57 protein-coding genes and 1 other RNA gene (2 of these 58 only partly in view) are annotated in these 57,671 nt (G+C 44.1%); 16 read left to right on the top strand and 42 right to left on the bottom strand.

Translation table 11 applies throughout. The features are described 5' to 3' along the window. A protein-coding gene (yvgO, locus tag MKY10_RS17945) for a stress response protein YvgO (protein ID WP_014480858.1) crosses the window boundary here: on the top strand, positions 1-119 show its 3' portion. 367 nt of this gene lie to the left of the window's left edge; the window shows 119 of its 486 coding nt (coding positions 368-486); its start codon lies beyond the left edge, outside the window; it ends in the stop codon at positions 117-119. 43 nt (positions 120-162) lie between these two features. On the opposite strand, the gene MKY10_RS17950 is transcribed toward yvgO, so the two are convergent. From MKY10_RS17950 to helD, 4 genes are all read right to left on the bottom strand, one after another. Then, positions 163-2,175 (bottom strand): Na+/H+ antiporter, encoded by a 2,013-nt coding sequence (locus tag MKY10_RS17950; RefSeq protein WP_048655205.1) that lies wholly within the window; start codon positions 2,173-2,175, stop codon positions 163-165. A gap of 255 nt (positions 2,176-2,430) precedes the next feature. Then, the gene (gene cysI, locus MKY10_RS17955) at positions 2,431-4,146 is read right to left on the bottom strand and encodes an assimilatory sulfite reductase (NADPH) hemoprotein subunit (protein ID WP_003243849.1); all 1,716 of its coding nucleotides are present in this window, start codon (positions 4,144-4,146) and stop codon (positions 2,431-2,433) included. 25 nt (positions 4,147-4,171) lie between these two features. Beyond that, positions 4,172-5,989: an assimilatory sulfite reductase (NADPH) flavoprotein subunit gene (locus MKY10_RS17960; RefSeq protein ID WP_015251233.1), complete on the bottom strand. Its 1,818-nt coding sequence runs from the start codon at positions 5,987-5,989 to the stop codon at positions 4,172-4,174. A 170-nt stretch (positions 5,990-6,159) separates the two neighbouring features. Beyond that, a complete protein-coding gene (helD, locus tag MKY10_RS17965; RefSeq protein ID WP_048655204.1) occupies positions 6,160-8,484 on the bottom strand; it encodes a DNA helicase IV in 2,325 nt (774 codons plus the stop codon). Between the two features lie 578 nt (positions 8,485-9,062). Between helD and MKY10_RS17970 the strand changes: the two genes are divergently transcribed. Continuing rightward, the gene (locus MKY10_RS17970; protein WP_015251231.1) at positions 9,063-9,497 is read left to right on the top strand and encodes a hypothetical protein; all 435 of its coding nucleotides are present in this window, start codon (positions 9,063-9,065) and stop codon (positions 9,495-9,497) included. A gap of 109 nt (positions 9,498-9,606) precedes the next feature. Here MKY10_RS17970 and MKY10_RS17975 read toward each other — a convergent pair whose 3' ends face one another. The 7 genes from MKY10_RS17975 to csoR form a co-directional block, all read right to left on the bottom strand. After that, on the bottom strand, positions 9,607-10,218 hold the full coding sequence (locus tag MKY10_RS17975; protein ID WP_048655203.1) for a trimeric intracellular cation channel family protein: 612 nt from the start codon (positions 10,216-10,218) through the stop codon (positions 9,607-9,609). Between the two features lie 186 nt (positions 10,219-10,404). Beyond that, positions 10,405-10,821 carry a disulfide oxidoreductase gene (locus tag MKY10_RS17980; protein WP_003228417.1) on the bottom strand — a complete coding sequence of 139 codons (417 nt, stop codon included), beginning with the start codon at positions 10,819-10,821 and terminating at the stop codon, positions 10,405-10,407. A gap of 4 nt (positions 10,822-10,825) precedes the next feature. Then, complete coding sequence (bdbD, locus tag MKY10_RS17985; protein ID WP_003228414.1) at positions 10,826-11,494, bottom strand: disulfide bond formation protein BdbD; 669 nt, start codon at positions 11,492-11,494, stop codon at positions 10,826-10,828. A 119-nt stretch (positions 11,495-11,613) separates the two neighbouring features. Then, positions 11,614-13,722 (bottom strand): heavy metal translocating P-type ATPase, encoded by a 2,109-nt coding sequence (locus MKY10_RS17990; RefSeq protein WP_139127062.1) that lies wholly within the window; start codon positions 13,720-13,722, stop codon positions 11,614-11,616. Positions 13,723-13,881: 159 nt separating this feature from the next. Next, positions 13,882-16,293 carry a copper-exporting P-type ATPase CopA gene (gene copA / locus MKY10_RS17995; protein WP_048655201.1) on the bottom strand — a complete coding sequence of 804 codons (2,412 nt, stop codon included), beginning with the start codon at positions 16,291-16,293 and terminating at the stop codon, positions 13,882-13,884. Positions 16,294-16,376: 83 nt separating this feature from the next. Continuing rightward, entirely contained in the window at positions 16,377-16,586 is a 210-nt protein-coding gene (gene copZ, locus MKY10_RS18000) for a copper chaperone CopZ (protein WP_003228406.1), read from the bottom strand. A 74-nt stretch (positions 16,587-16,660) separates the two neighbouring features. Continuing rightward, positions 16,661-16,966, bottom strand: coding sequence for a copper-sensing transcriptional repressor CsoR (gene csoR, locus MKY10_RS18005; RefSeq protein ID WP_003228404.1), 306 nt, complete (start codon positions 16,964-16,966; stop codon positions 16,661-16,663). A gap of 127 nt (positions 16,967-17,093) precedes the next feature. On the opposite strand from csoR, the gene iolW reads away from it, so the two are divergent. Further along, positions 17,094-18,170 (top strand): scyllo-inositol 2-dehydrogenase, encoded by a 1,077-nt coding sequence (gene iolW, locus MKY10_RS18010; protein WP_048655200.1) that lies wholly within the window; start codon positions 17,094-17,096, stop codon positions 18,168-18,170. A 36-nt stretch (positions 18,171-18,206) separates the two neighbouring features. On the opposite strand, the gene azoRB is transcribed toward iolW, so the two are convergent. The 11 genes from azoRB to secG all read right to left on the bottom strand — a co-directional run bounded on the left by azoRB (position 18,207) and on the right by secG (position 28,091). Then, on the bottom strand, positions 18,207-18,842 hold the full coding sequence (azoRB, locus tag MKY10_RS18015) for an FMN-dependent NADH-azoreductase AzoRB (protein WP_003243587.1): 636 nt from the start codon (positions 18,840-18,842) through the stop codon (positions 18,207-18,209). A gap of 137 nt (positions 18,843-18,979) precedes the next feature. After that, complete coding sequence (locus MKY10_RS18020) at positions 18,980-20,896, bottom strand: FUSC family protein (RefSeq protein WP_048655199.1); 1,917 nt, start codon at positions 20,894-20,896, stop codon at positions 18,980-18,982. A 166-nt stretch (positions 20,897-21,062) separates the two neighbouring features. Next, on the bottom strand, positions 21,063-21,464 hold the full coding sequence (locus tag MKY10_RS18025; RefSeq protein WP_017695155.1) for a YvaD family protein: 402 nt from the start codon (positions 21,462-21,464) through the stop codon (positions 21,063-21,065). Beyond that, entirely contained in the window at positions 21,461-21,820 is a 360-nt protein-coding gene (locus MKY10_RS18030; protein WP_003228392.1) for a multidrug efflux SMR transporter, read from the bottom strand. Before MKY10_RS18030 ends, MKY10_RS18025 begins: the two co-directional genes overlap by 4 nt. Beyond that, entirely contained in the window at positions 21,817-22,389 is a 573-nt protein-coding gene (locus tag MKY10_RS18035; protein WP_048655198.1) for a TetR/AcrR family transcriptional regulator, read from the bottom strand. Before MKY10_RS18035 ends, MKY10_RS18030 begins: the two co-directional genes overlap by 4 nt. A gap of 110 nt (positions 22,390-22,499) precedes the next feature. Then, positions 22,500-23,294, bottom strand: coding sequence for an SDR family oxidoreductase (locus tag MKY10_RS18040; RefSeq protein WP_048655197.1), 795 nt, complete (start codon positions 23,292-23,294; stop codon positions 22,500-22,502). Between the two features lie 182 nt (positions 23,295-23,476). Next, positions 23,477-23,839, bottom strand: a transfer-messenger RNA (tmRNA) gene (gene ssrA / locus MKY10_RS18045). Positions 23,840-24,015: 176 nt separating this feature from the next. Further along, positions 24,016-24,486 carry an SsrA-binding protein gene (gene smpB / locus MKY10_RS18050; protein ID WP_003220025.1) on the bottom strand — a complete coding sequence of 157 codons (471 nt, stop codon included), beginning with the start codon at positions 24,484-24,486 and terminating at the stop codon, positions 24,016-24,018. A gap of 144 nt (positions 24,487-24,630) precedes the next feature. Further along, positions 24,631-26,970, bottom strand: a complete 2,340-nt coding sequence (rnr, locus tag MKY10_RS18055; protein WP_003228386.1) for a ribonuclease R — start codon at positions 26,968-26,970, stop codon at positions 24,631-24,633. An 18-nt stretch (positions 26,971-26,988) separates the two neighbouring features. Next, positions 26,989-27,729, bottom strand: coding sequence for a carboxylesterase (locus tag MKY10_RS18060; RefSeq protein ID WP_003242610.1), 741 nt, complete (start codon positions 27,727-27,729; stop codon positions 26,989-26,991). 131 nt (positions 27,730-27,860) lie between these two features. Beyond that, complete coding sequence (secG, locus tag MKY10_RS18065) at positions 27,861-28,091, bottom strand: preprotein translocase subunit SecG (protein ID WP_003220028.1); 231 nt, start codon at positions 28,089-28,091, stop codon at positions 27,861-27,863. A 149-nt stretch (positions 28,092-28,240) separates the two neighbouring features. Between secG and MKY10_RS18070 the strand changes: the two genes are divergently transcribed. Continuing rightward, entirely contained in the window at positions 28,241-29,011 is a 771-nt protein-coding gene (locus tag MKY10_RS18070) for an alpha/beta hydrolase (RefSeq protein WP_048655196.1), read from the top strand. Between the two features lie 39 nt (positions 29,012-29,050). Here MKY10_RS18070 and MKY10_RS18075 read toward each other — a convergent pair whose 3' ends face one another. Continuing rightward, positions 29,051-29,284, bottom strand: coding sequence for a helix-turn-helix transcriptional regulator (locus tag MKY10_RS18075; protein WP_009968172.1), 234 nt, complete (start codon positions 29,282-29,284; stop codon positions 29,051-29,053). 151 nt (positions 29,285-29,435) lie between these two features. On the opposite strand from MKY10_RS18075, the gene rghR reads away from it, so the two are divergent. From rghR to MKY10_RS18095, 4 genes are all read left to right on the top strand, one after another. Continuing rightward, positions 29,436-29,843: a transcriptional repressor RghR gene (gene rghR, locus MKY10_RS18080; protein ID WP_003220034.1), complete on the top strand. Its 408-nt coding sequence runs from the start codon at positions 29,436-29,438 to the stop codon at positions 29,841-29,843. A 29-nt stretch (positions 29,844-29,872) separates the two neighbouring features. Beyond that, on the top strand, positions 29,873-30,292 hold the full coding sequence (locus tag MKY10_RS18085; RefSeq protein WP_014480905.1) for a helix-turn-helix transcriptional regulator: 420 nt from the start codon (positions 29,873-29,875) through the stop codon (positions 30,290-30,292). Positions 30,293-30,383: 91 nt separating this feature from the next. Continuing rightward, positions 30,384-30,710: a catDE operon transcriptional regulator CatR gene (gene catR, locus MKY10_RS18090; protein ID WP_003242888.1), complete on the top strand. Its 327-nt coding sequence runs from the start codon at positions 30,384-30,386 to the stop codon at positions 30,708-30,710. A gap of 127 nt (positions 30,711-30,837) precedes the next feature. Then, a complete protein-coding gene (locus tag MKY10_RS18095) occupies positions 30,838-32,520 on the top strand; it encodes a methyl-accepting chemotaxis protein (RefSeq protein WP_015251220.1) in 1,683 nt (560 codons plus the stop codon). A gap of 39 nt (positions 32,521-32,559) precedes the next feature. Here MKY10_RS18095 and opuBD read toward each other — a convergent pair whose 3' ends face one another. Genes opuBD through opuBA form a run of 4 tightly spaced genes read right to left on the bottom strand, consistent with a single transcriptional unit; the run spans position 32,560 to position 36,004 of the window. Then, positions 32,560-33,240 (bottom strand): choline ABC transporter permease OpuBD, encoded by a 681-nt coding sequence (gene opuBD / locus MKY10_RS18100; protein ID WP_014480907.1) that lies wholly within the window; start codon positions 33,238-33,240, stop codon positions 32,560-32,562. 16 nt (positions 33,241-33,256) lie between these two features. Then, on the bottom strand, positions 33,257-34,177 hold the full coding sequence (gene opuBC, locus MKY10_RS18105) for a choline ABC transporter substrate-binding lipoprotein OpuBC (protein ID WP_015251219.1): 921 nt from the start codon (positions 34,175-34,177) through the stop codon (positions 33,257-33,259). An 11-nt stretch (positions 34,178-34,188) separates the two neighbouring features. Continuing rightward, the gene (gene opuBB, locus MKY10_RS18110) at positions 34,189-34,842 is read right to left on the bottom strand and encodes a choline ABC transporter permease OpuBB (protein WP_003228370.1); all 654 of its coding nucleotides are present in this window, start codon (positions 34,840-34,842) and stop codon (positions 34,189-34,191) included. Positions 34,843-34,858: 16 nt separating this feature from the next. Beyond that, the gene (opuBA, locus tag MKY10_RS18115; protein WP_003228368.1) at positions 34,859-36,004 is read right to left on the bottom strand and encodes a choline ABC transporter ATP-binding protein OpuBA; all 1,146 of its coding nucleotides are present in this window, start codon (positions 36,002-36,004) and stop codon (positions 34,859-34,861) included. A gap of 283 nt (positions 36,005-36,287) precedes the next feature. On the opposite strand from opuBA, the gene MKY10_RS18120 reads away from it, so the two are divergent. The 4 genes from MKY10_RS18120 to sdpC all read left to right on the top strand — a co-directional run bounded on the left by MKY10_RS18120 (position 36,288) and on the right by sdpC (position 39,141). Next, the gene (locus MKY10_RS18120) at positions 36,288-36,821 is read left to right on the top strand and encodes a GbsR/MarR family transcriptional regulator (protein WP_003243347.1); all 534 of its coding nucleotides are present in this window, start codon (positions 36,288-36,290) and stop codon (positions 36,819-36,821) included. A gap of 221 nt (positions 36,822-37,042) precedes the next feature. Continuing rightward, complete coding sequence (gene sdpA, locus MKY10_RS18125) at positions 37,043-37,519, top strand: sporulation-delaying system protein SdpA (RefSeq protein ID WP_009968174.1); 477 nt, start codon at positions 37,043-37,045, stop codon at positions 37,517-37,519. Continuing rightward, on the top strand, positions 37,516-38,487 hold the full coding sequence (sdpB, locus tag MKY10_RS18130; RefSeq protein ID WP_015251217.1) for a sporulation-delaying protein SdpB: 972 nt from the start codon (positions 37,516-37,518) through the stop codon (positions 38,485-38,487). Before sdpA ends, sdpB begins: the two co-directional genes overlap by 4 nt. 42 nt (positions 38,488-38,529) lie before the next feature. Then, positions 38,530-39,141, top strand: coding sequence for a sporulation delaying protein SdpC (sdpC, locus tag MKY10_RS18135; RefSeq protein ID WP_003243360.1), 612 nt, complete (start codon positions 38,530-38,532; stop codon positions 39,139-39,141). Between the two features lie 46 nt (positions 39,142-39,187). On the opposite strand, the gene sdpI is transcribed toward sdpC, so the two are convergent. The 6 genes from sdpI to opuCA all read right to left on the bottom strand — a co-directional run bounded on the left by sdpI (position 39,188) and on the right by opuCA (position 43,756). Next, positions 39,188-39,811, bottom strand: coding sequence for an immunity protein SdpI (gene sdpI / locus MKY10_RS18140; RefSeq protein WP_015251216.1), 624 nt, complete (start codon positions 39,809-39,811; stop codon positions 39,188-39,190). After that, the gene (gene sdpR / locus MKY10_RS18145; protein WP_003243541.1) at positions 39,808-40,080 is read right to left on the bottom strand and encodes a sporulation delaying system autorepressor SdpR; all 273 of its coding nucleotides are present in this window, start codon (positions 40,078-40,080) and stop codon (positions 39,808-39,810) included. Before sdpR ends, sdpI begins: the two co-directional genes overlap by 4 nt. A 219-nt stretch (positions 40,081-40,299) precedes the next feature. After that, complete coding sequence (gene opuCD, locus MKY10_RS18150; protein WP_003244403.1) at positions 40,300-40,989, bottom strand: glycine betaine/carnitine/choline/choline sulfate ABC transporter permease OpuCD; 690 nt, start codon at positions 40,987-40,989, stop codon at positions 40,300-40,302. Between the two features lie 17 nt (positions 40,990-41,006). Then, entirely contained in the window at positions 41,007-41,918 is a 912-nt protein-coding gene (gene opuCC / locus MKY10_RS18155) for an osmoprotectant ABC transporter substrate-binding lipoprotein OpuCC (RefSeq protein ID WP_015384655.1), read from the bottom strand. Positions 41,919-41,937: 19 nt separating this feature from the next. Then, positions 41,938-42,591 carry a glycine betaine/carnitine/choline/choline sulfate ABC transporter permease OpuCB gene (gene opuCB / locus MKY10_RS18160; RefSeq protein ID WP_003228349.1) on the bottom strand — a complete coding sequence of 218 codons (654 nt, stop codon included), beginning with the start codon at positions 42,589-42,591 and terminating at the stop codon, positions 41,938-41,940. A gap of 22 nt (positions 42,592-42,613) precedes the next feature. Continuing rightward, positions 42,614-43,756, bottom strand: coding sequence for an osmoprotectant ABC transporter ATP-binding protein OpuCA (gene opuCA / locus MKY10_RS18165; protein WP_003243370.1), 1,143 nt, complete (start codon positions 43,754-43,756; stop codon positions 42,614-42,616). Positions 43,757-44,019: 263 nt separating this feature from the next. On the opposite strand from opuCA, the gene opcR reads away from it, so the two are divergent. After that, positions 44,020-44,577 carry an opuC operon transcriptional regulator OpcR gene (opcR, locus tag MKY10_RS18170; protein WP_003244093.1) on the top strand — a complete coding sequence of 186 codons (558 nt, stop codon included), beginning with the start codon at positions 44,020-44,022 and terminating at the stop codon, positions 44,575-44,577. A 17-nt stretch (positions 44,578-44,594) separates the two neighbouring features. Here the strand turns inward: opcR and MKY10_RS18175 are convergent, their stop codons facing one another. After that, positions 44,595-45,230, bottom strand: coding sequence for an NAAT family transporter (locus tag MKY10_RS18175; protein WP_010886614.1), 636 nt, complete (start codon positions 45,228-45,230; stop codon positions 44,595-44,597). 149 nt (positions 45,231-45,379) lie between these two features. On the opposite strand from MKY10_RS18175, the gene MKY10_RS18180 reads away from it, so the two are divergent. After that, positions 45,380-45,994 carry a PH domain-containing protein gene (locus MKY10_RS18180; RefSeq protein WP_003243118.1) on the top strand — a complete coding sequence of 205 codons (615 nt, stop codon included), beginning with the start codon at positions 45,380-45,382 and terminating at the stop codon, positions 45,992-45,994. Positions 45,995-46,125: 131 nt separating this feature from the next. Beyond that, positions 46,126-46,824 carry a zinc ribbon domain-containing protein gene (locus tag MKY10_RS18185; protein WP_015251212.1) on the top strand — a complete coding sequence of 233 codons (699 nt, stop codon included), beginning with the start codon at positions 46,126-46,128 and terminating at the stop codon, positions 46,822-46,824. A gap of 35 nt (positions 46,825-46,859) precedes the next feature. On the opposite strand, the gene MKY10_RS18190 is transcribed toward MKY10_RS18185, so the two are convergent. Further along, positions 46,860-48,668: a zinc-ribbon domain-containing protein gene (locus tag MKY10_RS18190; RefSeq protein ID WP_015251211.1), complete on the bottom strand. Its 1,809-nt coding sequence runs from the start codon at positions 48,666-48,668 to the stop codon at positions 46,860-46,862. A 119-nt stretch (positions 48,669-48,787) separates the two neighbouring features. Here MKY10_RS18190 and MKY10_RS18195 point away from each other — a divergent pair, with 119 nt between their 5' ends. After that, positions 48,788-49,255, top strand: a complete 468-nt coding sequence (locus MKY10_RS18195) for a GNAT family N-acetyltransferase (RefSeq protein ID WP_015251210.1) — start codon at positions 48,788-48,790, stop codon at positions 49,253-49,255. Between the two features lie 52 nt (positions 49,256-49,307). Here the strand turns inward: MKY10_RS18195 and eno are convergent, their stop codons facing one another. From eno to araE, 7 genes are all read right to left on the bottom strand, one after another. Beyond that, a complete protein-coding gene (gene eno, locus MKY10_RS18200; protein ID WP_003228333.1) occupies positions 49,308-50,600 on the bottom strand; it encodes a phosphopyruvate hydratase in 1,293 nt (430 codons plus the stop codon). 29 nt (positions 50,601-50,629) lie between these two features. Beyond that, complete coding sequence (gpmI, locus tag MKY10_RS18205) at positions 50,630-52,165, bottom strand: 2,3-bisphosphoglycerate-independent phosphoglycerate mutase (protein WP_003228330.1); 1,536 nt, start codon at positions 52,163-52,165, stop codon at positions 50,630-50,632. Next, positions 52,158-52,919 (bottom strand): triose-phosphate isomerase, encoded by a 762-nt coding sequence (gene tpiA, locus MKY10_RS18210; protein WP_003243394.1) that lies wholly within the window; start codon positions 52,917-52,919, stop codon positions 52,158-52,160. The genes gpmI and tpiA overlap by 8 nt, the downstream gene beginning before the upstream one ends. 30 nt (positions 52,920-52,949) lie before the next feature. Next, on the bottom strand, positions 52,950-54,134 hold the full coding sequence (locus MKY10_RS18215; RefSeq protein WP_015251208.1) for a phosphoglycerate kinase: 1,185 nt from the start codon (positions 54,132-54,134) through the stop codon (positions 52,950-52,952). A gap of 316 nt (positions 54,135-54,450) precedes the next feature. Then, entirely contained in the window at positions 54,451-55,458 is a 1,008-nt protein-coding gene (gene gap / locus MKY10_RS18220; RefSeq protein WP_003219957.1) for a type I glyceraldehyde-3-phosphate dehydrogenase, read from the bottom strand. Between the two features lie 46 nt (positions 55,459-55,504). Next, complete coding sequence (cggR, locus tag MKY10_RS18225) at positions 55,505-56,527, bottom strand: gapA transcriptional regulator CggR (RefSeq protein ID WP_015251207.1); 1,023 nt, start codon at positions 56,525-56,527, stop codon at positions 55,505-55,507. 297 nt (positions 56,528-56,824) lie between these two features. Next, positions 56,825-57,671: the 3' portion of an arabinose-proton symporter AraE gene (gene araE / locus MKY10_RS18230; RefSeq protein WP_003243899.1), read on the bottom strand. Its footprint extends 548 nt past the window's final position; only the last 847 of its 1,395 coding nucleotides appear in the window; the start codon falls outside the window, past its right edge; its stop codon occupies positions 56,825-56,827.

Consider the following 57,671-nt stretch of genomic DNA (forward strand, 5'->3'; position numbering starts at 1 on the left):
GCATTTGGGTATTTGAAGACGGAACCTTTACAAACAAAGGCGATGGCGGCTGGATCAACTGGGCCTTCAGAGGCTGGTTCGACCGGGATGGCAGCACTGTCGCATTTCATCGCCCTTAATATAAAAAAAGCTGGCGCTCTAACGCCAGCTTTTTTGCTGCATTTATTCGCCGCCTTCAAGCATGGCGGCTTCGACATCATTAATGTATTGGCGAAGCTCATGGGAGATGTCCCGGGAAATTTCTCTTTCCTCGAAAAGTGTTTGAATTTCATTTCTGATCGCCTGTACAGCCTTCAGCTTCACTTCCAGCTTCTGATTTTCAAAATGGGCGCTTGATTTCAGCTCATGATGGCTGTGCTCCAGCCTGAAAATTAACTGTTTATAGAATGTAATGACAGATAAAAACACTTCTTTATGCTCTTCCGTCTTGTGTTTTTCCAGATATTCTATCGCTGCTTTTGCCGTTTTCACTCTTGTTGCCCGTATCAATCCCGCTTCATTTAAAATCGACATCTCCGGCTTTTTATGTTCACCGAAGAAAATCCAATACATCAGCCTCTTGAGCCTTGTTTTTGATAATCCGACTTTAAACGGGTTCGCATACAAAATTTCCAACTCGTTAAATCGTTCTTGCAGCACATTTGCTGTTTCTTCCGGGATGTCTCCCCGCTCCAGCATTTTCATCAGCGCCTCTTGCTCTGCCTTAACCCCTTGGGCACGGACTTTACGCTCGTGCTTTTTGATGCGATTAGACGATGTATATTGCTGAAAACGAAGATTTTTCATTTTCTCATTGTATTCAGCTATCACCGCAAGAGAGGCCGTTTTGTTTGTCTCATTCATGTCCTCTTTAATCGTTTGAAGGGCTGTTTTGATCAATTTGCGTCTCGCCGTCAGCAGCTTCTTGTTTCGTTCCTCGTCCTCTTCTTCTTTTTCAGTCAGAATCGGCAGCACAACGGTAGCAATGACAAGCGTGCATAAAATGACGCCGGCTGCTAAAAAGAGAATCAGATTTCTTTCCGGAAACGGCGTGCCGTCCTCCAGGAAATACGGAATGGAAAAAGAACCTGCAAGCGTTACTGCTCCACGCACACCGGAAATCGAAATTAACAGCGTCGAACGAAGACCCGGTTTATAGATGTTCTGATCTTTATTAAAGAACCATTTGCCGTTCCAGAAGAACAGCACCCACAGGAATCTCAGGAGCATTAACGTAAATGTGATGACTAGGATATAGCCGATCACCTTCATGTTGCTGATGGCAGTGTCGTTAAAGATAACAGAAATAACATCAGGGATTTGCGTGCCGAGAATAACGAAGACCAGGCCGTTCAAAATAAATAAAATAATGTTCCACGTACTTGAGGAGACAATTTGCAGCTTGATCATCGTTGATTCCAGACGATCCTGTTCAACCGCATGGGTAATACCGCCAGCCACAACAGCTAAAATGCCGGAAACGCCGATTTCTTCAGCTGCCAAATAAATCACAAACGGCGTCAGAATTTGAATCAGCATATGCATCGTGACATCCTGCATGCCAAGGCGGCGCAGAAATAGGCGAAAACGAATAATCAAAAATGAAATGAGAACCCCGCACAGCAAGCCTCCGAGAGAAATAAAGACAAAGCTGACAGCCGCTTGTGCTAATGAAAATGCACCAGTCACTGCCGCTGCAATCGCAAACTTAAAGGCCACCAGACCTGATGCGTCATTCATCAGCCCCTCACCTTCCAGCAGGCGAAGAATCCCTTTTGGCATTTTCACTCTTCCTGATAATGCGCTGACAGCGACGACATCAGTCGGTGAAAGAATGGCCGCAAGTCCAAAGGCCGCTGCCAGCGGAATAGCAGGAATCATCCAGTGAATCGTGTAGCCGCCTACAATCACAGTCGCAAATACAAGGCCGAGTGCAAGCAATAAAATCGGAGCCCTTAAATTCCAAAGCTCTGCCCGCGGTGTCCTCTTTCCATCATTAAATAGCAGAGGCGCGATAAACAGAACAAAAAACAATTCGGTGTTTAATTCAAAATGAAGTCCCTGTGGAAATGAGGCGGCAAGAATCCCAAGAGCCACTTGAATCAGCGGCACCGGAATAAACGGAATAAACCGGTTCACGATATTAGAAATCGCAATAATCGTTAATAATACGAGCACAACTAAAAATATGTCCAAATGCATGACCTCCTTCGTCTGTTGTGTGTCGGCATGATGAGCCAAAAAATCTGTTTGTCTAAAAGCCCTTGAGCTAGGGTGGCCTTGCATCCGCTATGTGGTTTCGCAGGAGTTCTCTCCACACTTGTCTTCTTTTATAGTACCCTTTTTAGGGTATTTTTTCTCATGATATGCTCACAGTGAACTTTTTTGCAGCAGAGCAAATTACAGAAAAAAGAGACAGGAAGCTATTCCCTGTCTCTCTTCTTAGTTTTCTCAATCATGAAAATTCGTACCGTCAGTTGTTGCTTTAATAATGCCCGCGCGGATGACAAAGTCACCGAAATGCTCGCCTTCCTCGCGTTCTTTCGCATAGCGGGAAAGAAGGATGCGCAGCTCGCTTAAAATGTCTGCTTCACCGATGTTTTCACGGTACATTTTGCTTAAACGGCTTCCGTCAAACGCAGCGCCAAGATACATATTATATTTGCCCGGCGCCTTTCCGATAAATCCGATCTCACCGAGTGCATGACGTGCACAGCCGTTCGGACACCCTGTCATGCGAATGGTGATTTCCTGATCACGAAGGCCGTTTTCGTCAATAATCTCTTCAATCTTATCTAACAGGGTCGGCAAATAACGTTCTGCTTCGGCCATTGCCAATCCGCAGGTCGGAAGCGCGACGCATGCCATCGAGCTGCGGCGAAGTGCTGAATAGTGCTTGCCGTCAGTTAGTCCGTATTGTTCAATTAAAGCACTGATTTCTTCTTTTTTATCGCTTGAAACGTTCGCAATCATTAAGTTCTGATTGGCTGTCAGCCGGAACTCGCCTGTATGAACTTTGGCGATTTCCCGCAAGCCTGTCATCAGCTTATAATCATCGTAATCCGTTATACGGCCGCCTTCGACAAACAGCGTAAAATGCCATTTATCCTCGATGCCTTCCACCCAGCCGTAGCGGTCGCCGTTATGATCGAAATGATACGGCTTCGCTTCTTCCAGGCTCCAGCCGAGACGGTTTTCCAATTCTTCTTTTACGTTTTCTAAACCGAGGCGGTCAACTGTGTATTTGAACCGCGCATTTTTACGGACAGAACGGTTGCCGTAATCACGCTGAATCGTAATCGTTTTTTCAGCAACGTCATACATTTGCTCAGGCCGGCAGAATCCGATCACCTTGGCTAATTGCGGATATGTCGCAGTATCGCCATGCGTCATTCCCATACCGCCGCCGATTGCCACGTTAAAACCGATCAGCTTGCCATCCTCGACAATCGCAATGAATCCGAGATCTTGTGAAAAGACGTCAATATCATTAGACGGCGGAACGGCAATACCGATTTTAAACTTCCGCGGCAGATAGAGCGGTCCGTACATTGGCTCGACTTCTTCCTCCGGCGTGCCGGCAACTCTTTCCTCATCAAGCCAAATTTCATGATATGCTCTCGTCCGCGGCAGCAGATCATCACTTAATTTTTTAGACCACTCGTATACCTCTGAGTGGATTTCAGATTGATAAGGGTTTGATGCACACATGACGTTACGGTTTACGTCTCCGCAGGCTGCGATCGTATCCAAAAGTGCTGAGTGGATCGTCTGAATGGTTTTCTTCATGTTCCATTTCAGAATCCCGTGCATTTGGAACGTTTCACGTGTCGTCAATTTTAATGTGCCGTTCCCGTATTTCTGTGACAGGTCATCCATGACAAGCCATTGTTCAGGCGTCGAGACGCCCCCGGGCATACGCACGCGCAGCATGAACTGATATGCGGGCTCAAGCTTCTGCTTTTGGCGTTCATTTCGGAGGTCGCGGTCATCCTGCAAATAACTGCCGTGGTGTTTCATCAGGCGGTTATCATCATCCGGAATTCCCGCACTGATTCGATCGAGCATCACTTCTTTCAGCGTGCCGCGCAAATAATCACTTTCTTTTTTAATGCGTTCAACATCACTTGGAGAGCCGTCCGGTGCTTTTAGAATTTTGGTCACCATGTTGAAAAACTCCTTTCAAGTCAAATCAATATACATCACGCTGATAGCGTTTTTGCTGCTGCATATCGGCAAGATAAGCCTCCGCTTCTTCGCGGCTCATATTGCCTTCTTTTTCGATAATTTCAAGCAATGTGTTATGGACGTCATGCGCCATGTGCTTTTCATCTCCGCAAATGTAAACAGCCGCTCCTTCTTGAAGCCATTCAAACAATTCTGCGCTATGTTCAAGCATGCGGTGCTGCACATATACTTTTTCTTCCGTATCACGTGAGAACGCCACATCCATTTTTGTCAGCACACCGTCTTTGAGCCAATTCTGCCACTCTGTCTGGTAAAGGAAATCCGTGACAAAGTGCTGATCGCCAAAGAACATCCATGCCTTTCCTTCCGCTCCCGTCTCCTCACGCTCCTGCATAAAGGAACGGAAAGGTGCGACGCCTGTCCCAGGGCCCACCATGATAATCGGTGTTTCAGGGTCTTTCGGAAGCTTAAAGTTTTGATTGTGCTGTACATAAACCGGCAGTGTGTCTCCTGGCTGCAGACGTTCCGCGCACAAAATCGAGCAGACGCCTTTTCGTTCACGGCCGTGCGCATCGTAGCGGACTGCGCCGATTGTTAAATGCACTTCATCCGGATTTGCGGATAAACTGCTTGCAATCGAATAAAGGCGGGCAGGCATTTTTCGCAAAATCGAGACAAACTCCTGCGCAGATACACTAAATGGGCCATAGTCACGGACGAGATCAAGCAAATCGCGCCCTTCAATATAGGCTTTTACATTCTCCTCATTTCCCGGGGCTAAAAGCTCTCTAAGCTCATCGTTCCCTGTCAGCTGGGCTGCCTGTTCAAGAAGCGGTTTTGTGAGAACGGTAATCTCATAGTGAGAAATCAGCGCTTCTTTCAGCGGACGGACATCACCTTGCTTATTAAGCGTCACAATTTCTTCCGGGTCCCAATTCATTTCCTTAAGGAGCAGCTCGACAAGTTCCGGATCGTTTTCTGGATAGACGCCGAGGCTGTCACCAGGCTCGTAAGTCAGGCCTGATCCTTCAAGAGACAGCTCCACATGGCGTGTTTCTTTATTTGATCCTCTGCCGTTTAAATTTAAATTTTCTAACACTTCAGCCCGAAACGGGTTTGTTCTGGAATACGAAGACTCACCGGTTTGAGACGCAGCCGCCGGCGCAGGCGCGGCGCTTCCGCCCCCAGCTTCATTTAATCCCTTCAATACACCCTCAAGCCATTCGGCTGCCGGTTCATCATAGTCAAGATCGCAATCAACGCGCGGAGAAATCCGTTTTCCGCCGAGTTCTTCTAAGCGCTGATCAAATTCTTTCCCTGTCTGGCAGAAAAATTCGTACGAACTGTCACCAAGCGCCAAAACGGAAAAACGCAGATCTTCAAGCTTAGGCGCCCGTCTTCCGTGCAGAAATTCATGAAACGACAGCGCGTTATCAGGCGGCTCTCCTTCTCCATGCGTACTGACGACGATTAAAAGATTGGTTACCTTCTTCAGCTGATTCGGCTTAAAATCGCTCATGGATGAGACGGTCACTTGAAAACCGCTCTGTTCAAGCTGCTTGCCGGCATTTTCTGCAAGCCCCTGTGCGTTTCCCGTCTGTGAACCATAAAGAACGGTCACTTCTTTTGAAACGGCCGGTGCCGGTGCTTCCGCAGACACAGCTGCCGCCGGCGCACCCGCAGCTTCTTGGGCGGAAACAGATTGAGCGGATAAATATCCGCTCAGCCAGATTTTCTGGGATTCGGTCAAGGTCGGCAGAAGGCGGTTAAGGAGCTCTGCCTGCTCCTGATTAAACGGACTGTTCATTACCTGAAGTTGCAACGTATCCACCTCACAAAGTTATAAACTGATCGAAAATTGCATCTAATTGAACTTTACCGGAATACTAGGCTTAAGTAAAATATATTTACATGATGATAACTATTAAGAATCCTAATGATAAAACGGCTATGCTTCATGTAAATAGAAAAAAGAGAAGGACTCCCTTCTCTTCATTCAGCAATCTGATATAAGCGAGGCGGCACAGCGGTTACAAACGGACTGGCTTCACCTGTATAAAATACCGCCAGCATGTGCATCGCACGGGTGCACGCAGTATATAAAAGCCTGCGGTCGTGCACTGTATGATAGTGTTCTTCAGATGCATCATAGACAAGCACTGCGTCAAATTCAATTCCCTTTGCTAAATACACCGGAATCACGCAAACACCCTTTTGGAATGGTTGATTTTCTTTATGAATCAGGCGAACATCTGTATATTCACTCATGTGGGCGTGCGCCTGTATGCATTGCTGCGCAGTCTTGCAGATGACGGCTATTGTTTCGTGCCCTTTTTTCTTGAGCCGTCTAATTTCTTGCGCGAGCTTTTGGCAAAGGCTCTCATGTCCTTCAGTTTTGACAACGAGCGGCATTTCCCCGCTTCTATTAAACGGCTCAATATCCGCTCCATCTTGAAGCATCGCTTTGGTAAACTCGACAATCTGCCTTGTTGATCTGTATGTTCTCTTTAAACGAACATACTCAGCAGGCTCATCCTCAAAGCACGCATCCATACGCTGATCCCCGTGTATGGTATGCGCGTAGATGGACTGATTGATATCACCGAGCACTGTCATGCTGGCAGCCGGAAAAATGCTTCTCATGTAAGCCATCTGAAACGGTGAATAGTCCTGTGCTTCGTCAATAAATAGATGTTTGATCTTCGTATTTTTCTTTCTGCTCTCAATCAGATCCTGCATATAAAGAAACGGTGCCGCGTCCTCATAGAGCAATTTATTATCCGTAAATGCCGAACGGGTCAGCTGACCTATCGCATCCATCTTCTCATCCTGAAATTTTCCTCCCCAGCCAGAAAACAATTGCAAATACAGCTGTGAAACATCAAGAAATGCAAGGAGCCTGACTGCCTGCTTGAGCGGTTTGAAAGCTTTTTTCACAATGATGGCGGCAAGCAGCTGCTGCTCTCTTTGATAATCGTTAAACGTACTCTCGCTGAACCGTTTCCTTTCTTGCAGTTTTTTGTACACGTCCAAGTAGTCCTCTTTGTCAAGCAGCTCAGCTTCATGAACGACCCAATCCTTTCGCCGTTCCTTTTTCTCAAGCTTGTTAAGCTCACTCAGCAGCCACTTCGCGGTTTGCTCCATCCGATTCGGAATGGAGTGATTTTGATCCAATGAGTAAAAATAGGATTGAATTTGCTCCTTTGTGATCAGCTTTTGTCCGCGGAATATGATATTTTTAAAAATCATCCCTTCAGAGGAAAGCCGTGTGACGTATTCATTAATGAATTGCTGAAAGGATAAACCCGCCTTCCATGTGATTCCCGCGAGCCTTGTTGGAAAATCGCCTTCCTTAGTTTCGGTCAGGCAATATTCGAGCTGATCAAAGGCGCTTTCACATTTGAACTTGCGGCCAAGACGATGCTCGATATATTCCTGAAACGTCGCCTGCTCCATATTCTCTTCTCCTAACTCAGGCAAAACAGAGGATACATAGCTGTTAAATAAGAAGTTGGGAGAAAACAAAACGATTTGTCCGGCATCAATGACGCCGCGGTGCCTGTATAACAAATAAGCAACACGCTGAAGCGCAGCCGATGTTTTCCCGCTGCCAGCCGCTCCCTGCACGATCAGGATCTTGCTTTTTTCATTACGGATAATCTGATTTTGTTCTTTCTGAATCGTAGACACGATGTTTTTCATTTGGGTATCGGAGTGATGGCTTAATACCTCTTGCAGCATTTCATCGCCAATCGTCATATCGGTATTAAACATCGCCTTGAGAGTGCCGTTTTTGATCATAAACTGGCGTTTCAGCACCATTTCCCCTTCTATCGTTTCACCGGGCACCTCGTACTCCGCTTTTCCTGGAGAATAATTGTAGTACAAACTTGATATCGGCGCCCTCCAGTCATAGATCAGAAAGTGTTCCTCTTTCTCATCCAAACAGGAAGCTAAACCGATATAAATTCGCTCTGCCTCCGCCTCGCCGTTTTCAATAAAATCAATCCGGCCGAAATAAGGCGATTTTTTTAATTGATGAATTCGTTTGAGCTGCTGATCCATGCGCCGATGATTCTGTTCCCGATCAGACAACAGCTCTGCCTGCTGCTTAATGCTTGCCATCGTTTCAATCGCTTCATGGGCATCATCAAAATTAACCTTAACATCTTCCCAAAAGCTTTTTCTTAATCCGATGATATCATGCTTCAACCCGCCCGCAGACGTTTCCAGAAACCGCTCTTTTTTTTCGAGCTCCTGCAGCACCTCATCTATTCTCGACTGCTCTTCCTTCCATTCCTTATCCTGCTGATTCATGAACGGCACCTCCAGAAAATAGTTGACAAACATAGATGAAATACTGTAAAATACAATTGGATACATATATTAAATATATGATGAAAACTGGCAAAGACAATTTATCTTAGCACATTCACCCAATACCAATCAAGGTTTGGGTTATTTATATGCAGAAAAAACCGATTTCAACTCGAAATCGGTTTTTTCTCTTATGATTTCACATTGATCACTGTTGGACGTGCTTTTCTTAGGTTGCGAATCTTCTCTTTCATCAGTATCGATTCCTTATTCCTTTCAATCTTCGATATAATATATCTTTTTCATTTTAAAAACACCGCAGAGCTTTACCGTATTTGTCTGTTCATCTAACGTGAAGAATGACTAAACTGGCTGTTATTGTCATCTTCCATAAAGCAACTACATCTCTGCTATCGTATCTATAGTCGCAGTAAAATAGTCATTTTTCACCCATTTTCGACACATTTCAACAAATTAAAGTTTTTCATTTGGGAGAATAGGACGATGTTACATTATTTCTCTCGGTTTATGATATGAACATGAAGAAAGAACCAGAATTAGTTAGGAGGAAATACTCAGTGAAGAAAAAGCTATCTATGATGTTGCTGGCATTCGTCGTAGCCGTAACAAGTTTTACGGCTATTGACCTAGTAAACAACAAAGCGGAAGCTAAAGATTGGGTTAAAAAAGGTCAAATATGGAGTACTCATTACCATTCGGGCTCATTTAAAAACTATACTTACTCGCCAACTTTTCATATTTATTATCCAGGACGAGGAACTTGGGCCAACATGACATCAAATGGATCAGGCAGCGGGAAAATTACAGCAACTCTGCAACAAAAGACAAATAAAGGCTGGAAAAATGTTAAAACTTTTTACGCAACAAAAAAAGGCTCTACAAATTTAAGTTACAAACAAGCTTCTAAAAGCTACAAAACAAAATACAGATTCAAATTCACTAACACAGGAACTAAAAAAACCATCAGCTATACCTTTTGGGCTACCTATTAATTTCAAATAGCTTTGCTCTGCGCGGTCAGCATTCGAAAAGGACTTTTTATTTGATCCCGGCAGGCTACCATAAAAGAAACCTCTCCGTCATGGAGAGGTTTCTTTTATTTTACTGACTATCTAAGCGAAAAGAACGGTTTGGCAGCTTCCAATTAAACATATAGGAACAAACCCGGCAAACAACGAGCACGAAAAACAGAACGTATAAGCCGAACGAGTTCCCCATCCAGCCCAAGCCGACGATTAAACCGCCGAGAGCCGCCCAGACTGCATAAATTTCTGCCTTCAGCACAAGCGGTTTGCGCCCGGCAAGAAGGTCGCGGATGATTCCGCCCCCGCTTCCCGTCAGCACCGCAGCCACGATCACGGCACTAAGCGGATGGCCCATTTTGACGGCATACAGTGCGCCTTGGATAGCAAAGGCAGCGAGGCCGATCGCATCTGATAAATTGCCCCACTTATTCCAATGCTTCAGCAGCAGCTTCGGAAACAGAAACACAATTGTAATAGATAAAAGCGCGATTTGAAAGTACGCTCCCTGCTCCCATAGCGCTGAAACCGGAACACCGATCAGCAAATTGCGGATCGCTCCTCCTCCAAAAGCTGTGACAATCCCTAATATATAAACTCCTAAAATATCATATTCCTCTTCCATCGCAACAATTGCGCCGCTGACTGCAAACGCAATGATGCCAATCACACTGAGCAGCTCCCAAGCCATTCTGATGACTCCCTTTTATGTTTGTTAAATTTTCTGACGACCTCTAGATTTTATAATCGCTCAAGCGTAAAATCAATAACATTTTTATGAGAAAAAAAGATAAATTTAGAGGGAATACGGCTATTGCTGATGGACATGAGTTTGCGAAATTAAAAAAGCGCCCGGCATACGCGGGCGCTTTTTTTGTTATTCAGATTTTTCGCCTTTCAGCAGGCACATAAAAATGATAATCAGGATAAAAGCAATCAGGGCCAGGAATGGAATCGTAATAAAACCAAACCAGTTAATATATTGGCCCGAGCACGGCACGCCGCTTACACATGGCTTAATGCCGCTAAAACCGGGCACTTTTTGCTCTAAGTAATGCATGATCGAAATGAATGCCCCAATAATCGCCATCGGGAGCACATATTTTTTCACTCGTGTGTCCCCTTGAAAGGTGGCGATGCCTAAAATCAGGACGAGCGGATACATGAGGATACGCTGGTACCAGCACAGTTCACATGGAATAAACTTTCTGATTTCACTGAAATACAGGCTGCCCAGCATAGCGATAAGAGCCACAACCCAGGAAGCATATAAAAATACGATTCTATTTTTCATATTGTTACTTCCCTTTCAGCTCTTTTTCTATTGTCTCTTTGATTTCATCATAATCCGCAAAATTTTTGATCACTTTATCATTGACATAAATCGTCGGTGTTGCCTGTATGTTCATTTTTTGATTAAGGTCAGAATCCTTTTCCACTTGAGAAGCGAATGTTTCCTTATCAAGATTTTCCTTGAGCGTCTCAGGTTTTATCTTTGTGGTGCTTTTTGCAAGATCACCAAGGAGGCCTGGGGTTACCCATTCCTGTTCCGTATCCGGCTGTTTTTCGAACAGCTTTTCATGGAAATCCCAGAAAGAGTCAGGGTCTTCCTTCCATACTTCTTCAGATGCAAGAGCCGCTAACCTTGAACCTTTTCCATGGAACATGACGTTCACGAAAGAAAATTTCACATCGCCCTTATCAATAAAGTCTTTTTGTATTTTTGGAAAGATGTCACTGTTAAACACCTTGCAAGACGGACATTTGTAATCTCCGAATTCTACTACAGTTACCGGTGCATCGTCCTTGCCAAGCACAGGCTGCCCTTTGATAGACGGCTGTCCGGAAACCGCATCATTGCCTTGTTCCGTTTTGTTATTAATGATGACAATGGCTGCTAGCAATACAACAACCACAACCGTAAGGATGACCGCGAATTTCGCAGAAGACTGCTGTTTCTTTTTCACTCCGACACCTCATCGTTTTAAAATTAAAAAAGAAGCGGATCGCAATTGATCCACTTCTTTATTTTAACAAGACAAGCGCCGATAAGAAAACCCCGAAAAAATGAATTCTCTCCGACAATTTATTTGTTTTTGAGACGCATGACGCGCATAGCGTTTGCCACAGCGAGCAGTGTAACACCGACATCTGAGAAAACCGCTTCCCACATGGTTGCAATTCCAAATGCTCCAAGAATGAGAAAGATCGCTTTCACACCTAAAGCAAAGCCGATGTTTTGCCACACGATTCGCCGTGTCCGTTTCGCAATCCGAATCGCTTCTGCTATTTTTGACGGCTGATCTGTCATCAGCACGATGTCTGCGGCTTCTACCGCGGCGTCTGACCCAAGGCCTCCCATCGCGATCCCTATATCTGCGCGTGCAAGCACCGGCGTATCATTGATGCCGTCACCGACAAAAATGAGTTTTTCACTAGGCAAAAGCTTAGCTTCTAATGCTTCGACCTGCGCGACTTTATCTTGCGGCAGCAGCTCTGCATATACCTCACCAATCCCAAGCTGTTTTCCGATGGCTTCTCCCGTTTGTTTCGAATCACCCGTCAGCATAGCTGTCTGTTTGATCCCAAGCGACTTCAGATCAGCAACCGCCTGTGCTGCGTCTTCCTTTACTTCATCCGCTATGATGATTGCTCCGGCATAGCGTTGATCAACAGCAACGTGTACGATTGTACCAGCATTTTCATCCGGGACATCCTCAATTTGTTCTCTTTCCATGAGCTTTTTATTCCCGGCAAGGATCTCAGTTCCATTTACCTTTGCAAAAATGCCGTGGCCGGGGATTTCTTCGTATGACTCTATCTCATCGGAGGAAAGCATTTTCCCGTAAGCTTTACGCACAGATTCAGCAATCGGATGCTGTGAATGAAGCTCAGCGTATGCCGCCGCTTCAAGTAATCTATCCTTTGTAAAACCTTCCGCGGGTTTGATTTCTGTCACTTCAAAGCTGCCTTTTGTTAGTGTTCCCGTTTTATCAAACACTGCGTATTTGACTTGATTCAAGGCTTCTAAATAATTGCTTCCCTTTACAAGCACTCCGGCCTTTGAGGCCGCTCCGATTCCGCCGAAGAAACCGAGCGGAATAGAGACAACAAGCGCACAAGGACAAGAAATCACTAAAAAGATAAGCGCGCGGTACACCCAATCGGAAAGCGCGGCGCCAGAAAGAACAAGCGGCGGAACAAAGGCCAGCAATACCGCAATGATCACCACAGCAGGTGTATAATACTTGGCAAACTTCGTGATAAAGTTTTCTGTCCGGGCTTTACGGCTGCTCGCATTCTGAACCAAGTCTAATATTTTTGATACTGCTGATTCCTGATAGCCCTTTGTGACTTCAATATGCAGAACGCCGTTTTGATTGATAAAGCCTGACATTACATCTTGTCCTTCCTGAGCTTTTCTCGGAACGGACTCACCTGTCAACGCAGATGTATCAACCATCGCTGACCCCTGCACGACCTTACCGTCCAGGGGTATGCTTTCTCCCGGATTAACCACAATGATGTCTCCTGTCTGAACGTCCTCCGGGGAAACCTGTTCGATGCCGTTCTTTGTTTTGAGATTGGCGTAATCAGGCCGTATGTCCATTAACGCACTAATTGATTTTCTGGAACGGCTGACCGCTGCTCCTTGAAAAAGCTCACCGATTTGATAAAACAGCATAACGGCGACCCCCTCAGGGTATTGCTGAATCAGAAAGGCGCCGATTGTGGCAAGAGCCATTAAGAAATGCTCATCAAACACCTGACCGCGGATGATGTTTTTGACTGCGCGGATCATAATGTCACCGCCGATGATTAAATAAGCACCGAGGAAAAGGAAAAATTCAATGGTTCCCGAATGAACCAAATATGCTGCTGCGCCGAGAATGACAGCCGCCGCCATTCTGATCAGCATATTGACCATTCGATTACGATAGCCATCATCAGCTGATTTCTTTATATGCTTTTGGCGAACCGTTACATGCGGATCAATTGATTTCACTTTTTTCTCTACTTTATTCGTGACCCATTGCTCTTCTTTCCCATCGGCTGAGACAGTTAAGGTGCTTGCCGCAAAATTTACCGCGCATCCGTCAATGCCTTTTATGCCTTTGACTCCATTTTCGATTTTTTGGGCACAATTGCTGCAATCCAAACCGTCCAGAACGTATTCCTGTTTCACTAGTCTCACCTTACCTTCCGATTTAGGGTTCCCTTTTCAAAGCGTATCAATGAGTATTCTATTTACTTTACATATATGAGCATATACTCATATATAAGTTACACCTATTATATGTTGTTTTCCAAGAAAGTGTCAATGAAAAACAAAAACCGGCATATAGCCGGTTTTTCATTTTACTTTTTGCAGGCGAAGAGCATTCAGAACAACGGAAACGGAGCTGAATGCCATTGCTGCTCCTGCTATCCACGGTGCTAAAAATCCAAGTGCTGCGATTGGGATGCCGAGGCTGTTATAGCCAAGCGCCCAGAATAAGTTTTGTTTAATGTTTTTCATTGTCAATCTACTCATGCGGATTGCGTCTGCAATGCTGTTTAGATCGCCGCGAATCAGTGTAATGTCTGCTGTTTCCATGGCAATGTCCGTGCCAGTTCCAATCGCCATGCCGATGTCAGCTGTGGCAAGCGCCGGCGCATCGTTAATTCCGTCGCCTACCATTGCTGTCTGGCGGCCTTCTTTTTGCAAGCGGGCGATTTCCGCCGCTTTTTGTTCAGGAAGGACTTCCGCAATGATATTCGCAATTCCCGCTTCCTTCGCAATGGCTTCTGCGGTTCTGCGATTGTCTCCTGTCATCATGATGACATCAAGACCCAACTCTTTCAGACGGGCAACAGCCTTCCGCGACGTATCCTTAATCGTATCTGCAACTGCTACTAGCCCCGCTGCTTCTCCATCAATGGATACAAGCATAACTGTTTTCCCTTCGGCCTCTAGCTCTTCCATTTGGGCGAGAAGAGCCCCATGCTCAACCTGTTCGCTCTCCATTAATTTTCTTGTGCCGACGAGAATGCTTTTTCCTCCGGCTTCAGCCAAAATGCCTGCGCCGACTTTTGCTTCAAAACGGGTTAGCTTCGGTATCTCAAGCCCTTTATCTTTCACGCCAGCAATAATCGCTTCGCCAAGCGGATGCTCTGATCCCGTTTCGGCTGCCGCTGCAAATTGAAGCAAATCTTTTTCTTCAAAACGGCCGAATGGAATGGCATCCGTCAGACGCGGCTTCCCGTTTGTCACGGTTCCGGTTTTATCAAGAACAATGGTATCGAGACGATGTGTTTTTTCTAAATGCTCGCCGCCTTTAAATAAAATCCCGAATTCAGCAGCGCGTCCAGATCCAGCCATTATGCTCGTCGGAGTGGCAAGACCGAGGGCGCAAGGACAGGCAATGACAAGAACCGCAATGAACTTGCTGATCGCTTCAGCAAAATCGCCAGGAGCCGCCCAAAGATACCAAATGAGAAAAGTGAGAACGGCAATCCCCAATACAATGGGCACAAAAATGCCTGAAATCTGGTCAGCGAGACGCTGGATCGGCGCTTTTGACCCTTGTGCTTCCTCAACAATTTTGATGATATGAGAAAGCGCAGTATCCTTTCCGACGTTGACAGCTTTAATTTTCAGAAAGCCGTTTGCGTTAACGGTTGAACCTGTCACGCTGTCACCAGGATTTTTGTCAACAGGAAGACTTTCTCCTGTAATCATCGATTCGTCAACCGCTGAACGGCCTTCAACCACTTCTCCGTCGACAGGAATTCGTTCGCCAGGTTTGACGTAAACAATGTCATTAACAAGCACTTCATCGATCGGGATGATTTGCTCCTGTCCGTCTCTTACAACAGTCGCTGTTTTCGCTTGAAGCTTCATCAGCTTTTTAATCGCATCCGAGGAACGGCCTTTTGCTTTTGTTTCAAACAACTTGCCTAATAAAATCAGAGTCAGCAAAATCGCGCTTGTTTCATAGTAAAGGCCGTCTGTATGCCCGTGAGAGCCAAGGCTTTGAAAAGTAAGATAAAGACTATAAGCGTAAGCAGCCGTCGTACCGAGGGCGACCAATACATCCATATTGGCGCTTTTATTTCTGAGCGCCTTATACGCACCCACATAAAACGGCCAGCCGATCAGAAACTGGACTGGTGTCGCCAGCGCAAATTGCATCCACGGATTGAGAAATATATCCGGTACCCAAATGAATGATGTAAATGTAAAATGGCTCACCATCGCCCAAAGCAATGGAAATGACAGGACAGCTGAAAAAATCAGTCTCGCCGTTTGCTTCCGTTCTTCTTTCTTTTTAGCAGCAGCAGCCTCACTGTCCTGTTCACCCTTCAACTTTAGCTTATATCCAAGCTTATCTACCGCTTCTTTCAAATCGCCGACAGACGCTTCTTTCGGATTGTACTCGACCGTAACCGTTTCTAAAGCGAAGTTTACTGGAGCGTTTGCGACGCCTTCTATTTTGTTAAGCCGTTTTTCTATCCGATTGGCGCAAGCCGCACAGGTCATGCCTTCAATATCGAATTCAGCTTTTTCTGTAACGACGTGATAGCCCAGCTTTTCTATTTTTTCTTGAATCGCTGCAGTCCCTGTTTCAGCAGGATCGTAGATTACATTTGATGTTTCCGTCGCCAGATTAACATTTGCATCCGTGACACCGGGCATCCGCTTCAGGCCTTTTTCAATTCTGGCAGCACATGCCGCACAGGTCATACCAGAGACCTGCATCGCGATTTCCTTTTGTTCACTCAACATACTCACTCCTTTATATACACCTGGGGGGTATATAAAAATGAAAGAAATATCGCGCCTCCCTAAAGGCGCGATACCTTGAATCACTCAGCTACGTCATAGCCCTGATCTTCTATCGCATCCGCAATATCTTTGACTGATACTTTGTCAGCATCAAACGAAACATCGACTTTACCCGCTTCCAGATTGACATGAACGGCACTGACGCCGTCCAGTTCTCCTACGCTTGTTTCTACTGCTTTGACGCAGTGCTGACAGGACATTCCTTCAACTTGCAATGTTTTTTGTTCCATATTAATTCCTCCTGTTTATTCTTTCTACTTTCATCCTACCATACCCCCGTAGGGTATTACAATAAAAAAAAGCTTTATGATTTTGTGAACTTTTTAAATACGTCCAAAAGCTCAGAAATGGCCTGTTCCCCGTCTCCGCTTTTGATGGCATCTGCTACACAATGATGGGCATGATCCTCAAGCAAATGAAGCGCCACATTTTTCATTGCCGCCTGAACAGCTGAAATTTGCACAAGAATATCTACACAATATCTGTCGTTTTCCACCATGTTTTGAATGCCTCTGACCTGGCCCTCAATCCGCTTAAGCCGGTTTGTAATCTGATCCTTTTCTTTCGAGCTTTTATGGTTTAATGTTTTATGTTCGTTATGCTTTTCCATGCGTACACCTCTGTTTAATGATATTAATTCCCATTATACTGATTGTCCAAACGGTTGTCTAAGCATGCCGACGCAAAAAATGAATCAGTTAGGTTTTACCATTTGATCAGGAGGGTATATACTTCTGTTGATAACGCTTTTAAAGGGGAGAAGAAAAGTGGATGCGATCAAGGTTGGAATATTAGGATACGGATTGTCCGGTTCTGTTTTTCACGGGCCGCTGCTGGATGTTCTGGATGAATATCAAATCAGCAAAATCATGACATCTCGGACAGAAGAAGTGAAACGGGATTTTCCAGATGCTGAGGTTGTACATGAGCTTGAGGAAATCACAAATGACCCTGCCATTGAGCTTGTCATTGTCACCACCCCGAGCGGCCTTCATTACGAGCATGCTATGGCATGCATACAGGCCGGAAAACATGTTGTGATGGAAAAACCAATGACAGCAACGGCCGAAGAGGGGGAAACATTAAAAAGGGCTGCCGATGAAAAAGGCGTATTATTAAGCGTATATCATAACCGACGCTGGGATAACGACTTTTTAACGATTAAAAAGCTGATCTCTGAGGGATCCCTTGAAGATATCAATACATATCAAGTTTCCTATGACCGCTACAGACCTGAAGTTCAAGCGCGGTGGCGGGAAAAAGAAGGCACTGCCACTGGTACGCTGTATGATCTCGGCTCCCACATCATAGACCAAACCCTGCATTTGTTTGGGATGCCTAAAGCCGTGACTGCAAACGTGATGGCCCAGCGGGAAAATGCTGAAACGGTTGACTATTTTCATTTAACCCTGGACTATGGCAAGCTTCAAGCCATTCTATACGGAGGATCAATCGTTCCGGCAAACGGACCTCGTTATCAAATCCATGGAAAAGATTCCAGCTTTATCAAATATGGAATTGACGGACAGGAAGACGCACTCAGAGCGGGAAGAAAACCAGAGGATGACAGCTGGGGTGCGGATGATCCGGAGTTTTACGGAAAGCTTACAACCATTCGTGGCTCCGGCAAAAAAACAGAAACGATCCCATCAGTAAATGGCTCCTACCTTACTTATTACCGTAAAATAGCGGAAAGCATACGAGAAGGTGCTGCGCTGCCAGTCACTGCTGAGGAAGGTATTAATGTCATCCGCATCATTGAAGCCGCGATGAAAAGCAGTAAAGAGAAACGAACCATTATGCTGGAGCACTAAAACAAAAGCCTCCCCAAATAAGGGGAGGCTTTTTCATTAGAATGTTTTTCCTGCTTCTTTCGCACGCGCAATCGCGTCTTCTTTGATTTGCTGTGCTTTATCAGGCTCCGCATTATGTCCCTCTACGAAAATGCCATCGAATGATGGTACCCCGAAGAAGTTCATCATGATGCCGATGTAGCGGTGCCCCATTTCCATCTCAGCCGCAGGGCCTTCTGAATAGTAGCCGCCGCGCGCTTGGATATGAATTGCTTTTTTATCAGTTAATAAGCCGACAGGACCTTGTTCTGTGTATTTGAATGATTTTCCTGCAACAGCAACAGAATCGAGATACGCTTTCATCACTGGCGGGAATGAGAAGTTCCATAAAGGAGTAACAAATACGTACTTATCAGCTGATGCAAATTGATCGCTAAGCTCTCCCAAACGGCCTACTTTCGCTTTTTCGCTTTCAGAAAGCTCTTCAAAGCCTGTACCTGACTGAAGCTTTCCCCATCCGCTAAATACATCTGCGTCAATGTGCGGGATATTTTCTTTGTACAAATCGATATGTACAACTTCATCATTTGGATTCGCTTCTTTGTAAGACTCGATAAATGCTTTACCTGTTGCCATACTGTACGAAGTTGCTTCGTCATGCGGATGAGCAGTGATATATAATACTTTTGCCATTTTTACCAGCCCTTTCGTTTTTAAAAATCACACATCAATTATTATCATACAGATGCATAATGATTATTCTGTCTCTCTTAGACTTTATTATAGAGACAAAGAAATTTACTTTCAAGTAAAACATCTCGAATTAAAGATTATTTAACTTTCCAAACAGCTTTCTTTTCAAAAGCTGTTCTCAAGCCGGAATACAGCGCGGACAGTTCTTTACTGATTCGAGGATAATGAGGGACATGCGGCACTTGAATATCCGCAGGCATCCTTTTCACTATAAAGGATTGCTCAGCCTGTTCAAAAAACGCCCGCAGCTGGTTGATCTCTTCATCAGAAAACGGAGCAGGCGGACGGCGGTGAGCTTGCGCCGAGAGCAAATAGTACCCTAAGTGCTGAGCACCGGAAATGGCAGGCCAGAGCGCCTCCGCATTCGCATGAGGAAACTCTCCAAGGGCCTTGTCATACGCATCCCGAAGCCTGACAAGGCTCACCCTTAACTTGTGTTCGTCGGCATTCTGCCCGGTTAACAGTTTCTCCATAAACTGCCCTTCCAGCCGGATGACGTTCCTCATCAGTTCAGGCAGTCGCTTCGTTGAAAACCGCCGCCACAAAAGTATTGTTCCCAACAGCCCGATCACGCTGCCGACAGCTACATCAGTCAGCCTCGCTATCATAAAATAACCGGCACCCGCGCCGCCATGCATACTTTCTGTGATAACAAGCGCATTTGCGGTTAAAAAGGGAACAGCCAGCGCATAATTGCGGACGATCAGCATCTCAAGAAGACATTGCAGCGCTGCAATACAAAACGCAATATAAACACCGCCCGGCTTAAAAAACAGGATTGCGCCTGCCAGCATAACACCGATTACCGTTCCGGCCGAACGCTGAATAGCCCTGTGAAGCGTAAAAACAACAGTAGTGCCAAGCATGACCGCTGCTGCCGAAAGCGGAATCCAATAGGAACGTGCAAAACCGAATGCGAGGGCAAACATATCGGCGGCAAACAGAACAATTCCGTACTTTAACGCTCTAATCAAAACTGGAGACTTCCAGTCAAAAGCATTTCTCAAAAAGTAAAAAGAGGATGGCAGGCGGCTCGGTTCCCCGTCAAGCTGCTTATCAAAACGTCCTGAAGCGATATGCAAAACCTCATTGATTTCTTCAAACAGCTTCCGCCTAGGCTCAGATTCGTTCTCATTAATCTGAAACGTACCGGAAACCCGTGCATGCGCAAGCATATCTCCGGTTTGGCGAAGTGCCTTTTCAATCTGCGCGGTCTCTCTGTCCGGCGTTTCAGCTGAAAAATGAATAATGGCAATGAATATGTCGTCAGCTTTTTCAAGGAGGCGGAAAAATCGTTCATCATGCCGCGATTTTTTCCGTCCGTTCCCTTTCCCCAGAACGGTTTGGCGGGATGTTCTGAGCATGAGCACCGTCTGATGCTGCGCATGATGAAAACCTGGCGTTCCGACGGCTGAAAGACATGCAGCCAGCTGATGATATGTTTTTTGCAGCACCGCTCCCTCCGGTCCATGTTTGTTCCATAACCAGCCGATTAAAGCGATACCCATGGCGAAAATGCCGCCGAGAAACGTCAGTCCCGCTCTGAACAGCGCTTGTGAAGGATCGGCCGGCAGCCCGGAACTGACTAAAAAGGCAAGGACAAAAAACATCGGCGCAGGGCCTTGAATGCCGAGCGCGCTAAAAATAAACATCGCCGCTGCACCGATCAGCCCCAAAACAGCCGCCATCATCCAAAGCATCCCGGACAAAAGTGTCCCTAAACCAAATGAGAGGGCGATCCCAATAGAAACCAAGAGCAGCTTCAAGGCGCGCTTTTTGTACGATTCACCGCCCGCATATAAATAAACAAAGCCTCCGATACTTGCAATTAATCCGTAATCCGTGTGACCTGCCAATGCACCGACCAGCACAGGAAACCCTGAAGCGAAACCTGATCCGATAGCCTTTTTCCAAGGAAATGGATTTGCATGAATGCGAAAGGCATCCTTCACGATAGGCATGATTCTTTGATTGTTCGCAGCAGTTTTGTTCATTTGACAAAATCCTTTTCAATGAATGTGTAGAACTTTTCCCGTTTCTTCGCTTTAGTATGCCCAAAAACGCGGTTAGCTTCTCAATTGGTGCGCCCGATAAAAAAACAGAGACTTATACCGTCTCTGCTTGCATGACATCAGTTTATTATCATAAAAGCGGCACCTGTCAGGACTGTTTTGTCCTTCTGCCTTCCTTTAAGAGCAGGTGAATAAAAAATAAAGGATAAATCAATAGATACCCATTAAACAGCCACCACACAAGATCAAAGTCCCTGCTGAATGTCCAGAATGATAGCGCCTGCAGACCTGAACAACAGGTCAGCACAAGAGAAATCAGCGCCATCAGCTTCCAGTCAGCACGATTCACCCGCTGTAGGTACAAGCTGTACAACCCTGTGACAGAAATCAGGATATCCAGCGGAAAAAAAGACCAGTTCCAAGCGATCATAAACGGATGGTCATGATGTTTAAAAGCCCAGCTTTCCGGTATGAGCGAAAACCCGGCTGACAGCCAGTACAAGATAAAACCGATATCAGTCACGAGAAAAAACAGCTTCATATATCTCATTTGTACTGCCCGCTTTTATGTACCGGCTCAGACACCGCAGCATGCTCGATCAGGTTTAAAGACACAACACCGGCAATAATCAATCCAATTGAAATGACTTTCATGACACTAACATGTTCTTGAAAAAACAAAAAACCAACGACTGTAATCAAGACAATTCCCATCCCTGACCATACAGCATAAGCAACTGATACATCAATGGATTTAAGCGTAAGCGTCAGAAAGAAAAGACTCCCTCCATAAAAGAAAATCAACAGCAAACTGGGAATAAGCTTTGTAAAACCAGACGATAGCTTCATGCTGACCGTTCCCGCAACCTCAAACAAAATCGCCAAGCATAGAAACACCCAATTCACGTGGCATCAGCCTCCTCATCAGCTGTTATACCGTTAAACAAAACATCTACAATTGATTCAAGCACCTCTCCTGTCGTGAACTGATGTTTCAGTGGATATTCAGGGTCATACACTTGGTTGATGCTCCCTATATACATGTGAACAAACAGGTCCGGATTGATGTTTCTGATTCTCTTTTGCTGTTTGCACTCGTTTAATAATGCTAGGACAATCGCCCATTCTTCCTTAATAAACGTGTCTAATGTAAGCCACGCATCATAATGGTATTTCTTTAGTTCATTTAATAATCCCATGTTCAGCAGTTCCATCCCCTGCGGAAGGCTGATCAGCATTTTTTTCATCTTTTCAAGCACATTTAAACTTTCATTTTCATAGATGTCTCTTTCCATTTGCTTCATTTCAGCTATAAATTGTTCGACAACCGCCTCAACAAGCTGATCTTTAGATGAATAATGTGCATAGAGCGTCCGCTTGCTCGTTCCCAGCGCTGCCGCCAAATCATTCATCGTAAATGAAAATCCTTTCTGCTTAATCAGCCGGATGGTTTCCGCCATAATTCTTTTTTCCACATTAATCCCCCGCTTTCGGTACCAAGAAAACTATTTCGGTACCAATATTATACGAGAGAAATTTATGGAAATCAACAATATATAAAAAAACCTCTCCTATTGGGAGAGGTTTAAAAGACACTGCGGACCAAACCGCCGTCCGCCCGAAGTGCCGCGCCATTGATCGCAGAGGAAAGCGGACTGCTTAAAAACGTAACGAAGTGGGCGATTTCTTCCGGACGGATCAGTCTTTGAATAATAGATGTCGGCCGGTTTTCTTTCATAAAACGTGCCTCAGCTTCTTGAACAGTCAGGTTTTCACCAGGATACAGCGAGTTCAGCATGGTTTCCACACCCTCTGTTAAGGTAGAGCCCGGCATGACGGTGTTGACTGTGACATTCGTGCCGGTTGCCAGCTCCGCCAAACTGCGGGAAATGGATAGCTGCATCGTTTTTGTCGCACTGTAATGGGCCATTTCCTGTGACGGCATAATCGCTGCTTCACTGGCAATGAAAATCACACGCCCTTCTTTTTTCTCTATCATGTTATGCAAATACCTGCGTGTCAGCCTTACACCGCTCATAATATTCACTTCAAAAAAACGAAACCATTCATCGTCGGGAATATCAAAGTACTCCGCCGGTTCAAAAATCCCTAAATTGTTGACCAAAATATCAACCTCTGGAAATGCCTGAAACAGCTCATTGCAGCCTTCTTCTGTTCCCAAATCAAATGCAGCCGGATAAAGAACCGCTTCAGCATGTTGTATTTTCAGTTCATCTATCGTCTGATTCACTTTCTCTTCCCGGCGTCCGTTAATGATCACTGCCGCACCTTCTTCAGCTAACGAAGAGGCAATAGCTTTTCCGATCCCAGATGTCGAACCGGTCACCAGTGCGGTTTTTCCTTGTAAATTCAGCTTCATTATTCATCCCTCCGTTTTTGATTCCTCTTATTTATTGACAGAAATCTGATTGGTGAAACATCTGCTCTGCAATCAGTATGAAACAGCTGGGATTGAAATGGAAGTACGCACTTTTTGGTGCCTGTGGTTTGGAGAAAAAATAAAGCAGAACCTCTTTAGAGGTTCTGCTTTATTGTCAGTATGTATGGAGACGGTGGGAGTCGAACCCACGTCCAGAAACATCGATTACTTAAGCGTCTACGAGCGTAGCCTGCATATTTATGGTTTCACTCATCTTCTTGCCTGCGGGCGGGCCTTCCGAGAGCTAGTCTGTTCATCTCTTCTTACGTTCTCAGACGGGAACGCAAGCGTAGCCTACTTAGATGTGCTCTTCACAGACACATAGGCAATGTCAGGAAGAGCTCGCTGCGCTTATTAGGCAGCTAATGCTACGTTTTGGTTAAAACTGTTAGTTTTGCCAGTTATATTTATGTGCGTGTTTACGAGATCGCCTCTCGGCTCGCAGCTCAAGCTCGATCCATCCCTGTCGAATCCGTAACGTCCCCTTGGTATAAGGGAAATACGGGAGAAAATATCAAGCTCTCACTCAAACTGGCTATAGTCTTATTATAACATGATCACGGCTCTTTTCAATTGTCAAATCCTTCAAATGAATGGCGTCGTGATCTGATCGTGAACACAGTATAGCACAGGCCTGATTTTCGAATCAAGCACTATGCCTTTAGAAGCCTTTTTGACTGTCTCTGAACGCTCTTTCGATTTCCCGCTTCGCGTCCTTGCGCTTCAGATCTTCCCGTTTGTCATAGTTCTTCTTCCCTTTTCCAAGGCCGAGAAGCACTTTGGCAAAGCCGTTTTTTAAATACAGCTTCAGCGGAACGAGAGAATAGCCTTTTTCCTTTGTTAACCCGATCAGCTTATTAATCTCCTTGCGGTGCATTAACAGCTTTCTTGTCCGGAGCGGATCGTGGTTATAGCGGTTTCCCTGCTCATATGGGCTGACGTGCATATTGTGGAGAAACACTTCTCCCCGTTCGATTTTGGCGAAGGAATCTTTAAGGTTTACGCGGCCGGCGCGAATCGATTTGATTTCGGTTCCTTGCAGAACGATGCCTGTTTCATAGGTTTCTTCTATAAAATAATCGTGGTTGGCTTTCTTATTTTGAGATAATACTTTTCCTGACCCTTTTGGCATGCCAGAACCTCCTCTCTCTAAGGAAAAACTGTCCACCTTTTGCGATACGCTCTATTTTACCAAATGTCACGTACCGCTACAATGAAAAGCTGTTTCCGAAAGAAAGCAAATAGAGCGCTGCGGCCCTATTTGCTGGTTGAGCTGCTATTTCTTCTTTTTCCGTTTCTGTTTCGGAGCATTCTGGAAGCCGCGTTTTTTCTTTTTCTTCTTCGGCTTAGTGAACCACTCCCCTTTTTCCTCAGACGGAGCTGGAGAAACAGGTGTATTGGTGCTTTGAACACGTTTTCTGGCAGGCTTTCCGCGTTTTCTGCTCCGGCTGCTGTCCAATTCTCTCGGACGCCGCGGAGTGCCTTTCATGCCGACAATTTCAAAGTCGATATTGCGCTCATCTTTATTGACATCGACAACCTTGACTGTGATTTCATCCCCGATGCGGAAGACGTTGCCTGTCCGCTCGCCGATCATTGCGAAATGCTGTTCGTCAAATCGGTAGTAGTCATCTGTCATAAAGCTGACGTGGACGAGTCCTTCAATTGTATTCGGCAGCTCGACGAACATTCCGAAGTTTGTCACAGAGCTGATCATGCCGTCAAACTCTTCACCGATTTTATCAAGCATGTATTCCGCTTTTTTCAGATCATCCGTCTCACGCTCGGCGTCAACTGCACGGCGCTCCATAGATGATGTATGTTCGGCGATATCCGGCAGGCGTTCAGCCCACTTTTCCTGTGTCGCTTCATCGACTTTGCCGTTGATCAAATACGTTCGGATCAGACGGTGGACGATTAAGTCCGGGTAACGGCGGATCGGCGATGTGAAATGCGTATAGAATTCCGTTGACAGACCGAAATGCCCCAAGCTTTGCGGGTCGTATTTCGCCTGTTTCATCGAACGGAGCATAACAGTAGATATAACCGTTTCCTCTGGTCTGTCACGCACAGCGTCCAGAATGCTTTGCAGCGCGCGCGGATGAATATTCCCCGCCGTTCCTTTCACCACATAGCCAAATGTCGTCACAAATTCTAAAAACTTTTGCAGCTTTTCAGCATTCGGCTCTTCGTGAATCCGGTATATAAACGGGACGTTCATCCAATGGAAATGCTCCGCCACTGTTTCGTTTGCTACAAGCATAAATTCTTCAATCAGCTTCTCGGCGACAGAGCGTTCTCTGATCACAACGTCTTTAACCGCTCCTTCGTCATCAACAAGCACCTTTGCTTCTTTGAAATCAAAGTCAACGGCGCCGCGGTCCATCCGCTTATCGCGCAGAATTTGAGCCAGACGCTCCATGTCTTTGAACATCGGAACAAGAGGCTCGTATTTTTGTTTCAGCTCTTCATCATCGTCAACAAGAATTTTATTCACATCTGAATATGTCATTCTTTCCGTTGTTTTGATGACACTTTGGAAGATCTCGTGCTCTGTCACCTGTCCCTGACTGTTAATTGTCATTTCACAAGAAAGCGTCAGGCGGTCAACCTTTGGATTTAAGGAGCAGATGCCGTTTGACAATCTGTGCGGAATCATCGGGATGACACGGTCAACCAGATACACACTTGTCCCTCTTTCAAGCGCTTCTTTGTCAATCGGCGAGTTTTCAGTTACGTAATGGCTGACATCAGCTATGTGAACGCCAAGCTTGTAGCTTCCATCATCAAGTTTCGTCACGGTAACTGCATCATCCAAATCCTTCGCATCCGCACCATCAATGGTGACAATCACCTGGTCACGGAGATCACGGCGGTCTTTCAGATCTTTTTCATCAATCGTGTCAGGCGTACTTGATGCCTGTTCCATCGCGTCAGCTGGAAATTCTCCCGGCAGGCCGTGCTTATGAATGACCGATAAAATATCAATGCCCGGGTCGTTTTTGTGGCCGAGAATGGTTTCAACCTCACCCTCTGCGTTCATGCGGCCTTCAGGATAGCTCGTCAGCTTGACAACAACCTTATGCCCTTCCGCAGCTCCATTTTTCCCATTTTTCGGAATGAAGATGTCACTCGTGATTTTTTTGTCGTCCGGAATGACAAAGCCGAAGTTTCTCGTTTCTGTATACGTGCCGACAACCCGCTGAATCGCTCTTTCTAAAATCCGTATGACGGTTCCTTCCTGCCTGGAGCCGCTTGACTGTGAATTCAGACGCACCATGACGATATCGCCGTTCATTGCCGTATTTAGCTCATTAGGCGGAATAAACACATCACTTAACGACGTATCCTCAGGCAGCAAAAAGGCGAATCCTTTCGCATGGGCTGAAATCTTTCCTTTTATTAAGTTCATCTTCTCCGGAATGCCGTAGCGGTCGCTTCTCGTCCGTACGATAAGCCCTTTTTCTTCCAAGGCAACTAACGCTTTGACGAGCTCTTTAAACTCCTCGGCTTCCGTAATATTTAACATCTCCTCAAGTTCCTGAACGGTCAGAGGTTTGTACGCCTCTTCCTTCATAAACGAGAGAAGCTTTTCCATAAATGCTTCTTTTTCCATTATCCGACCTCCTGTTGATTACCAATCGAGCTTCTCTAAAAATTCATACACATCCTGATGGACGAGGTCACGTTCTTTGTCGAGTGTAATGACATGCCCTGATTCCTCGTACCATTTCAGCTGTTTATCATCAGTTTCCACTTCGTTGTAAATAATATTGGCGCTTTCGGTATTAATCATGTGGTCATGACGGGCCTGCACCACAAATGTCGGTGAATAAATCATATCGACATTATTCCGCACATCAGCAATTAAGTCTTGCAGCGCCTTAAGGGTATTCATCGGCGTTTTTTCGAATTCCTTCATTTCCTCTTCAATTTGCTCCGGGCTTTTCCCCTCAAACTTTTTGTAATTGCGAGCGTATGAAAGAACGCCTTGATACATGACCTCTTCACTCTTAATATGCATCGGTGCGCACATTGGGACAATTCCCTTTATGGGTACAGTGTAACCCAATTTCAGCGAAAAAACCCCGCCAAGCGACAGTCCGCAGGCAGCAATGCTCTCATAGCCTTCAGATTTTAAGTATTCATAGCCATCCATTACGTTTTTCCACCAGTCTTCAGGCCCCGTATGTACAAGTTCTTCAGGCGGGACGCCATGTCCTTCATATTGAGGCGCGTGGCACGTATAGCCGCGTTCATTCAAATATCGTCCCAGCATCCTTACATCCGCTGTATTTCCTGTAAAGCCATGCAGCAAAAGCACCGCTTTGTCTCCGCCTTTAAATGTAAATGGTTTTGGTGTCACAACTTTCATGCTCATGTCTCCCTTTCTATCTGCACGATCATTTTAGTTTTCCACAGTTTAATCAGAAAAAAACGTTTTGAATATCATCAAGAAACGTGAAAAAGGCCTGACTTCACATCAGACCTTATACAAACATTGCCCTATAGGATATAAGCAAGCGCAATCGTTAACACGAAAAACAAGACTGCCAGCACTACCGTAATGCGGTGCAAAATTAAATCAAGACCTCTTGCTTTTTGTTTCCCGAAGAGCTGCTCCGCTCCGCCTGAAATCGCACCAGATAATCCGGCGCTTTTACTGGATTGAAGCAAAACGACAATAATAAGTGCAATGCTGACGATAACCAATAAGGTAATCAAAACTGCGTGCATCCCATACACCTCCAGACTCACTGGCTACATTACTTCTATTTTACATGAAAAGGGTTGGCATGTCACGCTGTATCAGACGCCAAAAGGCCGGATAAGACGTTTTATCTTGGTTACCCTATTCATAATGAAAAGGTCAAAGGAGAAAAGCGATGCCGCTTATCAGCATAGACAGCAGGAAACATCTTTTTTATGAAGAATATGGACAGGGAATTCCTATCATTTTTATCCACCCGCCGGGCATGGGACGCAAGGTTTTTTATTATCAGTGCCTTCTATCCAAGCATTTCAGGGTGATTTTTCCCGATTTAAGTGGCCACGGTGATAGTAATCACATCGATCAGCCAGCGTCTATTTCCTATTACGCAAACGAGATCGCGCAATTCATGGACGCTTTGCACATTGATAAAGCTGTGTTATTCGGGTATTCTGCCGGAGGCTTAATCGCGCAGCATATCGGCTTCACCCGCCCGGACAAAGTGTCACACCTTATTCTGTCCGGCGCCTACCCCGCTGTTCATAACGTAATCGGCCAGAAGCTGCACAAACTGGGAATGTATCTGCTTGAAAAAAACCCCGGTTTGCTCATGAAAATCCTCTCTGGCAGCCACACAAAAGACAGACAGCTTCGCAGCATATTAACAGACCATATGAAAAAAGCAGACCAGGCCCATTGGCATCAGTATTATCTGGATTCGCTTGGCTACAACTGCATTGAACAGCTGCCCCGCCTAGAAATGCCAATGCTGTTTATGTATGGCGGCCTGCGGGACTGGACCTTTACAAACGCAGGCTATTACCGAAGATCGTGCAGACATGCCGAATTTTTCAGATTGGAATATCAGGGACATCAATTGCCGACAAAACAATGGAAAACGTGCAATGAGCTGGTGACAGGGTTTGTGCTGACACATCATTCATAGGAATAGAAAACGCTTGGCTTCCTTGCGTTTTTTGTTACTTTATTGACTTTTGTCAACAAAATCATAGTAAAAAAGATCCTCAAATTTCAAATTAAAATAGTGAAGCATTTTACCAATCACAAGCTGCCCCGGCCTTCTTTCTCCATTCAGCACGCGGCTCAGTGTGGCGGGTGAGACTCCGATTTCCAGCGCAAGCTGATTAAGGGAATAATCGTTATTAACCATATACTGCAAGACATAATCACGTCTAATCTGTATCTTTTCTACTGGCACTTTCCTCACCTTCCATTCCTGAAAAACTTTTTTCTATACTTTTACATTACGGCTTATGTTAACTTTTGTCAATACATTTCCAGTCTACCTATTCCCTTTAGTCAATAAACATACTAAAATATGAGTAACAGTGAGGGACGGGGTGAGATATATGGAAAGCTTTGGCGAACAATTACGGGCATTGCGTGAAGAGAGAAAGTTAACAGTCAACCAGCTGGCGACTTATTCAGGCGTAAGCGCGGCCGGCATCTCCAGAATCGAAAACGGAAAACGGGGCGTTCCCAAACCTGCCACCATCAAAAAACTGGCAGAGGCCTTAAAAATTCCTTATGAGGGGCTTATGTACAAGGCTGGTTACATCGAAGAAGTGCATGAAGCCAGGGCCCCTTACGAAACGAAGTGCAAGCTGCTTGAAAAAGCGGAGGCCTATGACCTGAAAAACCTTGCGCTTCTTGAGAACGAAAAGTGGCAATATCTCAATAAAGAAGATTTGCTCATGCTGGATCATTATTTTTCGTTTATTTCAGACGAAGCCAAAAAACGGTCTGCTGATGACTGACTCTTGATAGAAATGTGAGGCGATAGACCATGTCACCGTTCGGACAGCAATTACGGGAGCTGCGCCGCGCCCGCAAACTGACAGTGAATCAGCTTGCGGTGTACTCAGGCATCAGCTCGGCCACCATTTCAAAAATTGAAAACGGCAAACGCGGGACGCCAAAACCCGCCACGATTAAAAAACTGGCAGCCGTCCTGAAAGTGCCGTACGAAAACCTAATGGCCGCCGCAGGCCATATTCAGGCCTTTCCTGAAGAAATCCGCGAAGCATCAGAAAGCTATCAATCCGTTTATGAAATTTACCAGACGGCTGTCACGCGCGGAGCGGAGCACCTCCCGATTTTCAATAGTCAAAAATGGGAACATCTCTCAAAGCAGGATATTGAAAATCTCAGCAAATACTTCGATTTTTTGTCTTCAGAAGCAAAAAAACGCGCCTCTTCCTCATAATCCCCTGTTTCTCTTTCTATATTTTATCAATCACGCTTGCATACCCTCCCTCGTTATTTGCGTTATAATAGTGACAGACGAGGTGAAAAGTATGAACCAATCAGAAATGTGTCCTAGATTTGAAAAAGCAGTCGACATCTTAAGTAAACGCTGGGTCGCTTTAATCGTATTTCAGCTCTTGAACGGGTCTCAGCGATTTAGCGAAATTGAAGCAGCACTTCCAAATCTAAGCGGCAGAGTTCTGTCAGAACGGCTGAAAGAACTTGAGCTTGAAGGAGTAGTGAAGCGGGATGTCATCCCTGAAACTCCGGTTCGCATCGAATATTCATTGACTGATAAAGGAAAGGCACTAGCACCCATTTTAGGTGAGATTTCTAAATGGGCGACTGAATGGATTGACCCTTCCTTTCTTGACTAATTGCTAAAACGGCTCTGATCTCAAAGATGAGAAAAGAGCCGTTTTTTATTTTTTCCCAGGTGAAAAAACGATTTCTCAGCCGATATATAGTACATCCACACATTACGTTTTTAAAGGAGACCACTATATGCGACTGACGATTTCCCGCAAATTCAGCCTGGTATTTTTGACACTGATCCTGATCAATTTACTTGTAGGCGGAATAGGCGTTCTTAATATGCAGCATATCATTCAAAAAACAGATGAAATCAACACAAAATGGATTGACGGCATCAAAGGAATCACTTCAATTAATTATGTAACCGAGCACCTGTCTTCTAAAGAAAAGGACTTTCTGATTTATACAGACAAAAGCAAAATGGATATACTTGATCAAGAAATGAATCAAATCATGGAAGACATTAACCAAAAGCTCGATAACTACGAAAAAACGATCTCCACTGATAAAGAGCAGAAACTGTTCGAGCAGCTTCAAACTGAAGTGAACACCTATATGGATATTCATGCGCAAATTATCGAAAGCGGCCGCACAAATGACATGGACAAAGCAAGAGGTTTATTGGTTCAGACTGAGGCCAGCTTTGAGGATATGAAAAAAACAATCACTCAGCTTGTTGACTTAAATCAAGAAGGGAGCAACACAGCGGTAAAAGAAACGAAGGCCGTCTATCATAAAGGGCTCATTTACACTGCTTTGCTTGTGGCAGCTTCGACCCTCATCAGCATTTTCATCTGGCTTTATATCACGCGAAACATTGTAAAGCCTATCATTCGCATGAAGGAATCTGCCAATCATATTGCCGAAGGCGATCTGTCGAACGATATGGAGCCGCTCAACTCAAAAGACGAGCTGGGTGATCTGAATGAAGCGCTGCAAAAAATGGTAGGGAATCTGAGAGATATTGTCGGATATTCTAAAGACATATCAAGCCGGGTTCTTTCTTCTTCGCAGGTGCTTGCAACCGCAACGAATGAAACAAGATCCGGCAGCAAACATATTACTGAAACGATGAACGAAATGGCTGAGGGCTCTGAACAGCAGGCCCAAGACGCGGTGACGATTGCCGAATCGATGAATGAGTTCACTGAAAACATTGATAAAGCCTATAATCACGGCATCACCATCAGCGATACGTCTCAAAACGTTCTCGAACTCGCGGTAAGCGGAAACGAAAATATGGCTACGTCATTACAGCAAATGAAAACCATCCACCATATCGTTCAAGAAGCCGTTCATAAAGTGAGATCACTTGAACAGCATTCTCAGGATATCAACAAGCTCGTTCAGGTCATCAACGGGATTGCCGAGCAGACGAATTTGCTGTCCCTTAACGCCGCGATTGAAGCTGCCCGCGCTGGAGAAAGCGGCAAAGGCTTCGCCGTTGTGGCTGATGAAGTCAGAAAGCTGGCTGACGGCGTTTCTGATTCCGTGCAGGACATTACCCGGATTGTAAACGGGACACAGCAGGAGATCCACACTGTCATTACGTACTTGGAAAGCAGCTTTACAGAAGTCGAAAAAGGAACGGAAAACCTGACAGACACCGGACAGGCTATGCAGCATATCAAACAATCCGTCACCCATGTTGCAGACAGCATTAAGGAAGTAACGGATGGCCTGAAGCAGTTAACAAACCAATCGATTGAAAATATCGCTTCTGTATCCGAAGAGTCTGCCGCCGGCATTGAAGAAACATTTTCAATTACCGAGCAATCCGCCCATTCGATGGATCAAGTGCTTCTAAATGCTGAAGAGCTTGAGCAGCTGGCCAATGAGCTTAATGAGAAGATGGGTCAGTTTACGATTTAAATAGAAAAAAGAGGCTGGACTCCAGCCTCTTTTTCTATTCTATGCAGCTGATTGAACATGTTTCGCCCCGGTTCTTTTTTTCTTCACCGGACTTAATGCCCGCTCCAACCAAGCCATGAGCAAATCCGCCCCTACCGCCATCACCGCAGTTGGTATCGCTCCGGCTAGAATAATCGCAGTTCCGTTTGTTGCGTTTGAGCCGCGGACAATCATGTCCCCAAGGCCTCCGGCACCGACAAATGTGCCGATCGCTGTAATTCCGATGGCAATGACGAGAGCCGTGCGAAGGCCCGCCATAATGACAGAAAGTGCGAGCGGGAGCTCAACCATTCTGAGTACTTGGAATTTCGTCATGCCCATTGCTTTTCCCGATTCTAAGTAGGCATGTTCAATACTGATAATGCCTGTGTACGTGTTTCGAATAATCGGCAGCAGGGAATACAGAAATAATGATAGAATCACGGTATTTGCGCCGAGCCCCATAACAAGCATTAAGACGGCCAGCATAGCGAGCGCCGGGATTGTTTGAATAACGTTTGTTACGGCAAACACCCAGGCTGACAAACGGCGAAAATGCGCGATGAGGATTCCGGCCGGAACCCCGACGACAGCGGCACACAATACGCCGTAAGCCGACATGAGAAAGTGGCGGCCGAATTCATCCATGACGTAACTGCCATTCTGCGCGTAATACGTCATTAACTGTTCAAGCACGTTCATTGACCTCTTCCCCCTTTCACGATTCGAAATAGCGATGTTTTTCTAAATATTCCTTGGCAACGACAGACGGTTCTTTGAGATTGCCGTCGACTTCATAGTTAAGCTCCTGCATCGTGGCTGTGTCGATTTTTCCGAGCATTTTCTTGATTATGCCTTCAAGCTCAGGATGTTCTTTGAGCACCTTTTCCGGAACAACCGGAGAGCAATCGTACGGCGGGAAAAATTGTTTGTCATCCTTTAGCATTTTGAGACCATAGGACTTGATTCTTCCATCGGTTGAATACGCAAGCACAATGTCCATCTTTCCGCTTTTCACCGCGTCGTACACAAGGCCGATCTGCATCGGATACGTGCCGCCGAATTTCATGCCGTAGGTTTTCGTAAAATCCTGATAGCCGTTTCCTTTGAGCTTCATCCAATAGTTATCAACGCCCAGCTTTAATTGCGGCGCCCATTTTTTAACGTCTGATACGGTCTCTAAATGGTATTGGTCGGCCAGTTCCTTGCTGACTGTAAAGGCATATGTATTATCAAACCCGTAGGAGTCATACCACTTTAAATCATATCTTTTTTTAAACTCCCGCTGAGTAAGCGCCAGCGCTTTGTCCGGATCTTTTTCAGGTTCCATTCTCAACGTGCCTGTCAGCGCGTCTCCCGTATATCTTGTGGCCGCAATGTCGATTTCCCCGTTCATTAAAGCCTGCTGCTGCACCGCGTTGGAGCCAAGATTTTTAATCGTTGTTGTTTTGAGATCAGTATGGTGTTCGATCAACTGGCCAAGCATGCTGGCGATGATTTCTGATTCGCTCATGCTTTGCGCGCCGATTTTAATGGTCTGGTCTGCAGCAGCGCTGAGACCAGGAAGCGAACAGCCGCTCAGCGTCAGCGTTGCCGCAAGTACTAAACCTATCATTAATTTGAGATATTTTCTTTTCATGAGCCGCCTCCTTATGACAATTCCTTCAATCTCTGCATGCCGGCAGGTGTCAGTTTTCGTTCAGCAACTGCCAGCACATAATCAATCACAATTGCCAATATCGTGACAGGTACCGCGCCCCCGATGATATATTCCGGCTGATATAAATTCAGTCCGATAAAAATGTAATCACCCAATCCGCCGCCTCCGATAAAGGAAGCAAGCGTGGCCCAGCCGATTAAGTAAATCGTCGATGTTCTGATTCCCGCCATGATTACTGGTGCGGCAAGCGGCAGCTCCACCAAGCGGACTTGTTCAGCCGGCGTCATTCCGATTCCTTTACCAGACTCGAGCAGATTTTTGTTGACGCCGCGAATGCCGGTATACGTGTTGCGAAGAATCGGCAATACGGAATAGAAAAACAAAGCCACAATGGCCGGAACCTTCCCTACACCAAGGAGCGGAATAAAAAAAGCGAGGATGGCCAGACTCGGCAGCGTCTGAATGATATTGACAATGCCGATAATGGTGCCGGCTCCTTTTTTCATTCTGGTAAGCACAACCCCGAGGGGGACGGCAACCAGCACACCTAAGATCACAGCAATGAGCGATATCGTAATATGCTCGTATGTTTTATAAAGAAGCTCGCCCCCATTGGTTTGCAAAAATTGAACAATATGATGCATGACTTATCGCCCCTCCCTATGACAATGCTGCGAGCTGCTTTTCTTCTCCCCAGAGGGAGTCATACACGATGTCGACCAGACTTGCCCTCGTCACAATTCCGATCAGGCGTCGGTCTTCATCCACAACGGGAACATATTTGACACCCCGTTTTAAAATTTTGCGGACCGTGTCGCGCAGCAGTGTGCCGCCCAGTACTGTGTATATATCTTCATGTAAAACTTCACTGACGAGATTGGCCTTTTTCCGGCATTGATCAATGATTTCAACATCGACATAGCCTTGCAGAACGCGCTCGTCATCGACGACCAGCAATGAATCGACCCGTTCCTGCCTCATCAGCTGAATGGCCTCAGAAAGCGTTTTATCCGCGGTGATCGTTACAGGCTGTGTGTTCATAATCTGGTCAACCCGTTCAACATCCGGGCTGGATGACTGAATCAGCCGCTCCTTGCCGATAAATTCCTCAACAAATTCGTCTGCCGGATTTCTTAAAATGTCATCGGGCGTTCCAACTTGAACGATTTCTCCCGCTTTTAAAATCACAATCCGGTCTGCCAGCTTAATCGCTTCATCCATATCGTGGGTAACAAATACGATGGTTTTATGTAAGGTTTTTTGCAGTTTTTTAAATTCTTCCTGGAGGGAATCCCTCGTAATCGGGTCGAGTGCCCCAAACGGTTCATCCATTAAGATAAGCGGCGGCTCCGCGGCAAGTGCCCGTAATACACCAATTCGCTGCTGCTGCCCCCCGCTTAATTCATGAGGGTAACGGTCTACATATTCTGGCCCCATATCGACCAATTTTAAAAGCTCACGCGCCCGCTCTTTCCGCTGCTGCTCCGGCCATTTCAGCAGTTTTGGGACGAGTGAGATATTCTGCTGAATGGTCATATGGGGAAACAGGCCGATCTGCTGAATCACATAGCCAATTTTGCGCCTGAGCTCTACAGGATCCTGGTCCATGATGTTTTCGCCGTCAATGAAAATCTTCCCGGCGGAAGGCTCAATTAATCGGTTAATCATTTTCATTGTTGTCGTTTTTCCGCAGCCGCTCGGCCCGATAAAGCAGATAAATTCGCCTTTTGCAATCTTAAGATTTACGTTGTTCACGGCTTTTTTGCCGCCCTTGTATGTTTTCGAGACATTTTCTAATGTCAGCAAACATCGCACCTCCAAAATTAAGTTTATTCAATTTGTTCAGTTTAAATTTAATTTTTCAGACAATTGAATGCTTCCCATTATAGAATAAAGTTTATAAAATAAAAAGTTTACAATTTGTTCATATTATTTATAAAGTATGTGTAAACGCTGATTTACCCGCATTGACGTGTGTTGATCTCCTTATTGCTCCAATTTCCTGCCAAATTCTCTTTTGACAGCATTTTCGCCGTATCAAAAATGTGGTATATTGACATCGGAATTGTTAGCTGAAAGGATGAAACCGTTGGAGAAAGATCCGTTAACGATCATTGAACAAGCCGAGGACCATTTTATAGAAAGAATCGCGGAAAACATGCATGCATTTGGAATGCCCTCTACCGTCGGACGAGTGCTGGGCATTATTTATATGAATCGAAAACCGATGACGCTTACGGAATTATCTGAGGCCACCGGCATGAGTAAAACACGTATGAGCCAGGTAGTGCGGGAAATGCTTGATGCCAACATTGCCGAGAAGGTATTCGAAAAAGGCGTGCGAAAAGATTTATATGAGGTTGAGCAGGACTACTATCAAACATTTATCACGCTGTTTTCAGCCACCTGGAGCAAAGTCGTCAGCAAAAACAAAATGATGCATAAAAAACTCAATCGGGAGCTGCTTAGCGTGTTGGATGAAGAGCTTACTCCTGAAGCGGAAGAAAAAGTGAATGAGCTGCTGAAGGAATTAAAGGAATGGCTCGATTATTATAATTGGCTCAGCCGTTTGATTGAGTTTTTTGAGAGCGAAGACATTTTTAAATATGTGCCGAAGCCGTAAAAAGTTCCCAAATTCAATTCTGGGAACTTTTTTAGTTCCAATCCAAATGGTTGAATATCAAACTTCAAGAAAACAAACAAAATAATGCATAGTTTACATTAATTTATTCATTATCCATTTTTTGTTGATTATTCTGACTAGCTATTATATAATCTTTTTGAAATGATTATATTAGCTTAGAGGAGGTAATCTATATCAAAAAAAAAGGAATTATAACTGTAATGACTATATGTTTCCTATTATTTTCTTCTTATTACTTTAGTAATATTTCACCTCAGAATCCACTGTTCAAAAAAAATTTTTTGCAACAATTGTCTCCCCAAGGCTTTGGCTTTTATAGTAAAAGCCCTACAGAAGAAAACATTTCATTTCACACAAAAGAAAATTTAAAGTTACCTAATGCACTTCCCAATAATTTTTTTGGGATAAAAAGAGAAGGAAGAGTTCAGGCAATAGAATTAGGCAAAATTGTAGAGAATATCGATCCAAAGAATTGGAAAACTTGTGAAAACAACAACTCCTGCACAAATTTAGAGAAACAAATAAAGCCTATTAAGGTTATAAAAAATGAAGATTATATACATCTTAGCAAAGGAGAATACCTAATATATCGCCAAAAACCACTCTCATGGTATTGGATAGACTTTAAGCAAACTACCTCTTTTGAAAGAAAGGTGCTAAAAATAAAAATAGTATGAAGATATTAAATAGTTTAGAAGGTTATATTGACACCTATAATCCATGGAAAAATACATATGCACTTTTTAGAAGTTTACTTGGTTTCTCAACATTACTAGTACTATTATTCAATAGTACTGATATTTTATTTAGTTATAGTGCAAATAATGTCACATGTGAAAATGTCTATATCCCTACCGCTTTTTGTTTTGCTAAAGAATATAGTATCAATTTTGAGATTATAAGATACTTAATGATTTTTATATTAACCTTAGTGGTTATAGGGTGGAGACCTAGATTTACCGGTTTATTTCACTGGTATATTTGCTATAGTATTCAAACTTCAGCTTTAACTATCGATGGTGGAGAGCAAATTGCAACTGTTCTTTCTTTTCTTATATTACCTGTTACATTATTAGATTCAAGGCGAAATCATTGGAATATAAAGAAAAACAATAATGAATCTTTCACAAAGAAGACAGTATTGTTTTATATAATGACAATAATTAAAATTCAAGTTTTTATCATTTATTTAAACGCAGCTTTAGAGCGATTGAAAAATAAAGAGTGGGCAGAAGGAACAGCAATTTACTATTTCTTTTCTGATCCGGTGTTTGGATTACCTGAATATCAACTTAACTTATTGAATCCACTACTTGAAAGCAATTTTATTGTTGTCATCACTTGGTTAGTAACTATTTTTGAGTTGTTCTTAGCAGCAAGCATAATTTCAAATATCAGAATAAAGAGAATTGCTCTTGTTTTGGGAATATTATTTCATATTGGGATAATATTCAGCATTGGTATTGTAAGTTTTGGCTTGATCATGATATCAGCATTAATTATATATCTGCATCCTGTACAACAAAATATCACTATGAATTGGTGTTCTCCTTTATTTAAATATATATATGTAAAAGGAAAGAGAAATTTCAAAAGAATAGGAGGTGAATCAGTCAAGTATCTTACAAAATTGTTTCATAGCTAACATTTAGATAATGGAGAAATAACTTAATGGAGGTATAATAATTTGAAAAGTAAATTACTTAGGCTATTGATTGTTTCCATGGTGACGATATTGGTTTTTTCATTAGTAGGACTCTCTAAGGAGTCAAGTACATCTGCTAAAGAAAACCATACATTTTCTGGAGAAGATTACTTTAGAGGACTTTTATTTGGACAAGGGGAAGTTGGTAAATTAATTTCAAACGATTTGGACCCTAAACTCGTAAAAGAGGCAAATAGTACAGAAGGTAAAAAGTTAGTAAATGATGTAGTCAAATTTATAAAAAAAGATCAACCACAATATATGGATGAATTGAAACAATCGATTGACAGCAAAGACCCTAAAAAACTCATTGAAAATATGACCAAAGCAGACCAACTTATCCAAAAATATGCTAAGAAAAATGAAAACGTAAAATACTCTTCTAATAAAGTTACTCCATCTTGTGGGCTTTATGCCGTCTGTGTAGCAGCTGGATATTTATATGTTGTGGGCGTTAACGCAGTTGCATTACAAACGGCTGCCGCAGTAACAACTGCAGTGTGGAAATACGTTGCCAAATATTCCTCTTCAGCTTCTAATAATTCTGATTTAGAAGCGGCTGCTGCAAAAACCCTAAAATTGATTCATCAATAATCCATTATAATTGAGTGTCTTGCGGATTGCTCCGCAAGACACTTTTTCAACGTGAACCGTTTAATTTTTTGTAATAAAGATATGAAGCTAGTGTTGAAATAACTAATGCTAAAAGAACTAGCACAATCATAATAAGAATTATATATTCTCCTGTAAAAAATGAAAGAACAGCTATTATAAAACCACACACTACAAGTACTTTAGAGGCGAAGCGATTTCCCAGTTTCCAAACAGTCTCATCTTTTAATGTCCAAGGTGTCCTCAATCCAATAAGATGGTTTTGTTCTGCTAGCTGCATTGAATTTCCACCAATAATTAAAAAGATACCAACACCAAGCCCTATTATTAAATCAATATTCAGTTCGTATCCTAAACTTATCAATAGAGTTGAAAGTTGTAAAATATATAAAAGGATTAACATATTATTAGAAGCTAGGAAAAGCAATGCTTTATTTTTTTGTGTAGACTTAATAGTTAACATATAAAAAGTAAGATAATAAATAAGCATAACAACAGGTATAATAAATATTGTTAAAGGTTTAGATACAATTGCAGCCGGTTTATTTCCTGACCATTGTATCGGTATTTCTTCTGGAAGGTATTGATATAATATAATTGAAGTCAAGAAACTCAAACATACAATAATTATGGAAATTATATTTTTCTTCATAAATCGTTATCCCCTTTATTTATAAAGTTAAGCATCCAATTTATTGAGTCTTGAAGTACTGTTGTATTTAGAGAGTAATAAATAAATTGTCCTTTGCGGTGGTCACTTATGACTTCCGCTTGCTTTAAAATATTCAAGTGGTGCGAAATACTCGGTTTGCTGATATTAAAATGCTCAGCAATATCTCCCGCAGTCATATCCCCTCCTTTTAACAAATCCAAAATTTTTCTCCTTGTTGGATCTGATATAGCTTTGAAAACATTATTCATAGCGTTTTCTCCTTTACAAAAAAACATTTAGACATTTAGATATTTGTATAAATGTATTATTTTCATTATAACTTGAATTTTTTTAAAAACAACCCTCAAATTGGTTATAATATCTGATTTTTGTATTTTTTCAAATACTCGGATAATCCCAACGCTGGAAAATATGTTTAACAGATACTAACACATGTTGTTTATTTAAAAAAACCACCTCTGTTGTATTTAAATAGAGGTGGTTTTTCTATCAGCTATAATAAAATTTCCTTTTTTCTTTTTAATCGGGCTTAATGCTCGTTCAAGCCAGCCCATGACCAAATCGGCAATCACCGCCATCAGAGCTGTGGGGATCGCTCCCGCTAATATAATCGCGGTTCCGTTTGTGGCGTTTGATCCTCTGACGATGATGTCCCCGAGACCGCCAGCACCGACAAATGTCCCGATGGCCGTAATGCCGATGGCAATGACAAGCGCGGTGCGCAGGCCGGCCATTATGACAGAAAGCGCAAGCGGAAGCTCGACCATCCGCAGCACTTGAAATTTTGTCATCCCCATTGCTTTTCCCGATTCAAGATAGGCGTGCTCAATACTGATAATCCCTGTATACGTATTTCTGATAATCGGCAGAAGAGAATACAGAAATAATGACAATATCACCGTATTAGCGCCCAGCCCCATGACAAGCATCAGCACGGCGAGCATGGCGAGAGCCGGGATCGTCTGAATGACATTCGTGACCGCAAAAACCCATCCGCTTAATCTTCTGTATCTGGCTATCAGAATGCCGAGCGGAATTCCAACAATGGCGGCAAATAAAACGCCATACACCGACATCAGAAAATGGCGGTAAAATTCCTGCAGCACGTAACCGCCGTTTTGCGAATAGTATGTGCCAAGCTGCTGTAGTACTTCCATATGATCCACCTCTTTTCTTAGTCAAAATAATGATGTTTCTCTAAAAATTCCTTTGCTACGACAGACGGCTCCTTCAGCTTGCCATCCACCTCATAATTAAGTTCCTGCATCGTTTCCGTGTCGATTTGCCCAATCAGCTTATTGATCACACCTTCAAGTTCCGGATGCGCCTTAAGCACCTTTTCCGGAATCACCGGTGAACAGTCATACGGCGGAAAGAAACGCTTATCGTCTTTTAAGATTTTCAGATCATATGCTTTAATCCGTCCATCCGTTGAATAAGCCAAAACCGCATCCATTTTCCCGTTTTTGACTGCGTCATAGACTAGCCCGATCTGCATTGGATAAGTTGTGCCGAACTCAAAGCCATATGTGCTGACAAAGCCTTTATACCCGTCGCCTTTTCGTTTCAGCCAAGCATTGTCGACGCCTAATTTATATTGGGAAGCATTTTTCTTCAGGTCAGACACGGTGTTAATATGCTCCTTTTCCGCAAACTTTTTTGTTACGGTGAAGGCATATGTGTTATCAAAGCCGTAGGAATCAAACCATTTATAGGAAAAGCGCTTTTGAAACTCGTTCTGCACAATGTTCAGCGCTTTTTTCGGATCTTTCTCCGCTTCCTTGCCGAGGGTGCTTGTTAAATCTGTTCCGGAATAGCGCGTGGCTGAAATATCAATGTCACCGCCCAGCATCGCTTGGTGCTGAACATAGTTTGAGCCGAGGTTTTTCACTAAAGCGGTATTCAAATCTGTATCATGTTCAATAAGCTGCGCGATCATATTCGCTACAATTTCTGATTCTGTCATGCTTTGCGCCCCGATTTTGATCGTGTCGTCAGAAGCGCCGCCGAGACCCGGCAGAGAGCAGCCGCCTAGCAGCATGACAAAGACGAGAGCAAACGCGCCAAGCCATTTGATTTTTGTCATTTTCAACAGTGCCAACTCCTTACGAAACTTCCTTCATCCCTTGCAAGCCTTTCGGCGTCACCTTTCGTTCTGTCACAGCCAGCACATAATCAATAATAATTGCCAGAATTGTGACAGGCACGGCACCGCCAATGATATATTCAGGCTGGTATAGGTTCAGTCCGATAAAAATATAGTCCCCGAGGCCGCCTCCCCCGATAAACGACGCAAGTGTCGCCCAGCCAATTAGGTAGATCGTTGATGTGCGGATCCCCGCCATGATGATGGGAATCGCCAGCGGGATTTCGACGAGCCGAATCTGCTCCCAGCCGGTCATGCCAATCCCTTTCCCCGATTCCAGGAGGTTTTTATTTACACCTTTAATGCCGGTATACGTATTGCGCAGGATCGGCAGCACCGAATAGAAAAATAAAGCGACAATCGCAGGCACTTTTCCTACACCGAGAAGCGGAATAAAAAAGGCTAAAATCGCCAGACTCGGGAGGGTTTGCACAATGTTTACGAAACCGATTACCGCACCTGCGCCTTTTTTCATTCTGGTAAGAGCAACGCCGAGCGGCACTGCAACGATAATGCCCAATACAACGGCTATGAGTGAAATATATAAATGCTCTCCTGTTTTATACAACAGCTCTCCGCCGTTCGTTTGCAAAAAAGTCATCATTTGATTCATCTTAAAAGAGCTCCTCCCCTGGTCAGATCGTCATGAGCTGGTTTTCCTCGTCGCCCCAAATGGAATCGTATACGATATCAACGAGGCTCGCTCTTGTCACAATCCCTGCTAAATGGTTCTGTTCATCGACCACCGGAACATACTTGATCCCCTGCTTCAAAATTTTTCGGACTGTATCGCGAAGAAGCGCCCCTTTTTGAACGGTATATATATCTGAACGGTATACATCGCCAACGATGCTCGCTTTTTTGCGGTTTTGATCAATCATTTCCACATCAACATAGCCCTTCAGCACGTTTTGCCGGTCCACAACGAGCAGCGAGTCAACACGTTTTTCTCTCATCAGCTGAATCGCCTGAGAAAGCGTTTTGTCCGCAGATACCGTCACCGGCGTTCTGTTCATCATTTGCTCTACCCGCTCGATATCCGGTCTTGACTGAATCAGGCGCTCTTTCCCGATAAATTCTTCAACAAACTCATTTGCCGGGTTTCGAAGAATCTCATCAGGTGTGCCGACTTGAACGATTTCTCCCGCTTTTAATATCACAATCCTGTCAGCAAGCTTAATTGCTTCATCCATATCGTGGGTTACAAACACAATCGTTTTGTTTAAGGTTCTCTGCAGTTTTTTGAATTCTTCCTGAAGGGAATCACGCGTAATCGGATCAAGCGCTCCGAACGGTTCATCCATTAAAATGAGAGGGGGTTCCGCTGCCAGGGCGCGCAGCACGCCGATTCTCTGCTGCTGTCCGCCGCTGAGCTCATGCGGATAACGGTCTAAATACTCCGGGCCCATATCCACAAGCTTTAACAGCTCGCGCGCCCGTTCTTTCCGTTTTTCCTCAGGCCATTTCAGCAGCTTTGGTACGAGTGAGATGTTCTGCTGGATGGTCATATGGGGGAACAAACCAATCTGCTGAATCACATAGCCGATTTTTCTCCTCAGCTCAACCGGGTCCTGTTCCATAATATTTTCTCCGTCGATAAAGATCCTTCCAGACGATGGTTCTATCAGTCTGTTGATCATCTTCATCGTTGTCGTTTTTCCGCAGCCGCTCGGGCCGATAAAACAGATAAATTCACCTTTTGCAATATCTAAATCAATGCTGTTCACAGCTTTTTTGCCGCCTTTATATACTTTTGACACTTGTTCCAATTTCAGCAATCCGTGCACCTCCGCAGGTTTCCTTTAAATTTTCTGAAAAGTATAATCCTTATTATAGTTTGAACTTTGTAAAATAAAAAGTTTACAATGTGTTGAAATTATATGTTATTTATAGATTATTTATTGTTATGACCGAGACGGAAAGGGTGTTCTTACAATTACGCCGGATACCTCCCACTTCCTCTGCATTCAGCTATTTTCAACACCAGGAAGAAATATGATATATTGACACCATCAATTGCCATTTGAAGGGATGATCAGCTGTGAAAAAAACCGCTCTCGACATCATTGAACATGCTGAAGAGCATCTCATTGAGAAGATTGCCGAAAATATGCATACGTTTGGAATGCCTTCAACTGTCGGACGTGTGCTCGGAATTATTTATATGAATCGAAAACCAATGACCTTAAGCGAGCTCTCTGAGGCAACGGGCATGAGCAAAACACGGATGAGCCAGGTTGTCCGGGAAATGATCGATGCCAATATCGCCGAAAAGGTGTTTGAAAAAGGCGTACGAAAAGACCTTTATGACGTCGAGCAGGATTATTATCAAACCTTCATTTCTTTATTTGCGGCGAATTGGACAAAGGTCGTGAGCAAAAACAAAGTGCTGTATAAAAAATTAAACCGGGAGCTGAGTGATCTTTTACAAAGGGACGGGCTTACCCCGGAAGCGGAAGAGAAAGTCAATCAGCTGCTGAATGAATTAAAAGAATGGCTTCATTACTATGATTGGCTGAGCAGGTTGATTGAATTTTTTGAGAGTGAGGAAGTCTTTCGGTATGTGCCGAAAACAAAAGAATGCAGCTCTCTAAAATAAGAGAGCTGCTTTTTGCATCATGAGGTTAAGACCGGAAACATGCCTTTCAGCCCGGCACCAATCATCCCGACCGCAACCACGGCTAAGATTAATCCCATCAGTCTGGTAATCACATTCATCTCGGTTTTTCCGAGTTTGCTGCTGATAAAAGCAGAATAGTGGAAAAAGAGAAAGGTCAGGGCAATAACGGCGGCTATGCCGATCATGACAGCCGCATAATGACCAATGCCGCTATGTCCGGCGGAAAGGCTCATCACTGTTGCAATCGTTCCGGGCCCAGCAATGATCGGAATGGATAAAGGTGTGACTGATATATCCGCTTTTTCCTTGCTTTCCTTATGTTCATCATGGTGAAGAGATTGCACGTGCGATTCTTTCGCATTCAATAGATTATAGGCAATGCCGAAAATGAATATGCCGCCCGCCACTCGGAGCGCGTGAATGTTGATATCAAACAGTTTAAAGATAAGATGACCGAAAACCAAAAAAGCTGCGAGAATAAAAAAGGATAAAATAGCTGCCTTCCGGGCAATCGCTTTTCTTTCCGCTGCAGTATAGCCTTCTGTCAGCGTCAGAAATATCGGTACGTTTCCGATCGGATTCGATACTGCGAATAAAGAAATGAAGACGTGAACGATAAATGAGAACATCATATACCTCCTTGTTGATAGTCTCTGCACAGGAAATAGAATGATTCTCCACCCTTTTACCCGGAGGCGATTTCCCGGTAAACCTTTATAGCCTGTCAGAAACGCGCCATGCTACAATGAAGTGACAAATTGAATAGGAAGGACGTATACAGATGTTCAAAAAAATTGCGGCAGATGCCTTGGGCTTATCTGATATCGGAAAAATTATCGAACCTCAGGACTATGACAAAACAGACGCAGATGACTATGTCATGCATGAAGATAATGAGAAAATTTATTTCTTGATTAAAACAAAAGCAGACGAGTATTGCTTTACGAACCTGGCCCTGATCCATGTGGACGGCGAACGCGCCACTTCCTCAAAACGAACGTTGAAACGCTATCCTTATTCGCAATATAAAATCTCTGACGTTTTTCTTGAAACTGCCGGAAAAGTGGATTTGGATGTTGAAATTAAGTTCAAGCTGGGCGGTGAACAATTCGACATTGATGTCCACAAAGACCAGATTGAAAAGTTAAAAGACCTTTATAAAGCACTGCTTCGCATCGCTGAAACAACCTATGAAAATGACATTTTAATCAATCAAGCGGAGCAAAGCTTAGATAAAGCAGTGACGATTCTTCACCATACCCGCCCTGAGCACGTCAATATTGAAACGCAATACAAAGAGCTGACCGAATTCGGATTCACTTGGCTGACATCCGTTCGCTCGCAGTATCATATTAAGGATTTTGGGGATGTATTTGAGAAATATATTAATAACTAGATAAAAAAAGACACAGCTGCTATCGTGCTCGTGTCTTTTTTTGTATGAATATTGATTACTTTACAACTTTTTTCTTTTATAATAAAACTATTAGTCTATTTTCCCTATATTACAGATAAAGGAGTTATTTTATGTATTGTCCTCAATGCGGCCATCAAACAGATGGCGGAAATTTTTGTGAGAAATGCGGATCACCGCTCCCCGGTCATTCAGGCCACCAGCATGCAGCTCAAACTGGAGCCGCTGCAAAGCAAGCAGCAAAACAGTTCGGTTCATTTGTCTTATCCGTCCTGAAACGCCCTTATCAGGAATGTAAAGCAACAGGCGGAGAACAGCTGATCAGCGCAATCATTACGATGGTTCTTTTCAGTTTGCTGACCCCTTTGATGTTTTATATTCTTTTTTCAGACGGTCCCGGAAGCGTAAGCTTTACAGCAATCTTCTTAGAGCCAACCATTTATTTTATTTTATTTCTATTTGGCCTGCATGCATGCATCTTTTTCGCCCTGAAAATCGCGGGAAACCAAGTGTCTTTCAAGGATTCATTCTCAAGATTCGGAGCATTTCTTATTCCTTTTACGGCTATTTTGATTCTTGCCCTTTTCTTCTTTTTATTACATACAGACATTTGCTTTACCATATTAGCCGTTGGTTTAATCGGTGCATTCTTCGCCATTCCTCCTGCGATGCTGAGCAGTTACCAGCATTCATATAAAGGGAAGGTTGATGTCATTTACTCAACGATTGTGATTTATCTGATCATCTGCGTTACATTTCAGCTTATTATCGAACACTATGTCAAAGAAATTTTCCGTTATATGCTCTTTTAAAAACAACCCCATCACCTGCTGGTGATGGGGTTGTTTTATTGAATAGACGTTAAGTAAATTCTTCCGTTCTTCACTACGCCGGTGTAGGTCCAGTTATATGTTCTGAGCTTTGGACTGCCGCCTGATTTTGTGATTTCGAATTCTTCGTATGTTTTAATTGTGATATTCGAGCCGCTTTGGCTAAAGCTTTTGACCTCTACATCAATAAATACTTCAGTCGTCCCCTCGCTATACAATTTCTTAACTAGTTTCTGCTGATCAGCATATAATGTGCTTCCTTTTTCCAAATTACCTTCCATCACTGCAAATTCATTTAAACTCACAGCACTTGATTGATTTGTCAGATAATCAACCATAAATGATGTCACTTGCTCTTTTGTAAGTGTGTCGGAATTAACTTTGGCCTCATTTGATGACGCCCAAGCGGAGGTGTATATTTTAGGATTTTCATTTTTAAGAGTTTTTATATGGTCTCCTATGGAATCAGAAGTGGTCTCCGCACTCTCAAGCTTCCATTCTTTTTGTTTTTTATCATACGACAAATAATAACGATAAGCTGTATGTTCTTGTTTCATCTCAGGTTCTGTATAATCATCAAAATAAGCTGATTCGTGAAGTTCATTTCCGTTCACTGAAACAATCCATTGTCCCTTGTCACTTTGTGAAATAGCAAATGAATCAAGATCGTAATCTGTTTCTATATATTTATCCTTATAATACATATGATTGCTCTTCATCTCTGAAATTTGTTTTTTCGTTTGAGCTTTAACATCGGATACAGCTTTTGTCATCTGTTCGGTTTTCCCATTGGAAAAGGCAGCCGTGTATTGCTCAGTCGCCTTATTAATGGTTTCTATGATGTTTTCTTTTGTTTCTTTATCAGGAACTAATCTCATCTTCATGTCGCTACCTGTAATTGGCATTGCATCAGTCATTTGCTTTCCCCATGGAAAGTCAGTTTTCACAGTCGCCGTCATACTGCCATCAGTCAAAAGAGGGCCATATGTAAAAGTTTTGAATGGATCTTTATGAATTGATTTACCGTTAATCAGCAAATCTCCCTTCCCGCTCTTGATGTCATCCGCTAAGCTGAATGTCACATCGTCTGCTTCCAATGAGAGATCAACACGAAAGCTGTTATCGCCAATCGCCTGAATGTCTTCCTTTTTCACAAGGTCAATGACATCGTTTTTCAGTTTGGCTGAGACTGTATATTCGCCGGGAATGTACGGACCAAGGGTTTGTGCTTGATCTGCTTTCTTTACAGATCCGGCTTCCTCTTTATTGACATATAAATCGGTATTTTTATAATTGCTGGTCACTTCAAAATAAACAGGTGCTACCTTTAAGTCGTAATGGTCAAATACCAGCAGGCTTTTTCCGTCTTTTTCTGCGTATACGATATCCTTGTGGGCTGTTTCCTCACGGAGCGATGCAAAAAGTTCATCTTTTTTGTCTGGATGATCCTTCAAATATGTAAGAAACGGTTTTACATTATTTTTAGTGAGTTTAAGATTGTCATTTACCGGTGTAAGCAGAGTCGCGATTTGAGCCTGATCCCCATCATTTACGGCCTGTTCAAACTTGTCGACTAACCTATCCTTTGAAGTAAAATACGCTCCGGTTTTATATGCGGCGAATAATATAACGCACGCCGCGGCAATGCTGCTCCATAAAATGATGGTTTTCTTAGGGATCGGTTTTCGCGGAGCCTGCCTTGTTTCTGCAGTGCTAGCTGTTTCTTGATTTGCCTGTTTGCTGCCCCCTCCGATCGGGGTGCCGCATTGTTTACAAAACTTGGCTCCTTCATTATTCTGGGAGCCGCAATTCTTACAAAAAAACATGACTTTCCTCCTATTCTACTAATTTGATAACATTTACTGCTTTTCATATTTTATAATAAAACAGAATGAAATTGGGAACGAATGAAAAAATTAAATGTCTATCAGACTAAAAAGGTGAAATGAATATGCAAAAGCTCAGGATTGAATTAGGAGAAGAAACAAATGACGAACTATATGATCTATTGCTGCTCGCTGATCCATCGAAAGACATTGTAGATGAATATCTTGAGAGGGGAGAATGTTACACAGCTTGGGCCGGTGATGAGCTTGCAGGTGTTTATGTATTGCTAAAAACAAGGCCGCAAACAGTTGAAATTGTAAATATTGCGGTAAAAGAATCTCTTCAGAAGAAGGGCTTTGGCAAACAGCTTGTACTTGACGCCATCGAAAAAGCGAAGGAGCTAGGGGCGGACACGATTGAAATCGGCACGGGGAATTCCAGCATTCATCAGCTTTCCCTCTATCAAAAATGCGGATTCCGCATTCAGGCGATCGACCACGATTTCTTTCTCAGACATTATGATGAGGACATTTTTGAAAACGGGATTCAATGCCGCGATATGGTGAGGCTTTATTTGGATCTCTGAAAGCATAAAAAAGCCGCCGAGAAAATCCCGGCGGTCTTTTTATTACTTGTTATTACTTGTTTAAGTTGTAGAAAGAGTTGATACCGTGGTATTGAGCAGTTTCAGCCAACTGATCTTCGATACGAAGAAGCTGGTTGTATTTCGCAACACGGTCCGTACGAGACGGAGCACCTGTTTTGATTTGTCCTGCGTTTGTTGCCACAGCGATGTCAGCGATTGTGCTGTCTTCAGTTTCACCAGAACGGTGAGAGATAACAGCTGTGTAGCCTGCGCGTTTCGCCATTTCGATCGCATCGAATGTTTCAGTCAATGTACCGATTTGGTTTACTTTGATCAGGATAGAGTTGCCTACGCCGTTTTTAATACCTTCAGAAAGTTTTTTCGTGTTTGTAACGAAGAGGTCGTCACCAACAAGCTGAACTTTTTTGCCAAGACGCTCAGTAAGAAGCTTGTGGCCTTCCCAGTCGTTTTCATCAAGTCCGTCTTCGATAGAGATGATTGGGTATTTAGAAACAAGCTCTTCATACCAGTCAACCATTTCAGCAGATGTTTTCACAACGCCTTCGCCAGACAGATGGTATTTGCCGTCTTCTTTGTTGTAGAACTCAGAAGATGCAGCATCCATAGCAAGTTTAACTTCTTCGCCAGGTTTGAAGCCGGCTTTTTCGATTGCTTCAACGATTGTTTGAAGCGCTTCTTCGTTAGAACCAAGGTTTGGAGCGAATCCGCCTTCGTCACCTACAGCAGTGTTTAAGCCTTTTGCGCTTAATACTGATTTCAGGCTGTGGAAGATTTGAGCGCCCATGCGAAGTGCTTCACGGAAGTTAGGAGCACCTACAGGCATGATCATGAATTCTTGAATATCCACGTTGTTATCAGCATGCTCTCCGCCGTTTACGATGTTCATCATCGGTACAGGAAGCGTTTTTGAGTTGAATCCTCCAAGGTATTGGTAAAGAGGAATCTGTAAGAAATCAGCAGCAGCACGCGCACAAGCCATAGATACGCCAAGGATTGCGTTCGCACCAAGTTTGCCTTTGTTTTCAGTACCGTCAAGCTCGATTAAAAGCTGATCGATTGCGTTTTGTTCAGTTACATCAAAGCCAAGAAGCTCTGGAGCAATGATTTCGTTTACGTTGTTAACAGCTGTTAACACGCCTTTTCCAAGGTAACGGTCTTTGTCGCCGTCACGAAGCTCAACCGCTTCGTATTCACCTGTAGAAGCTCCGCTTGGCACTAATGCGCGGCCGAAAGCTCCTGTTTCTGTATATACTTCAACTTCAACTGTTGGGTTGCCGCGGGAGTCTAATACTTCGCGTGCATAAACATCAACAATGTATGGCATGAGTTTTGTCTCTCCTTTTGATTTTCAAATTATTTTTGAATTAAAGATGTTCCTGTCATTTCTTTCGGTTTTTCAACACCAAGAAGGTCTAATAACGTTGGTGCAAGGTCGCCTAGGATTCCGCCTTCACGCAGCGTAATGCCTTCTTTCGTTACAATCACAGGGACTGGGTTTGTTGTATGCGCAGTGTGCGGTTCGCCTGATTCTGTAATCAGAATGTCAGCATTACCGTGATCAGCGGTAATGATAGCGTGTCCGCCTTTAGCAAGGATCGCGTCAACGACTTCGCCCAAGCATTCGTCCACTGCTTCAATTGCTTTAATTGTTGGTTCAACCATTCCGGAGTGGCCGACCATATCAGGGTTTGCGAAGTTAAGAATGATCGCGTCATGCTTGTCAGCTTCAATTTCTTTGACAAGCGCGTCTTTCACTTCATAAGCACTCATCTCAGGCTTCAAGTCATACGTTGCAACTTTAGGCGAGTTGATGAGAATACGCTCTTCACCCGGGAATTCAGCTTCACGGCCGCCGCTCATAAAGAACGTGACGTGCGGATACTTTTCAGTTTCTGCAATTCGAAGCTGTTTTAACCCGTGCTGAGATAATACTTCTCCGACTGTGTTATCAAGATTTATCGGTTTAAACGCTACATAGCCGTCAACTGTTTCACTGAAGTGAGTCAGGCAGACGAAATACAGGTTCTTTGGATAATTCTCGCCGCGGTCGAAGTCACGGAAGTCTTTGTTTGTGAACGTGTTGGAAATCTGGATGGCGCGGTCCGGTCTGAAATTATAGAAAATCACAGAATCGCCGTCTTGGATTTTCGCAACAGGCTCACCGTTTTCTTTTGTGATGACAGATGGAATCACGAATTCATCGTAGATACCATTTGCATATGAATCATCAACAACATCCAGGGCGCTGCGGTAAGATGGGCCTTCGCCGTACGCCATTGCGCGGTACGCTTTTTCTACACGGTCCCAGCGTTTGTCGCGGTCCATAGAGTAGTAACGTCCGGAAATGCTGGCGATTTCACCTACACCGATTTCCTTGATTTGATCGTTCAACTGGTTGATGTACGTTTTCGCTGTCTGCGGACCTACATCACGGCCGTCAAGGAAGCCATGGATATAAACCTTTGTCAGCCCTTCTTTTTTCGCAAGCTTTAACAGTGCGAATAAATGATTGATATGGCTGTGCACGCCTCCGTCAGATAAAAGACCGAACAGGTGCAAGGCTTTATTGTTTTCTTTCGCGTTGCTGATCGCGTCAAGGAATGTTTGATTGCGTTCGAACTCTCCTTCGCGAATGGCAACATTTACGCGTGTTAAGCTTTGGTACACAATACGTCCCGCACCGATATTTAAGTGACCTACTTCGGAGTTCCCCATTTGCCCTTCAGGAAGACCTACAGCCTCGCCTGAAGCAGTCAATGTTTGATGAGGATACTGGTTCCAATAGCGGTCAAAATTCGGTTTTTTCGCTAAAGCGACTGCGTTCCCTACTGTTTCGTTACGTAATCCGAACCCATCAAGAATGATGAGTGCAGCTGGTTTTTTACTCATATTGACCTTCCTCCAATAATTGAACGAATGACTGTGGCTCAAGGCTCGCGCCGCCGACCAAAGCACCGTCAATATCGGACTCTGCCATATATTCTTTAATGTTTGCAGGCTTTACGCTTCCGCCATATTGGATGCGAAGCTTGTCTGCAGCTTCTTGGCTGAAGCTTTCAGCGACGGTTTTACGGATATGCGCACACACGTCATTCGCATCTTTCGCTGTAGAAGATTTGCCTGTTCCGATTGCCCAGATTGGCTCATACGCAATAACAGAAGCAGCAACTTGTTCTTCAGAAAGACCAGCAAGGCCTTTTTTCACTTGGTCAGCAACAAGATCATTTGTTTTGCCGGCTTCACGCTCTTCAAGCGTTTCACCTACACAGATGATCGGCACAATGCCGTGTTTGAAAGCTGCGTGTGCTTTTTTGTTAACTGTTTCATCAGTTTCAGCGAACATTTCACGGCGCTCAGAGTGGCCAATGACGCAGTAGTCAACGCCAAGGTCTTTCAGAGCAACCGGGCTGATTTCGCCTGTGAACGCGCCGCTTTCTTCGAAGTGCATGTTTTGAGCGCCGACTTTTAGGTCAGTGCCTTTCACAGCAGAAGCAAGCTTTTCTAAGAAAAGCGCTGGCGCGCAAACAACAGCTTCAGCTTTGTCTGCTGCTGGAATGGAAGATTTCACTTCTTCAACGAAGCTGACAGCTTCGCCGAGTGTTTTGTTCATTTTCCAGTTACCGGCGATAATTGGTTTTCTCATCTGTTCCACTTCCTTATAGCAGTTTTGAGATTATTTATCGTTCAGTGCAGCTACCCCTGGAAGCTCTTTGCCTTCCATAAACTCAAGGGATGCGCCGCCGCCTGTTGAGATGTGGCTCATTTTGTCAGCAAGGCCGAATTTTTCAACCGCTGCTGCAGAGTCTCCTCCGCCGATGACAGAGTATGTATCTTTCGCCTCTGCCAATGCTTCCGCAACCGCTTTTGTTCCTTGAGCGAACAAGTCGATTTCGAATACGCCCATTGGTCCGTTCCACACGACAAGTTTGCTGTTTTTGATGACGTCAGCATACGTTTCGCGTGTTTTCGTACCAATGTCGATTGCTTCTAAATCACTAGGGATTTCAGAGATCGGCACAATTTTCACGTTTGCATCGTTAGAGAAATCATCTGCAACGAGTACATCTTCAGGCATGTAGAAGTTAACGCCTTTTTCTTTAGCGCGGTCCATAAATGATTTCGCAAGCTCGATTTTATCCTCTTCAAGAAGAGATTTACCGACTTCATAGCCAAGCGCTTTTACGAAAGTATAAGCAAGACCTCCGCCGATGATCAGGTTGTCTACTTTATCAAGAAGACTTTCGATTACACCGATTTTGTCTTTTACTTTCGCTCCGCCGATGATCGCTGTGAACGGGCGGTCAGGATTGGAAACCGCTTTTCCAAGTACATCAAGCTCTTTTTCCATTAAGAAACCTGCAACTGCTGGCAGATGCTCGGCAATTCCAGCTGTAGATGCGTGAGCACGGTGGGCAGCACCGAATGCGTCATTTACATATACATCTGCAAGCTCAGCAAATGCTTTTGCAAGCTCAGGGTCATTTTTCTCTTCACCAGGATAGAAACGTACGTTTTCCAATACAAGAACGTCTCCGTCCTCCATCTCAGAAATTTGTGCTTTTACAGCATCGCCGTATGCTTCATCCGCTTTTTTCACTTCTTTGCCAAGCAGTTCGCCGAGACGTGCAGCGACAGGAGTTAAACGAAGCTCCTCAACCACTTCGCCTTTCGGGCGGCCTAAGTGGCTCGCAAGAAGGACTTTTGCGCCTTGGTCTGCAAGGTGTTTGATTGTTGGAAGCGCAGCACGGATACGTGTATCGTCTGTTACTTCCCCGTCTTTCATTGGAACGTTAAAGTCAACGCGGCAGAATACAACTTTGCCTTTTACGTCGATGTCTTTGAGAGTTTTTTTATTCATGCCTAGGAGATCCTCCTTCAAAATGGTTTGCATACAGCACGAAAAACGTGAAACCGTCTGTTCAAGCGATAACTCCGCTAGGGCAGATCGCAGTCTTTTTCGGCACAGGGCAGTTGGTCTAAAAGCCAGGGCAGCGGCCTTAGGCGAAAGCGCCGGCAAAACTGCTTAAAACGCGGTCGTTTCTCTATCACAGAGCGTTTTCTGAAAGCCGGTCTTCATGGAAAAAGGGAAAGGGAGTCCGTCCCCTTCCCTTGTCCGCTTTCATTATAGCGCTTCTATTCGAAAGAACCAAGTCAGGTCCTTTTTCAGCTATAAATTAAAGACCTTTTTTTGCGATGTAAGCTGCAAGGTCAACAACGCGGTTAGAGTAGCCGCTTTCGTTATCGTACCAAGAGATTACTTTTACCATGCTGCCTTCCATAACCATTGTAGAAAGAGCATCGATTGTAGAAGAGTTTTTGTTTCCGTTGTAGTCGCCAGAAACTAATGGCTCTTCGCTGTAGCCAAGGATTCCTTTAAGGTCGCCTTCAGCCGCTTCTTTAAGAGCTGCGTTTACTTCTTCAGCTGTTACTTCTTGGTTCAGTTCAGCAACCAAGTCAACTAGAGAAACGTTTGGAGTTGGAACACGCATTGCTCCACCGTTCAGTTTGCCTTTTAGTTCAGGAAGAACTAGAGAAACTGCTTTAGCAGCACCAGTTGATGTTGGGATGATGTTTTCAGCTGCTGCACGCGCACGACGGTAGTCTTTGTGCGGAAGATCAAGGATTTGCTGATCGTTTGTGTAAGAGTGAACAGTTGTCATCATACCGCGTTTGATGCCGAATTTATCGTTAAGTACTTTTGCAAACGGCGCAAGGCAGTTTGTTGTGCAAGATGCGTTAGAGATAACATCGTGGTTAGCCGCATCGTATTTATCTTCGTTAACACCCATAACGATTGTGATATCTTCTTCGTTAGCAGGAGCAGAGATGATTACTTTTTTCGCGCCAGCTTCTAAGTGTTTCGCAGCGTCTGCGCGTTTTGTGAAGAAACCAGTAGATTCAACTACGATTTCAACGCCTTGTTTGCCCCAGCTAAGTTTAGCAGGATCGCGTTCTGCAGAAACTTCAATTGTTTTGCCGTTAACAACAAGGTTGTTACCGTCAACTGAAACTTCAGCGTCTAATTTTCCGTGTACAGAATCATATTGTAAAAGGTGAGCCAGCATGTTAGCATCTGTTAAATCGTTAACCGCTACTACCTCAACTTCAGGATTGTTTAATGCTGCGCGGAATACGTTACGTCCAATACGACCAAAACCGTTAATACCGACTTTTACTGCCATGATTGTTTCCTCCTTTAAATAAGTGAGAGATATTTATATTGAGGGATTATTCATCCCTTAATAACTTCTTTGCGGCTCCTTCGTCTGTGACGAGAACCGTGTTGCGTGGCTTTTTAAAGTAAGCCTCGATCGCCTCGGCTTTTGATGATCCGCCCGCTACCGCAATAATATCGGGGATGGCGTCTATGTCATCCAGCTGCATTCCGACAGAATGCACTTTGTGAACCACTTCGCCGTCCGCGTTAAAATAGTAGCCGAACGCTTCCGTCACCGCGTCGTTATCATCTATTTTCTTTAAGTCTTCTAAAGGCGTGTTTCTGCGCTGAGCCATAGTTTTAGCTTCGCCGATTCCGTGAACCAGCATACTCGCTGATTTAATGGTGTTCAGCACCTCTTTGACAGAAGGCTCTTCAATAATAGATGAATAGGCGCCTTGTGACAGCTGTCCCGGAACAAACAAAAGCCGGTAAGTGCCTGAAGCCTTCTCCGCCATATGCGCGCATATGGTGTTCGCCTGGTTTTTCACGTCTTCGCCTAAACCGCCTCTTGCAGGCACAAACAAAAGCTCGCGGTTTTTAGAATCCGGCGTCATCATTTCGGCGACAGCTTCAATTGTCGTACCGCCAGTTACAGCGACGATATTTTTGCCTGTAAATCTTTTTTTCATACATGCGACAGCCGCTCTTCCCATTTCTTTTTTGACCCATGGGGATTGATCGCTGTCTCCGGATACGATAATGGCATCCTTTAGATTTAAACGTTCTTTTAATGTCTTTTCCAAAAGAGTCAAACCTAAAACATCTTTCATCGTATCTTCCAAAACAGAAAGCAGTTCATAGCCCTCTTCTGTCAATGTCATGCCGTTTGTCTTAATATCGACCAGGTTCTGTTCCTTTAAAAACTGAACCTCGCCCCTCAGCACACGCTCGCTGATTTCGAGACTGGCAGACAGGCTTCTTCGCCCGATGGGTTCTGTCAGCCTGATATACTGCAAGATTTCAAACCTCTTTTGCATAACGAGCAGAAGATCAGGCAATAATTTTTTTTGAGCTTGTATTAACTGGTTCATGACTCAAACGTTCCTTCCTTTTTTGCTGGACATTATATGTCCCGCTATGACAAAAAACGTCCCATCATAGCCAAAAAAAATCATTTCTGCTTTCTTTAATTATTTTAACAGGGTGGAATTGTTTATTCAACTGTTAAGAGCCAATTCATCGACAATATTCGCAGAGTTTTCATGCCGCGTCGTTTTATCCAGCAATATTTTATCCTATATATCTTTATCTTATACAGAAAGCGCCAAATGGTGCATCCCAATATAAACAGCCCTTCCCGTAGAAAGGGCCGTTTCATTAAAGCGTTTTCATTTTATCCAAAGCTTTTCAATTTCCTCGAGCGATTTGTTCTTCGTTTCCGGACAGATCGTAACGACAAACAGGAAACAAAGGATGTTAATCACCGCAAAGATCCAAAATGTATAGGCGAGCCCGAAAGAATCGATCATCATTGGCACAAACTGTCCGATCGCCCAGTTTGCTCCCCATAAAAAGATGGTCGCAATGCCCGCGGCCCGCGCACGCAGATGGTTCGGGAAGATTTCAGAAATCATAATCCATGTGATCGGTCCGACCGAGACACAGAAAGCAGCGACAAAACCTAATATAAGGACGATCATCATGATCCCGCTTGTTAACTCAAAGTAAAACGACGTCCCGATTAAAATCATAAAAATAGCCATAAAAGCAGAACCGATGGACATCAGTTTTTTTCGTCCGACTTTATCAATCAGCAACACCGCAATAACGGTAAAGATGACTTCTACAACACCGACGATACAAGTTGTCACAAATCCGGCGTTTTGCCCGAATCCCATCATTTTAAAGATTTCCGGCCCGTAGTAAGTAATGGCGTTCATGCCGATGACTTGGTTAAAGAGCGCCAGCAGGATTCCAATGACAAGCGCCTTTCTGAGCCCCGGCTTAAACAGCTGGGAGAGCGACCCCATTTGTTCTATTTTTAAAGAGTTCTCAATGTTCTTTAATTCTTCTTTTGCAACAGTTTCTCCATTAATACGTGTCAGGATCTTTAAAGCTTCATTTGTTTTGCCCGCTTTCGCCAGCCATCTCGGACTTTCCGGGACGACGAGCAGGACAAGGAAAAAGATGACGGACGGCACCATTCCATAAGCAAGCATCCATCTCCAGCCGGTG

Source organism: Bacillus sp. FSL P4-0290 (assembly GCF_037975435.1).
Taxonomy (GTDB): Bacteria; Bacillota; Bacilli; order Bacillales; family Bacillaceae; genus Bacillus; species Bacillus subtilis.

What these genes read in the sequence shown, in the direction of transcription:
- sdpR (WP_003243541.1), bottom strand. Translation starts at nt 40,080, where the DNA reads ATGAATAATGTTTTCAAAGCTATATCAGATCCAACAAGGAGAAAAATT.
- MKY10_RS17975 (WP_048655203.1), bottom strand. Translation starts at nt 10,218, where the DNA reads ATGGCTTGGGAGCTGCTCAGTGTGATTGGCATCATTGCGTTTGCAGTC.
- MKY10_RS18095 (WP_015251220.1), top strand. Translation starts at nt 30,838, where the DNA reads ATGCGACTGACGATTTCCCGCAAATTCAGCCTGGTATTTTTGACACTG.
- MKY10_RS18060 (WP_003242610.1), bottom strand. Translation starts at nt 27,729, where the DNA reads ATGAAAGTTGTGACACCAAAACCATTTACATTTAAAGGCGGAGACAAA.
- cysI (WP_003243849.1), bottom strand. Translation starts at nt 4,146, where the DNA reads ATGGTGACCAAAATTCTAAAAGCACCGGACGGCTCTCCAAGTGATGTT.
- opuCD (WP_003244403.1), bottom strand. Translation starts at nt 40,989, where the DNA reads ATGGAAGTACTACAGCAGCTTGGCACATACTATTCGCAAAACGGCGGT.
- MKY10_RS18190 (WP_015251211.1), bottom strand. Translation starts at nt 48,668, where the DNA reads ATGTTTTTTTGTAAGAATTGCGGCTCCCAGAATAATGAAGGAGCCAAG.
- MKY10_RS18180 (WP_003243118.1), top strand. Translation starts at nt 45,380, where the DNA reads ATGTTCAAAAAAATTGCGGCAGATGCCTTGGGCTTATCTGATATCGGA.
- copZ (WP_003228406.1), bottom strand. Translation starts at nt 16,586, where the DNA reads ATGGAACAAAAAACATTGCAAGTTGAAGGAATGTCCTGTCAGCACTGC.
- gpmI (WP_003228330.1), bottom strand. Translation starts at nt 52,165, where the DNA reads ATGAGTAAAAAACCAGCTGCACTCATCATTCTTGATGGGTTCGGATTA.
- MKY10_RS18070 (WP_048655196.1), top strand. Translation starts at nt 28,241, where the DNA reads ATGCCGCTTATCAGCATAGACAGCAGGAAACATCTTTTTTATGAAGAA.
- smpB (WP_003220025.1), bottom strand. Translation starts at nt 24,486, where the DNA reads ATGCCAAAAGGGTCAGGAAAAGTATTATCTCAAAATAAGAAAGCCAAC.
- MKY10_RS17980 (WP_003228417.1), bottom strand. Translation starts at nt 10,821, where the DNA reads ATGAAAAATAGAATCGTATTTTTATATGCTTCCTGGGTTGTGGCTCTT.
- opuCB (WP_003228349.1), bottom strand. Translation starts at nt 42,591, where the DNA reads ATGAATCAAATGATGACTTTTTTGCAAACGAACGGCGGAGAGCTGTTG.
- opuBC (WP_015251219.1), bottom strand. Translation starts at nt 34,177, where the DNA reads ATGAAAAGAAAATATCTCAAATTAATGATAGGTTTAGTACTTGCGGCA.
- opuBD (WP_014480907.1), bottom strand. Translation starts at nt 33,240, where the DNA reads ATGAACGTGCTTGAACAGTTAATGACGTATTACGCGCAGAATGGCAGT.
- MKY10_RS18175 (WP_010886614.1), bottom strand. Translation starts at nt 45,230, where the DNA reads ATGATGTTCTCATTTATCGTTCACGTCTTCATTTCTTTATTCGCAGTA.
- gap (WP_003219957.1), bottom strand. Translation starts at nt 55,458, where the DNA reads ATGGCAGTAAAAGTCGGTATTAACGGTTTTGGTCGTATTGGACGTAAC.
- cggR (WP_015251207.1), bottom strand. Translation starts at nt 56,527, where the DNA reads ATGAACCAGTTAATACAAGCTCAAAAAAAATTATTGCCTGATCTTCTG.
- tpiA (WP_003243394.1), bottom strand. Translation starts at nt 52,919, where the DNA reads ATGAGAAAACCAATTATCGCCGGTAACTGGAAAATGAACAAAACACTC.
- MKY10_RS18020 (WP_048655199.1), bottom strand. Translation starts at nt 20,896, where the DNA reads ATGAACAAAACTGCTGCGAACAATCAAAGAATCATGCCTATCGTGAAG.
- MKY10_RS18040 (WP_048655197.1), bottom strand. Translation starts at nt 23,294, where the DNA reads ATGAAGCTGAATTTACAAGGAAAAACCGCACTGGTGACCGGTTCGACA.
- azoRB (WP_003243587.1), bottom strand. Translation starts at nt 18,842, where the DNA reads ATGGCAAAAGTATTATATATCACTGCTCATCCGCATGACGAAGCAACT.
- sdpI (WP_015251216.1), bottom strand. Translation starts at nt 39,811, where the DNA reads ATGAAGAAAAATATAATTTCCATAATTATTGTATGTTTGAGTTTCTTG.
- MKY10_RS18215 (WP_015251208.1), bottom strand. Translation starts at nt 54,134, where the DNA reads ATGAATAAAAAAACTCTCAAAGACATCGACGTAAAAGGCAAAGTTGTA.
- csoR (WP_003228404.1), bottom strand. Translation starts at nt 16,966, where the DNA reads ATGGAAAAGCATAACGAACATAAAACATTAAACCATAAAAGCTCGAAA.
- secG (WP_003220028.1), bottom strand. Translation starts at nt 28,091, where the DNA reads ATGCACGCAGTTTTGATTACCTTATTGGTTATCGTCAGCATTGCACTT.
- MKY10_RS18025 (WP_017695155.1), bottom strand. Translation starts at nt 21,464, where the DNA reads ATGAGATATATGAAGCTGTTTTTTCTCGTGACTGATATCGGTTTTATC.
- catR (WP_003242888.1), top strand. Translation starts at nt 30,384, where the DNA reads ATGAACCAATCAGAAATGTGTCCTAGATTTGAAAAAGCAGTCGACATC.
- rghR (WP_003220034.1), top strand. Translation starts at nt 29,436, where the DNA reads ATGGAAAGCTTTGGCGAACAATTACGGGCATTGCGTGAAGAGAGAAAG.
- MKY10_RS18085 (WP_014480905.1), top strand. Translation starts at nt 29,873, where the DNA reads ATGTCACCGTTCGGACAGCAATTACGGGAGCTGCGCCGCGCCCGCAAA.
- sdpA (WP_009968174.1), top strand. Translation starts at nt 37,043, where the DNA reads ATGACTATATGTTTCCTATTATTTTCTTCTTATTACTTTAGTAATATT.
- eno (WP_003228333.1), bottom strand. Translation starts at nt 50,600, where the DNA reads ATGCCATACATTGTTGATGTTTATGCACGCGAAGTATTAGACTCCCGC.
- helD (WP_048655204.1), bottom strand. Translation starts at nt 8,484, where the DNA reads ATGAATCAGCAGGATAAGGAATGGAAGGAAGAGCAGTCGAGAATAGAT.
- rnr (WP_003228386.1), bottom strand. Translation starts at nt 26,970, where the DNA reads ATGGAAAAAGAAGCATTTATGGAAAAGCTTCTCTCGTTTATGAAGGAA.
- opuBB (WP_003228370.1), bottom strand. Translation starts at nt 34,842, where the DNA reads ATGCATCATATTGTTCAATTTTTGCAAACCAATGGGGGCGAGCTTCTT.
- opuCC (WP_015384655.1), bottom strand. Translation starts at nt 41,918, where the DNA reads ATGACAAAAATCAAATGGCTTGGCGCGTTTGCTCTCGTCTTTGTCATG.
- MKY10_RS18185 (WP_015251212.1), top strand. Translation starts at nt 46,126, where the DNA reads ATGTATTGTCCTCAATGCGGCCATCAAACAGATGGCGGAAATTTTTGT.
- sdpB (WP_015251217.1), top strand. Translation starts at nt 37,516, where the DNA reads ATGAAGATATTAAATAGTTTAGAAGGTTATATTGACACCTATAATCCA.
- MKY10_RS18195 (WP_015251210.1), top strand. Translation starts at nt 48,788, where the DNA reads ATGAATATGCAAAAGCTCAGGATTGAATTAGGAGAAGAAACAAATGAC.